53 protein-coding genes and 1 tRNA gene (1 of these 54 running past the window's edge) are annotated in these 57,260 nt (G+C 56.4%); 26 read left to right on the top strand and 28 right to left on the bottom strand.

Going from position 1 to position 57,260, the window contains the following annotated elements:
- The first annotated feature begins 149 nt into the window (after positions 1-149).
- Positions 150-623, top strand: a complete 474-nt coding sequence (locus AFK62_RS13090; protein WP_007678358.1) for a hypothetical protein — start codon at positions 150-152, stop codon at positions 621-623.
- A gap of 405 nt (positions 624-1,028) precedes the next feature.
- On the opposite strand, the gene AFK62_RS13085 is transcribed toward AFK62_RS13090, so the two are convergent.
- The 3 genes from AFK62_RS13085 to AFK62_RS13075 all read right to left on the bottom strand — a co-directional run bounded on the left by AFK62_RS13085 (position 1,029) and on the right by AFK62_RS13075 (position 3,190).
- A tRNA-Pro gene (locus AFK62_RS13085) sits at positions 1,029-1,105 on the bottom strand.
- A gap of 74 nt (positions 1,106-1,179) precedes the next feature.
- A complete protein-coding gene (yejM, locus tag AFK62_RS13080) occupies positions 1,180-2,943 on the bottom strand; it encodes an LPS biosynthesis-modulating metalloenzyme YejM (RefSeq protein ID WP_007678352.1) in 1,764 nt (587 codons plus the stop codon).
- A 19-nt stretch (positions 2,944-2,962) separates the two neighbouring features.
- Positions 2,963-3,190 carry a YejL family protein gene (locus AFK62_RS13075; protein ID WP_007678349.1) on the bottom strand — a complete coding sequence of 76 codons (228 nt, stop codon included), beginning with the start codon at positions 3,188-3,190 and terminating at the stop codon, positions 2,963-2,965.
- 134 nt (positions 3,191-3,324) lie between these two features.
- On the opposite strand from AFK62_RS13075, the gene yejK reads away from it, so the two are divergent.
- A complete protein-coding gene (gene yejK, locus AFK62_RS13070) occupies positions 3,325-4,329 on the top strand; it encodes a nucleoid-associated protein YejK (RefSeq protein ID WP_007678346.1) in 1,005 nt (334 codons plus the stop codon).
- Positions 4,330-4,433: 104 nt separating this feature from the next.
- Here yejK and rplY read toward each other — a convergent pair whose 3' ends face one another.
- Positions 4,434-4,718 carry a 50S ribosomal protein L25 gene (gene rplY / locus AFK62_RS13065; protein WP_007675837.1) on the bottom strand — a complete coding sequence of 95 codons (285 nt, stop codon included), beginning with the start codon at positions 4,716-4,718 and terminating at the stop codon, positions 4,434-4,436.
- A 126-nt stretch (positions 4,719-4,844) separates the two neighbouring features.
- The gene (locus AFK62_RS13060) at positions 4,845-6,605 is read right to left on the bottom strand and encodes a DEAD/DEAH box helicase (RefSeq protein WP_032984593.1); all 1,761 of its coding nucleotides are present in this window, start codon (positions 6,603-6,605) and stop codon (positions 4,845-4,847) included.
- Positions 6,606-6,774: 169 nt separating this feature from the next.
- On the opposite strand from AFK62_RS13060, the gene rsuA reads away from it, so the two are divergent.
- The 3 genes from rsuA to AFK62_RS13045 all read left to right on the top strand — a co-directional run bounded on the left by rsuA (position 6,775) and on the right by AFK62_RS13045 (position 9,371).
- A complete protein-coding gene (gene rsuA, locus AFK62_RS13055; protein WP_007675841.1) occupies positions 6,775-7,482 on the top strand; it encodes a 16S rRNA pseudouridine(516) synthase RsuA in 708 nt (235 codons plus the stop codon).
- A 15-nt stretch (positions 7,483-7,497) separates the two neighbouring features.
- Positions 7,498-8,694, top strand: a complete 1,197-nt coding sequence (locus AFK62_RS13050) for a Bcr/CflA family multidrug efflux MFS transporter (RefSeq protein ID WP_007675843.1) — start codon at positions 7,498-7,500, stop codon at positions 8,692-8,694.
- A 332-nt stretch (positions 8,695-9,026) separates the two neighbouring features.
- Positions 9,027-9,371 carry a YejG family protein gene (locus tag AFK62_RS13045; protein WP_007675844.1) on the top strand — a complete coding sequence of 115 codons (345 nt, stop codon included), beginning with the start codon at positions 9,027-9,029 and terminating at the stop codon, positions 9,369-9,371.
- Between the two features lie 3 nt (positions 9,372-9,374).
- On the opposite strand, the gene yejF is transcribed toward AFK62_RS13045, so the two are convergent.
- From yejF to AFK62_RS13000, 9 genes are all read right to left on the bottom strand, one after another.
- A complete protein-coding gene (yejF, locus tag AFK62_RS13040) occupies positions 9,375-10,964 on the bottom strand; it encodes a microcin C ABC transporter ATP-binding protein YejF (RefSeq protein WP_007675846.1) in 1,590 nt (529 codons plus the stop codon).
- A gap of 1 nt (position 10,965) precedes the next feature.
- Positions 10,966-11,991, bottom strand: a complete 1,026-nt coding sequence (locus tag AFK62_RS13035) for a microcin C ABC transporter permease (protein ID WP_032984578.1) — start codon at positions 11,989-11,991, stop codon at positions 10,966-10,968.
- Positions 11,988-13,088: a microcin C ABC transporter permease YejB gene (gene yejB, locus AFK62_RS13030; protein ID WP_007675849.1), complete on the bottom strand. Its 1,101-nt coding sequence runs from the start codon at positions 13,086-13,088 to the stop codon at positions 11,988-11,990. The genes AFK62_RS13035 and yejB overlap by 4 nt, the downstream gene beginning before the upstream one ends.
- Positions 13,089-13,096: 8 nt before the next feature.
- Positions 13,097-14,902, bottom strand: coding sequence for an extracellular solute-binding protein (locus AFK62_RS13025; RefSeq protein WP_007675851.1), 1,806 nt, complete (start codon positions 14,900-14,902; stop codon positions 13,097-13,099).
- A gap of 95 nt (positions 14,903-14,997) precedes the next feature.
- A complete protein-coding gene (locus tag AFK62_RS13020; protein ID WP_032984580.1) occupies positions 14,998-16,560 on the bottom strand; it encodes a cyclic di-GMP phosphodiesterase in 1,563 nt (520 codons plus the stop codon).
- A gap of 167 nt (positions 16,561-16,727) precedes the next feature.
- Positions 16,728-17,297, bottom strand: coding sequence for a bifunctional murein DD-endopeptidase/murein LD-carboxypeptidase (gene mepS, locus AFK62_RS13015; RefSeq protein WP_032984581.1), 570 nt, complete (start codon positions 17,295-17,297; stop codon positions 16,728-16,730).
- 414 nt (positions 17,298-17,711) lie between these two features.
- Positions 17,712-18,431, bottom strand: coding sequence for a phosphatase PAP2 family protein (locus AFK62_RS13010; protein ID WP_053532118.1), 720 nt, complete (start codon positions 18,429-18,431; stop codon positions 17,712-17,714).
- Between the two features lie 30 nt (positions 18,432-18,461).
- Entirely contained in the window at positions 18,462-19,448 is a 987-nt protein-coding gene (locus AFK62_RS13005; protein ID WP_007675857.1) for a CobW family GTP-binding protein, read from the bottom strand.
- A gap of 131 nt (positions 19,449-19,579) precedes the next feature.
- Positions 19,580-21,046 (bottom strand): mannitol dehydrogenase family protein, encoded by a 1,467-nt coding sequence (locus AFK62_RS13000; RefSeq protein WP_007675858.1) that lies wholly within the window; start codon positions 21,044-21,046, stop codon positions 19,580-19,582.
- A gap of 206 nt (positions 21,047-21,252) precedes the next feature.
- Between AFK62_RS13000 and uxuA the strand changes: the two genes are divergently transcribed.
- Positions 21,253-22,443, top strand: a complete 1,191-nt coding sequence (gene uxuA, locus AFK62_RS12995) for a mannonate dehydratase (protein ID WP_007675859.1) — start codon at positions 21,253-21,255, stop codon at positions 22,441-22,443.
- A gap of 68 nt (positions 22,444-22,511) precedes the next feature.
- On the opposite strand, the gene yeiP is transcribed toward uxuA, so the two are convergent.
- The gene (yeiP, locus tag AFK62_RS12990) at positions 22,512-23,084 is read right to left on the bottom strand and encodes an elongation factor P-like protein YeiP (protein ID WP_007675861.1); all 573 of its coding nucleotides are present in this window, start codon (positions 23,082-23,084) and stop codon (positions 22,512-22,514) included.
- 318 nt (positions 23,085-23,402) lie between these two features.
- Here yeiP and AFK62_RS12985 point away from each other — a divergent pair, with 318 nt between their 5' ends.
- Positions 23,403-23,657 (top strand): YkgJ family cysteine cluster protein, encoded by a 255-nt coding sequence (locus AFK62_RS12985; RefSeq protein ID WP_007675863.1) that lies wholly within the window; start codon positions 23,403-23,405, stop codon positions 23,655-23,657.
- On the opposite strand, the gene setB is transcribed toward AFK62_RS12985, so the two are convergent.
- Entirely contained in the window at positions 23,654-24,835 is a 1,182-nt protein-coding gene (gene setB, locus AFK62_RS12980) for a sugar efflux transporter SetB (protein ID WP_007675865.1), read from the bottom strand. The genes AFK62_RS12985 and setB overlap by 4 nt on opposite strands.
- Before the next feature lie 368 nt (positions 24,836-25,203).
- Here setB and fruB point away from each other — a divergent pair, with 368 nt between their 5' ends.
- The 4 genes from fruB (at position 25,204) to AFK62_RS12960 (ending at position 29,939) form a co-directional block, all read left to right on the top strand.
- Entirely contained in the window at positions 25,204-26,337 is a 1,134-nt protein-coding gene (gene fruB, locus AFK62_RS12975; RefSeq protein ID WP_007675870.1) for a fused PTS fructose transporter subunit IIA/HPr protein, read from the top strand.
- Positions 26,334-27,272, top strand: a complete 939-nt coding sequence (fruK, locus tag AFK62_RS12970) for a 1-phosphofructokinase (protein ID WP_007675872.1) — start codon at positions 26,334-26,336, stop codon at positions 27,270-27,272. The genes fruB and fruK overlap by 4 nt, the downstream gene beginning before the upstream one ends.
- Positions 27,273-27,288: 16 nt before the next feature.
- Positions 27,289-28,977 carry a PTS fructose transporter subunit IIBC gene (gene fruA / locus AFK62_RS12965; RefSeq protein WP_007675873.1) on the top strand — a complete coding sequence of 563 codons (1,689 nt, stop codon included), beginning with the start codon at positions 27,289-27,291 and terminating at the stop codon, positions 28,975-28,977.
- Positions 28,978-29,111: 134 nt separating this feature from the next.
- Positions 29,112-29,939, top strand: coding sequence for a sugar phosphate isomerase/epimerase family protein (locus tag AFK62_RS12960; protein ID WP_007675881.1), 828 nt, complete (start codon positions 29,112-29,114; stop codon positions 29,937-29,939).
- Here the strand turns inward: AFK62_RS12960 and nfo are convergent, their stop codons facing one another.
- Complete coding sequence (nfo, locus tag AFK62_RS12955) at positions 29,940-30,800, bottom strand: deoxyribonuclease IV (protein ID WP_007675883.1); 861 nt, start codon at positions 30,798-30,800, stop codon at positions 29,940-29,942.
- Positions 30,801-30,876: 76 nt separating this feature from the next.
- A complete protein-coding gene (locus AFK62_RS12950; RefSeq protein ID WP_007675885.1) occupies positions 30,877-31,926 on the bottom strand; it encodes a YeiH family putative sulfate export transporter in 1,050 nt (349 codons plus the stop codon).
- A 117-nt stretch (positions 31,927-32,043) separates the two neighbouring features.
- Between AFK62_RS12950 and yieE the strand changes: the two genes are divergently transcribed.
- Positions 32,044-32,910 carry a DNA-binding transcriptional regulator YeiE gene (yieE, locus tag AFK62_RS12945; RefSeq protein ID WP_032984584.1) on the top strand — a complete coding sequence of 289 codons (867 nt, stop codon included), beginning with the start codon at positions 32,044-32,046 and terminating at the stop codon, positions 32,908-32,910.
- 186 nt (positions 32,911-33,096) lie between these two features.
- Positions 33,097-34,566 (top strand): amino acid permease, encoded by a 1,470-nt coding sequence (locus tag AFK62_RS12940; RefSeq protein ID WP_032984595.1) that lies wholly within the window; start codon positions 33,097-33,099, stop codon positions 34,564-34,566.
- Between the two features lie 120 nt (positions 34,567-34,686).
- Here AFK62_RS12940 and fghA read toward each other — a convergent pair whose 3' ends face one another.
- The gene (gene fghA / locus AFK62_RS12935; RefSeq protein WP_007675891.1) at positions 34,687-35,517 is read right to left on the bottom strand and encodes an S-formylglutathione hydrolase; all 831 of its coding nucleotides are present in this window, start codon (positions 35,515-35,517) and stop codon (positions 34,687-34,689) included.
- A gap of 123 nt (positions 35,518-35,640) precedes the next feature.
- Between fghA and AFK62_RS12930 the strand changes: the two genes are divergently transcribed.
- From AFK62_RS12930 to mglC, 7 genes are all read left to right on the top strand, one after another.
- On the top strand, positions 35,641-36,765 hold the full coding sequence (locus AFK62_RS12930) for a YbfB/YjiJ family MFS transporter (protein ID WP_007675893.1): 1,125 nt from the start codon (positions 35,641-35,643) through the stop codon (positions 36,763-36,765).
- A gap of 125 nt (positions 36,766-36,890) precedes the next feature.
- On the top strand, positions 36,891-37,562 hold the full coding sequence (folE, locus tag AFK62_RS12925) for a GTP cyclohydrolase I FolE (protein ID WP_007675895.1): 672 nt from the start codon (positions 36,891-36,893) through the stop codon (positions 37,560-37,562).
- A gap of 9 nt (positions 37,563-37,571) precedes the next feature.
- On the top strand, positions 37,572-38,729 hold the full coding sequence (gene yeiB, locus AFK62_RS12920) for a DUF418 domain-containing protein YeiB (protein WP_007675897.1): 1,158 nt from the start codon (positions 37,572-37,574) through the stop codon (positions 38,727-38,729).
- A gap of 155 nt (positions 38,730-38,884) precedes the next feature.
- Positions 38,885-39,910 (top strand): HTH-type transcriptional regulator GalS, encoded by a 1,026-nt coding sequence (gene galS / locus AFK62_RS12915; protein ID WP_007675900.1) that lies wholly within the window; start codon positions 38,885-38,887, stop codon positions 39,908-39,910.
- Between the two features lie 282 nt (positions 39,911-40,192).
- A complete protein-coding gene (mglB, locus tag AFK62_RS12910) occupies positions 40,193-41,188 on the top strand; it encodes a galactose/glucose ABC transporter substrate-binding protein MglB (protein WP_007675902.1) in 996 nt (331 codons plus the stop codon).
- Positions 41,189-41,274: 86 nt separating this feature from the next.
- Positions 41,275-42,795: a galactose/methyl galactoside ABC transporter ATP-binding protein MglA gene (mglA, locus tag AFK62_RS12905; protein WP_007675905.1), complete on the top strand. Its 1,521-nt coding sequence runs from the start codon at positions 41,275-41,277 to the stop codon at positions 42,793-42,795.
- A gap of 15 nt (positions 42,796-42,810) precedes the next feature.
- Positions 42,811-43,821, top strand: coding sequence for a galactose/methyl galactoside ABC transporter permease MglC (gene mglC, locus AFK62_RS12900; RefSeq protein ID WP_007675906.1), 1,011 nt, complete (start codon positions 42,811-42,813; stop codon positions 43,819-43,821).
- A gap of 251 nt (positions 43,822-44,072) precedes the next feature.
- Here the strand turns inward: mglC and sanA are convergent, their stop codons facing one another.
- From sanA to AFK62_RS12880, 4 genes are all read right to left on the bottom strand, one after another.
- Positions 44,073-44,786, bottom strand: a complete 714-nt coding sequence (gene sanA / locus AFK62_RS12895; RefSeq protein ID WP_007675908.1) for an outer membrane permeability protein SanA — start codon at positions 44,784-44,786, stop codon at positions 44,073-44,075.
- 124 nt (positions 44,787-44,910) lie between these two features.
- Positions 44,911-45,795 carry a cytidine deaminase gene (cdd, locus tag AFK62_RS12890; protein WP_007675910.1) on the bottom strand — a complete coding sequence of 295 codons (885 nt, stop codon included), beginning with the start codon at positions 45,793-45,795 and terminating at the stop codon, positions 44,911-44,913.
- Between the two features lie 128 nt (positions 45,796-45,923).
- Positions 45,924-46,619, bottom strand: coding sequence for a CidB/LrgB family autolysis modulator (locus tag AFK62_RS12885; protein ID WP_007675912.1), 696 nt, complete (start codon positions 46,617-46,619; stop codon positions 45,924-45,926).
- The gene (locus AFK62_RS12880) at positions 46,616-47,017 is read right to left on the bottom strand and encodes a CidA/LrgA family protein (RefSeq protein ID WP_007675914.1); all 402 of its coding nucleotides are present in this window, start codon (positions 47,015-47,017) and stop codon (positions 46,616-46,618) included. The genes AFK62_RS12885 and AFK62_RS12880 overlap by 4 nt, the downstream gene beginning before the upstream one ends.
- 264 nt (positions 47,018-47,281) lie before the next feature.
- Here AFK62_RS12880 and dusC point away from each other — a divergent pair, with 264 nt between their 5' ends.
- Positions 47,282-48,214, top strand: a complete 933-nt coding sequence (gene dusC, locus AFK62_RS12875; RefSeq protein ID WP_053532117.1) for a tRNA dihydrouridine(16) synthase DusC — start codon at positions 47,282-47,284, stop codon at positions 48,212-48,214.
- A 2-nt stretch (positions 48,215-48,216) separates the two neighbouring features.
- Here dusC and AFK62_RS12870 read toward each other — a convergent pair whose 3' ends face one another.
- The gene (locus tag AFK62_RS12870; RefSeq protein WP_007675917.1) at positions 48,217-49,140 is read right to left on the bottom strand and encodes a LysR family transcriptional regulator; all 924 of its coding nucleotides are present in this window, start codon (positions 49,138-49,140) and stop codon (positions 48,217-48,219) included.
- Between the two features lie 75 nt (positions 49,141-49,215).
- Here AFK62_RS12870 and AFK62_RS12865 point away from each other — a divergent pair, with 75 nt between their 5' ends.
- On the top strand, positions 49,216-50,172 hold the full coding sequence (locus tag AFK62_RS12865) for an MBL fold metallo-hydrolase (protein WP_007675918.1): 957 nt from the start codon (positions 49,216-49,218) through the stop codon (positions 50,170-50,172).
- Between the two features lie 39 nt (positions 50,173-50,211).
- Here the strand turns inward: AFK62_RS12865 and yohP are convergent, their stop codons facing one another.
- Positions 50,212-50,295: a small membrane protein YohP gene (gene yohP / locus AFK62_RS21340; RefSeq protein ID WP_000691708.1), complete on the bottom strand. Its 84-nt coding sequence runs from the start codon at positions 50,293-50,295 to the stop codon at positions 50,212-50,214.
- A 172-nt stretch (positions 50,296-50,467) separates the two neighbouring features.
- On the opposite strand from yohP, the gene AFK62_RS12860 reads away from it, so the two are divergent.
- On the top strand, positions 50,468-51,241 hold the full coding sequence (locus tag AFK62_RS12860) for an SDR family oxidoreductase (protein WP_007675919.1): 774 nt from the start codon (positions 50,468-50,470) through the stop codon (positions 51,239-51,241).
- Here the strand turns inward: AFK62_RS12860 and AFK62_RS12855 are convergent.
- On the bottom strand, positions 51,238-51,804 hold the full coding sequence (locus tag AFK62_RS12855; protein WP_007675920.1) for a DedA family protein: 567 nt from the start codon (positions 51,802-51,804) through the stop codon (positions 51,238-51,240). The genes AFK62_RS12860 and AFK62_RS12855 overlap by 4 nt on opposite strands.
- A 185-nt stretch (positions 51,805-51,989) precedes the next feature.
- Here AFK62_RS12855 and AFK62_RS12850 point away from each other — a divergent pair, with 185 nt between their 5' ends.
- Both AFK62_RS12850 and pbpG read left to right on the top strand, forming a co-directional pair.
- The gene (locus tag AFK62_RS12850) at positions 51,990-52,577 is read left to right on the top strand and encodes a Yip1 family protein (RefSeq protein WP_007675921.1); all 588 of its coding nucleotides are present in this window, start codon (positions 51,990-51,992) and stop codon (positions 52,575-52,577) included.
- Positions 52,578-52,743: 166 nt separating this feature from the next.
- On the top strand, positions 52,744-53,676 hold the full coding sequence (pbpG, locus tag AFK62_RS12845) for a D-alanyl-D-alanine endopeptidase (protein ID WP_053531955.1): 933 nt from the start codon (positions 52,744-52,746) through the stop codon (positions 53,674-53,676).
- 1 nt (position 53,677) lies between these two features.
- On the opposite strand, the gene AFK62_RS12840 is transcribed toward pbpG, so the two are convergent.
- Together AFK62_RS12840 and dld are read right to left on the bottom strand one after the other, a co-directional pair.
- Entirely contained in the window at positions 53,678-54,232 is a 555-nt protein-coding gene (locus AFK62_RS12840; protein WP_007675924.1) for a GNAT family N-acetyltransferase, read from the bottom strand.
- 91 nt (positions 54,233-54,323) lie between these two features.
- The gene (dld, locus tag AFK62_RS12835; protein WP_007675926.1) at positions 54,324-56,075 is read right to left on the bottom strand and encodes a D-lactate dehydrogenase; all 1,752 of its coding nucleotides are present in this window, start codon (positions 56,073-56,075) and stop codon (positions 54,324-54,326) included.
- A 196-nt stretch (positions 56,076-56,271) separates the two neighbouring features.
- Here dld and bglX point away from each other — a divergent pair, with 196 nt between their 5' ends.
- Positions 56,272-57,260, top strand: partial view of a beta-glucosidase BglX gene (gene bglX / locus AFK62_RS12830; RefSeq protein WP_032984585.1) — the start only. 1,309 nt of this gene lie beyond the right edge of the window; the window shows 989 of its 2,298 coding nt (coding positions 1-989); the start codon lies at positions 56,272-56,274; its stop codon lies beyond the right edge, outside the window.

Genomic DNA, 57,260 nt, shown 5'->3' with positions numbered 1-57,260 from the left:
ACTGGCTGCAAAAATCCTTGTGGCATTGCAGGAGGCGACTAAACGTTTTAAGGAAACGCTTGTAAATGACGTGACCGTATTAATGCGTTAAATAAAAAGAGTGTGCCTGTAAAGGATTAAAAAACCTTCATTTAACCTGGAGATAACCAATGAAAATCACCGATTTCGTTTATTCCGCCTTAATTGGTCTTGTCGCCAGCTGCCGTTCCATGACGCCGATGGCGGCTATCGCTGCAGCACGCATTAAAAGGCGCGATACACCCGGCAGTCTCTTACTGCTGGACCGTCCGCTATTCAAATACGGCGCGTTAGCGATGGGTGTCGGTGAACTCTTTGGCGACAAGATGAAGTCAGCGCCAGACCGCACCGTGTTTTTGGGCTTATCTGCACGCGTGGCCAGTGCAGGGATTGCAGGCGCTGCGCTGGCACCCAGCGGAAAGGAAAAAACTGGGGCAGCGATCGCGGTCTCTGCCGCGGTGTCACTTGCCTATGCAACGCTTGCGGCACGCAAAAAAGCCGTGGCAAGAATGGGGCAGACCCGAAGTGGCCTGATTGAAGATGCGCTCATCGTCGCTGCCGGAGCCGCCGTGGTCTTCTTCGCAACGCGCTCAAAGCGCAGTTGAACACGCTCAGTCCTTAAAGGGTGATCTCGCGAAGCGTTCATGAAGGTGTCGGTGGCTGCCCTGGCGCAGAGCGGACTGATGCCAGACCAGAGCGCAAAGCGGGCGTCGCCATTGTTCTCACCGGGATGAAAGCACCAGTAAAAAGGGTGTATTAATCAACGCGCAGGAGGCCCAGTGAGTGACAAAAATGAACCAGAGAATGGGGATATAAATCGCTTTGAGCTTGCCTGAGAAGGTCATGGCGACCTGATTCAGTGAAATGAAACGGCGGGAGTATTGATAGCGCTCCTCTGAGTGCGGATGATTGCTGGTATATCCTGTCAGCGTCCTTTTACGACCCTTACCAGAAGCCAAATCGCAGGCATAAAAAAACCAACCGTTAAGGTTGGTTTTTTTGGGATTTTTTGGTCGGCACGAGAGGATTTGAACCTCCGACCCCTGACACCCCATGACAGTGCGCTACCAGGCTGCGCTACGTGCCGACGTGGAGGCTTATACTACCCGTTTTCACGCTGATTGCAAGCGACGCCCCATTGAGTGATTTATAATTAATCAATCAGTTAGCGATGAACCGTTTTTCATCCGTCAGCACCTGCAACAGCAGGCTGAGCTGCGGTTTATCCTCATTCATCCGCTCGCCGCGCAGGTCGTACATCCGGTAGTTGCCGTTGTTGTCCAGCACCAGCGTCATCTGCGGCGTCGTGACGGCCAGCGTGTTGTTATCGGCGCTCACCACCCAGTTATTGCGGCGGGCAGGGGAGAAGAGATCTTCGCCCTGTGAATATTCATTCGCGGGTGTACGCACATGCAACAGGCGCTGCATCAGAGTGGTCATTACGTCCTGATGATCGCTCAGTTTAGTGACGCGCTGCGCAGGCGTGCCCGGCCAATGAATAACCAGCGGTACCTGAATTCGCGCGCGATCCCAGCCGAAGCTATCCTGCTGCTTGCCGAGCGGAACGCCGCGGCCTGCGGTGATAACCACCACGGTATTATCCAGCTTGCCGCTTGCTTTGAGCGCATTCAGCACGCGGGCGATTTGCGCGTCAACATTACCGGCAGCGCGGGCGTAACGGCGCGCGAAGGCAGCCTGTTGCGTCTCTTCATCGATCGTTGTGCCATTAAAGGACACCCACGAGAACCAGCGGTTATCTTCGGAGGCGTATTTATTCAGCCAGTTTACCCACTGTGAGGCGGTCTGCTCGTCGCTTTGCGGCTGCGCGGTTGGCAGCGAGAAGTCAGACAGCAGCGCCTGGCGGTAGAGCGAACTGCGGAAACCGTCAGAAGCAAACAGGCCCAGCTGATAGCCTTGCTGATTGAGCGCTGTAATCAGCGCAGCCGGAATACGTGCGGCCAGCACGCCATCCATGTAGCCCGGTGAAATGCCGTAGAAGAGGCCGAATATGCCGTTGTCCGCGAGATTCCCCGAGCTGAAATGCTGGGTGAAATTCACATTGTCATGCGCGAACTGCGCAAGCGCCGGCATCTGCTTCTCAAAGCGCGAATAGTTCAGGCCGTCTACCGTGATAAACAGAACATTATGGCCTGAGCCCATATCGCCGTAACGCAGATCACTCAACGGATATTGCACGCTGACCGCTTCCGGATCGCCCTGTTCCACCAGTCTGCGCTGATACTCCTGCGCATCCAGCAGACCATGTTTTTCCAGAAAACGGCGCGCTGTCATCGGGTACGAGAGCGGCAGATTGGCACGCTGCATCGTGACCGGGCGATAGAAATTGGCATCAGCCCAGATATACATCACATGTGTGGTGACAAACGACGCGAAAAAGAGTGCCGCCACCGGGCGCGCGTAACGACGGCGACGCGTCAGGCTGCGCAGCTTCTGCCAGCTCCAGGTGGCGAACAGCATCTCGATAAGCAAAATCACCGGCACAGCGATAAACATCAACTGCCAGTCACGGGCCATTTCGCTTTGATCGGGGTTGATAACGACCTGCCAGACCACCGGATTAATATGCAAGTGGAAGCGGGTAAAGACTTCGCTGTCGACCAGTAACAGCGTCATCCCGACGGTCGCAAGTATCGCCGACAGGAACCGCATCAGGCGCTGCGACATCACGATAAACGTGAGCGGGAAGAGGATCAGCAGATAGGCGGCAAACACCAGAAAGCTAAAGTGGCCCACCAGGCTTACATAAGAGTAAACCCGGCCCGTCAGGGTCGTGGGCCAGTCGGCAATAAACAGATAGCGGCTACCAAGGACAATGGACAGCAGAATATTGAACAGGGCGAACCAGTGCCCCCAGCTAATCATCTGGGAGACTTTTTCACGGTAGCGCTGACGGTTAGTCACCATAGCTTTTTAACGTTCTTCCTTAATGCGCGTTGTCATCGCGAACGGAGGATTGCAACGCATCCGCGAAGGAGCGCGCCAGCGTTTTGCGCTGCGCGGGAGCCACGCTGTTATTGATGAGATTGGTGACCATATTCCCAAGCACCATCAGGGAAAGGTCAGTCGGCGCTTTGTGCTTTGACAGCACGTTCGCCAGTTCAGTCAGTAATTCTTCAACGCGTTCGTCACTATAGCGGGATACTTGTGGCATAACTCAACATCGGTTTGTTCAGGAAAGTCCAACATCTTACCGTAGCAGTGGCTTTATTTCCGCATTTTTATCAGCGGTTGCGCCGGACGGCGGGCAGTGGTTGAATACGGCCCTGCCCAACAGGAGAGTTTATCATGAGTCTGGATATCAACCAGATTGCCTTGCATCAGTTAATTAAGCGCGATGAGCAGAATCTGGAGCTTATCCTGCGCGACTCGCTGCTTGAACCAGGCAATACCGTCACGGAAATGATGGCCGAGCTGCATCGCGTCTACAGCGCGAAAAGCAAAGCTTACGGCCTTTTTAACGAAGAGAGCGAGCTTGCCGAGGCGCTGCGCCAGTGCCGTCGCGGTGATGACGATTTCCTGGCGTTCAGCCGCGCGGCCACGGGCCGTCTGCGCGACGAGCTGGCGAAATACCCGTTCGCGGACGGCGGTATCGTGCTGTTTTGCCATTATCGTTATCTGGCAGTGGAATACCTGCTGGTGGCGGTGCTGAATAACTTAAGCAGCATGCGCGTCAATGAGCAGCTCGATATCAGCGCCACGCACTATCTGGACATCAACCATGCCGACATCGTGGCGCGCATCGATTTAACCGAATGGGAAACCAACCCGGAGTCGACGCGCTACTTAACCTTCCTGAAGGGAAGGGTCGGGCGCAAGGTTGCCGATTTCTTTATGGATTTCCTGGGCGCGAGCGTCGGGCTTGACACCAAAGCGCAAAACCGTGGTCTGCTGCAGGCGCTGGACGATTTCACTGCCGAAGCGCAGCTTGATAAAGCCGAGCGCCAGAACGTGCGTGCGCAGGTCTACAGCTACTGCAACGAACAGTTGCAGGCGGGCGAAGAGATTGCGCTCTCTGAACTCTCAAAAGAGCTGCCGAATTTCGGTGAGAAAAGCTTCCAGGAGTTTACGGCGGAGCAGGGCTATGAGCTGGAAGAGACCTTCCCGGCGGACCGCAGCACCCTGCGTCAGTTGACCAAATACGCCGGCAGCGGCGGCGGACTGACGATTAATTTCGACGCCCTGCTGCTGGGCGAGCGCATTTTCTGGGACCCGGCAACCGACACGCTCACCATCAAAGGCACGCCGCCGAACCTGCGCGATCAGCTGCAGCGCCGCCTGTCCGGCAAATAAGCGTTAGATGCGAAAAAGGGCGGAATATCCGCCCTTATTTTTTTGAGCCTGAATGACAGGCAAAAAAAACGCCGCTTAGCGCGGCGTTTTTTCCTTCATCGCAATTACGCGCGAACGAAGTCGATGTGCTGCAGTTTCGGTTTGTACGGGTGACGCTGTACAGCCTGAACTTTTACTTTAACTTCTTTGCCATCGATAGCCAGAGTCAGCACTTCGCTGTAGAACTCCGGTTTTGCCTGCATGTTCATCAGCTTGTCGTGATCCAGTTCGATTGCAACCGGAGCTTCGGTGCCACCGTAGATGATAGCCGGGAACTTGTTGGCGTGACGCAGGCGGCGGCTCGCACCCTTACCCTGCTCTTTACGTACTTCAGCGTTAATAGTAAACATTGACATCTCTCTTAATAAAGAAGCCTGTTACAGGCGACCCAGCAACAGGCGAATGACTGGCTTTGCGGATGCAAAAGCGGGCGGCATTATAGCCATTTGAGCGCGCACGGGCAATGAAAACTGCCGCTAACCGCGTAATTCATTGGCGCGACGGAAGCGGCCGTTATAGTCGAATACTTTTTCACGCACCTGCCAGTACTGGCCTTTCAGGCGCGCGACCACGAAATCCGGGTGACGCAAGAGCGCCTGTTGCGCCACGATATCATTGACAGTTATCCAGCGCAGCGGCACACCCGGCGTGCGCGTATGCGGGCGGATAAACAGCTGTTCAAACGCGGTGCGCTGCGCGGGGGTGTGCAGGCGGAAACGCTCGCTAACGTCCGCGCCGTCTTCGTCATAATACGTGACCTTGAGCCATTCGCCTTTCTCATCGGCGCCCGGTTGTAACTGCATCCCGCCACAGCGTAATACCAGCGAATCTTTGAGCTTCAGCGCCGCTTTCAGCATATCGTCCGGATCGACCAGGATCTCGTTGCATCCACGGCAGCGCCGGGCGGCGATATCATTTTCCGCGTTGCAGTGCGGGCAGTTTTTGAAGCGGAAACGGTAATCGCACTGTTCGCGGTGGCCGTCGTCATCCTCAAACCAGCCCTGACAGCGGCGGCCAAAATGCTCAATCAGCGTGCCGTCGGCGGTGGTTTTGCCCCAGAAGGTATTGGCGAAACCGCAGGCGGGGCAGAAAACCTGCACCGGCACATTGTCGCTTTTCCCCTTCGGTGCGCCCACTTCCGGTGCGTAGAGATCGTGCGGGTTGCCGGCATAATCCAGGACCAAACAATCCGTTTTACCGGGCGACAGCCGCAGCCCGCGCCCGACAATCTGCTGATACAGGCTGACGGATTCCGTTGGGCGCAGGATCGCGATTAAATCCACGTGGGGGGCGTCAAAGCCGGTGGTGAGTACCGCCACGTTCACCAGAAAGCGCAGTTGCTGGGCTTTGAACGCGTCGATAATGGCGTCGCGCTCGCGCCCTGGCGTCTCACCGGTAATGAGCGCGGCTTCGCCTGCCGGCAGCAGACCGGTAATTTCCCTTGCGTGCTCGACGGTCGCGGCGAAAATCATGACGCCGCGGCGGTCGGCGGCAAACTCCACTATCTGGCTGACGATATGCGGCGTGATGCGCCGCTGTTGTTTCAGCTCGCGGTTGAGGTCAGTCTCGCTGAATAGCCCGTTGCTCTGGGCCTGGAGACGGCTGAAGTCATATTGCACCACCGGCATATCGAGGCGTTCCGGCGGCGTCAGGTAGCCGTGTTTAATCATGTAGCGCAGCGGAAGCTCATAGATGCAGTCGCGAAAGAGCGCCTTCTCGTCGCCGCGCACCATGCCGTGGTAGTGGAACTGGTAAATCCAGCCTTTGCCGAGGCGAAATGGCGTGGCGGTCAGCCCCAGCAGCCGCAGGCGCGGGTTTTGTTTGCGCAGATGCGTAAGGATTTGCTGATACTGACTGTCGTCGTCATCGCTGATGCGATGGCACTCATCGACAATCACCAGCGAAAATTCGCCCTGAAAATGGTCCAGGTTGCGCGCCACCGACTGCACGCTGCCGAACACCACTTTGCCGTGGCTCTCTTTACGCGCAAGCCCCGCGGCGTAGATATCGGCCTCAAGCCCCAGCGCCAGATATTTGGCATGGTTTTGCGCGACCAGCTCTTTAACGTGGGCAAGCACCAGGACGCGGCCGCGCGCAAGCCGTGCGAGCTCGGCGATAACCAGACTTTTGCCGGCACCGGTCGGCAGGACGATTGCCGCAGGCGCATCGTGGCGGCGGAAATGATTCAGGGTGGCATCCACCGCTTCACGCTGATAGGGACGTAGAGTAAAAGACATGGGCCTGCCAGAAATAAGGATCACGCTAATATTATGCCACGAATCAATTTCATCTTGTGAGCGGGCCATTGCCCGTTATACTGACCGCTCTGATTCCGCTTCATGAATGTTGACGGGCGCTTTGCCCGCCCCGCGTCGGAACTGCACCAACAACAGGCTTATAAACGTAATGCGACTTGATAAATTTATCGCCCAGCAGCTTGGCGTCAGCCGCGCTATTGCTTCCCGTGAGATTCGCGCCAGCCGGGTAACCGTGAATGGCGACATTGTAAGAGACAGTGCTTTTAAACTGCTGGCGGACCACGAGGTTGAGTATGACGGCAATCCGCTGACTCAGCAGAACGGCCCGCGCTATTTTATGCTCAATAAACCGCAGGGCTATGTCTGCTCCACTGACGATCCGGATCATCCGACGGTACTCTATTTTCTTGACGAACCGGTCGCGCATAAGCTGCATGCGGCAGGGCGTCTTGATATCGACACCACCGGACTGGTGCTGATGACCGACGATGGTCAGTGGTCGCACCGTATCACCTCGCCGCGCCACCACTGTGAAAAAACCTATCTTGTGACGCTGGAATCGCCAGTCGCGGACGACACCGCAGCGCTGTTCGAAAAAGGCATACAGCTGCATAACGAAAAAGATCTCACCAAACCAGCGCAGCTTGAGTTGATCACCCCAACGGAAGTACGCCTGACTATCAGTGAAGGGCGCTATCATCAGGTGAAGCGCATGTTTGCAGCGGTGGGTAACCATGTGGTCGGCCTGCATCGCGAGCGCATCGGGGGTATTGAACTGGATCCTGAGCTTGCACCTGGCGAATACCGCCCGTTAACCGAAGACGAAATTGCCAGCGTTGGCATGCCGTCACGCTAATTTCAGGAGCTTATTGTGACCACCAGGCAGAATTCTTCACTGGGTATTGTGTTTATTCTTGGCCTGCTGGCCATGCTGATGCCGCTCTCTATCGATATGTACCTGCCGGCGCTGCCGGTTATCGCAAGCGAGTTTGGCGTCGAAGCGGGCAGCGCGCAGATGACGCTCAGCACCTACATTCTGGGCTTTGCTATCGGGCAGCTTTTTTATGGCCCGATGGCGGACAGTCTGGGGCGCAAGCCGGTTATTCTTGGCGGGACGCTGATTTTCGCGGTGGCCGCCATCGCATGCGCGCTGGCGCAAACCATCGATCAGCTCATTTATATGCGTCTCCTGCACGGGCTTTCTGCGGCGGCGGCAAGCGTAGTCATCAACGCCCTGATGCGCGATATCTACCCGAAGGAAGAGTTCTCGCGCATGATGTCCTTCGTGATGCTGGTGACGACTATCGCGCCGTTACTTGCGCCAATCGCAGGTGGGGCAGTGCTCGTCTGGTTTAACTGGCACGTTATCTTCTGGATCCTGGCGGTCCTTGCACTGCTGGCCTGCGCGATGATTTTCTTTCTGATTCGCGAAACGCTGCCGGTAGAACGCCGCCAGAAATTTCACATTCGCACCACGCTTGGCAACTTCGCAACCCTGTTTCGCCACAAGCGCGTGCTGAGCTATATGCTGGCGAGCGGTTTTAGTTTCGCGGGCATGTTCTCGTTCTTAAGCGCCGGGCCGTTTGTTTATATTGAGCTAAACCATGTGTCGCCCCAGCACTTCGGCTACTACTTTGCGCTGAATATCGTGTTCCTGTTCATGATGACGATTATTAACAGCCGCTTTGTACGTCGCATCGGGGCGCTGAAGATGTTCCGCGCAGGGCTGTTTATTCAGTTCGTGATGGCGGTGTGGCTGGTGGTCAGCGCGCAATTTGGCGTTGGCTTCTGGGCGCTGGTGTTGGGCATCGCCGTCTTTGTGGGGTGTGTCTCGCTGGTCGCCTCGAACGCGATGGCGGTCATTCTCGATGAGTTTCCGCACATGGCGGGCACCGCGTCGTCGCTTGCCGGGACATTCCGCTTCGGCATTGGGGCTATCATGGGCGCGCTGCTGTCGATGGCGACGTTTAACTCCGCCTGGCCCATGCTGCTTTCTATTTTCTTCTGCGCCACCTGCTCGATCCTCTTCTATTTCTACGCCAGTCGTCCTCGCCGCCGTCCGGCGTAATCCTTTGGGGGTAATTTTTACCCCCTTATCGTCTGCCTCTGGCCGTATCACTACAGCGCGCGTTACACGCTTATTTGTTTCGCGAATGTAAAAGTAAAGCGTGTAAAAAGTCACAGCCTTGTATTAAAAAAGGTTGTGTCTGAACGCAGAACAGAGTACATATAGCGCCAAAATGCGAGCCAACGCACAAAATAACCGCCTCGCTGGTGAGTAAATAACCTGCTCTGGCACGCAATGAAACCGTTTTCTTTGTTGACATGATCACTTTTTGTCAACTTGTGTTATTGTTTGTGTGAATGACTTGTAAAATTTATGTTTCCGGGGACACTATCTTGAATACGCTACAACTCTCAATCGTTCATCGTTTGCCGCAGAGCTATCGGTGGAGTACGGGTTTTGCCGGTTCAAAAGTTGAACCGATTCCGCATGCCGGACAGCAGTGCGATAACTGCCTGGTGGGTCTGCGCCTCCTGAGCCCGGACGGTGAAAAAGCCTGGCCGGTAATGCAGAAGCTAAGCCAGGCCCTGAGCGATATCTCAGTGGATTGTTCTGTGCTGGAGTGCGAAGGCGAGCCGTGCTTGTTTGTGAACCATCAGGACGAGTTCGCGGCGACCTGTCGGCTCAAAAATTTTGGCGTAGCCATCGCTGAGCCGTTTTCTGGCCAGAACCCTTTCTGAACGTTAGCGCAGCGTTAACAGCTCGCGCGTATACGCCTCACGCGGGGCGGCGAAAATCGTCTGACAGTCGCCCTGCTCAATGACTTCCCCCTGACGTAACACCACCACCTGATGACACAGCGAACGCACAACCTGTAGATCATGACTGATAAACAGATAAGCGAGCTGGTGTTCCTGCTGTAACTTTTTCAGAAGCGCCAGGATCTGCGCCTGTACGGTGCGATCAAGCGATGACGTGGGTTCGTCCAGAATAAGCAATTCAGGCTTCAGGATAAGCGCCCGCGCGATCGCGATGCGCTGACGCTGCCCCCCGGAAAATTCGGCCGGATAGCGATGGCGCGTGTGGGGATCGAGTCCCACTTCACGCATCGCCTCGATAACCTGCGCCTCGCGCTGCGAGGCGGTCAGCGACGGCTGATGAACCCGCAGCCCTTCGGCAATAATGCTTTGCACATCAAGACGCGGATTTAGTGAAGAGTTCGGGTCCTGAAACACCACCTGAATACGCCGGCGCAGGGGCAACAGGGCGCGGCGGTTAAGCTGATGCAACGGCTGCCCCTCAAAGTAAATCTCACCCTCCGAAGCAATGAGGCGCAGCAGCGCAAGCCCGGAGGTGCTTTTACCTGAACCCGATTCGCCTACCAGTCCCAGGCTTTCACCCGCCCGCAGGGTAAAACTTAAGCCTTTTAACGCAGGGTGATAACCTGAAACGCGCCGCAGCAGCCCGTGTCGCTTTGCGAAAGTGACACGCAGATTACGCACCTCCAGCAGCGGGGCGGCAGAAGGTGGCAGCGGCACCGGATCGCCGTCCGGCTCCGCGTTAATAAGACGACGGGTGTAATCATGCGCCGGGGCGGCGAAGAGCGACGCGGCGCGGTTTTGCTCCACGCAGCGCCCGTTTTGCATAACCGCCACATTATCCGCAAGCCGCTTCACAATGTTCAGGTTATGGGTAATAAACAGCAGCCCCATATTGAGCTCGCGCTTAAGCTCCGCCAGCAATTGCAGGATTTGTGCCTGGACCGTGACGTCCAGCGCCGTGGTCGGCTCATCGGCAATAAGCAGGGCCGGGCGCGTAAGCAGCGCCATCGCAATCATCACGCGCTGGCGTTCGCCTCCGGAAAGCTGGTGCGGGAAGTCATTCAGCCGCTGCGCCGCATTACGGATGCCAACGCGCTCAAGACAAGTCACTATTTCAGCACGCGCAGGTTCCCGGCGCATGCCGCGATGGAGCGAAAGGACTTCGTAAAGCTGCTTTTCGATATTGTGCAACGGATTCAAAGAAACCATCGGCTCCTGAAAAATCATCGCTATCTGGTTGCCGCGCACGGCGCGCAGCTCACGCTCGCTGGCATTCAGCAATGAGCGGCCCTGAAACATGATATCGCCTTGCGGGTAGACCACGGGCGGGGAAGGGAGCAGGCGTAGCACAGAGAGTGCGGTAACACTTTTACCGGAGCCGGATTCACCCACGAGCGCCAGGGTTTCGCCTGCCTCAATGGCCAGCGATACAGAATCCACCACCTGACGTTCAACGCCCTGCTGGCGAAACGCGACAGAGAGATTGTCGATGGAGAGCAGAGGATGCGCCATATCAGATAGCCTTACTGGGGTCGAAGGCGTCGCGGACCGCTTCACCAATAAAAATTAACAACGACAGCAGGACCGCCAGTGAAAAGAAAGCGGTCAGGCCAAGCCACGGCGCTTCCAGATTATTTTTGCCTTGCAGCAACAGCTCGCCAAGCGACGGTGATCCAATCGGCAGCCCGAAGCCCAGGAAATCCAGCTCCGTCAGCACAGTAATTGACCCGCAGAGAATAAAGGGCAGGAACGTGAGCGTCGCCACCATCGCATTGGGCAGCATATGACGCCAGATAATCGCCCGATCGCTGACGCCCAGCGCCTGGGCGGCGCGGATATAGTCAAAGTTGCGCGTACGCAGAAACTCGGCGCGCACGACGCCGACCAGCGTCATCCAGCCAAACAGCACCGTTATCAGCAGCAGCCACCAGAAACTGGGCTGCACCACGCTTGAGAGAATAATGATAAGAAACAGCGTCGGCATGCCGGACCAGATTTCAATAAAACGCTGGCCAAAGAGATCGATTCTGCCGCCGTAATAGCCCTGTACCGCGCCGACAGTAATACCTATAACGCTTGAGCATATCGTCAGCATTAACCCGAATAGCAGTGAAATACGCGTGCCGTAGAGGATACGCGCCAGCACGTCGCCGCCGTTGGCGTCGGTGCCAAGCCAGTTTTGCGCTGACGGCGGGGCAGGGAAGGGCTTATCCGAAGCAAAATTTATCGCAGTGCCGCTAAAGCGTACCGGCGCCCAGAGCACCCAGCCTTTGTCTTCCAGCCGCTGTTGCAGCCAGGGGTCCTGATATTCGGCGGGCGTGGCGAGCGGGCCGCCGAAGTCGCTTTCACTGTAGTCGGTCACTAAGGGGAAGTACCAGCGGTCCTGGTAATGCACCAGCAGCGGTTTGTCGTTGGCGATAAGCTCGGAAAAGAGACTCAACACCACAATGATGGCCAGTATCCACAGCGACCAGTAGCCGCGCCGGTTATGGCGAAACCGCGCCCAGCGCGCCTGGTTCACTGGCTTCAATCCCCTCATTCGCGCCTCTCGAAATCAATGCGTGGGTCCACCAGCGTATAGGTAATATCGCTCAGAATATTCAGCAGCAGACCGACCAGGGTAAAAATATAGAGGGTGCCGAACATCACCGGGTAATCGCGGGAGACGGTTGCCTCATAGCCCAACAACCCAAGGCCGCTCAGTGAGAAAATGACTTCGATCAGCACCGATCCGGTAAAGAACATGCTGATAAACGTTGCCGGGAAACCCGCGATCACCAGTAGCATGGCGTTGCGAAAGACATGACGCCAGAGGATCTGCTGTTCACCAAGCCCTTTGGCGCGTGCGGTCACCACATACTGTTTGCGGATTTCATCAAGAAACGTATTACGGGTAAGAATGGTCAATGTGGCGAAGCCGCCAATGACCGTTGCCAGCACCGGCAGCGTAATATGCCAGAGGTAGTCGGTAATTTTCTGATACCACGGCAGCGAATCAAAGTTGGTTGAAACCAGGCCGCGCAACGGGAATAGATCAAGCCAGGTGCCGCCTGCGAAAACGACAATCAATAAAATGGCGAAGAGAAAGGACGGAACGGCATAGCCGGTTATAATCGCCACGCTGCTCCAGACATCGAAGCGGCTGCCGCTGGCCACCGCCTTGCGAATGCCAAGCGGAATCGACACCAGATAAATAATCAGCGTGCTCCATAGCCCAAGCGTTATCGACACCGGCAGGCTGTTTTTTATCAGAGAGATGACCGAGGCACTGCGAAATAAACTGTTGCCGAAATCGAAACGTGCATAATCCCAGAGCATTTTCAGGTAGCGCTCATGGAGTGGTTTGTCGAACCCGTAGCGATGGGTGATTTCGGCGACCACTTCCGGATCCAGCCCGCGTGCGCCGCGGTAGTGGTTTTCATTGACGTTGACCACACCCGTTTGCGCGCGGCCCGTGCCCTGCATTCCCCCGCCCTGAACACCGGGCACGCCGCCGCCATTACCAAACTGAATAGCGGCGAGCGCCTGATCCACCGGCCCACCTGGCGCTATCTGGACAATAAAAAAGTTAATCGTGATGATGGCCCAGAGCGTTGGGATCAGCAGCAATAAACGACGAAGCAGATAAGCGCCCATAACTTTCCTCAGCGCCGCGCTTCTGGCAGGGTGGCGGCTTTGTTGACGTCATACCACCACGTATCAAAACCGATGGTATAGAGAGGGCGCGTGGCCGGGCGCGAGAATTTGTTCCACATCGCGACACGATCCGCCGCCGCGTACCACATAGGGAGCATGTAGTAGTTCCATGTCAGCACGCGGTCGAGCGCGCGGCCCAGCGGCAGGAGCTTTTTCTGATTGCCCTGGTTGGCGATAATCTGCGCAATCAGTTTATCCACTGCCGGGTTTTGCACACCCGGTGTATTCCAGCTAGAGTCGATATAGTCTGACGCCCAGCTTATCTGAAGCCCCGTATCAGGCCAGGGAGAAGCCCTGTATACACGCGGCATCATGTCGAAATCGCGCTTGCGCAGCCGGTTATTCAGCTGTGAATTATCGACCTGTCGGATGGTCATGGTGATGCCAAGCCGCGCCAGGCTGTGCTGGAAGGGGAGCACCCACTGGTTATTTCCCTCCGAACCAAGCAGCAATTCAAACGTAAACGGTTTACCGGTAGCCGCGTTAACCAGCCGGTTGTTTTTAAGCTCCCAGCCCGCGTCTTTCAGGAGCGCCAGCGCTTTCATGAGATTATCGCGATCGAAGCCATCACCGCGAGAGACCGGCGGCGTATAAATTGAGGTGAAAACTTCCGGCGGCACCTCTTTTTTCAGGGGCGCGAGGAGGGTGAGTTCATCGGCGTCCGGGTAGTGACGCGCAGCGTACTCGGTATTAAGGAAATAGCTGTCCGGACGACGCCAGGCGTTGTAGAACAGCACTTTATTCATCCATTCAAAATCAAAGACGAGTGAAATGGCCTCGCGCACGCGGCGGTCAGCGAAGAAGGTACGCTGCGTATTAAACGCAAGCCAGCGGGCGTCCTGCGCCGTGGTTTTTTCAAATGTTTCTTTGACAATATACCCACGTGCGAAGTTATTACCGGTATAGCGCGTCGCCCAGTTTTTGGGGCTGGTTTCGGTACGAAAATCATAGGCACCCGCTTTGAAGGCTTCGAAAGCGACATTGTCATCGAGATAATAATCGTAGCGAATGGTATCAAAGTTCCAGCGGCCGCGATTGACCGGCAGGTTTTCAGCCCAGTAATCTTTCACGCGGGAATACACAATGTATTGCCCCATGCGCCATTGGGTGACGCGGTAAGGGCCGTTGGCAAGCGGCGGCGAAGAGAGCGGATCGCTAAGCTTATGGTCGCGCCAGAATTTCTCCGGCATTATCGGCAACGTCAGCAGGCCCAGCATATTTTCTTTGCCGGGCTGCCCGAGTTCAATGCGCACCGTCAGCGGCGCGATGGCTTTCACTGTCGTGCCTTTATAATAGAGACGAAACTGCGGCACGCCTTCTGTCATGAATTTATGAAAGGTAAACGCCACATCTTTGGCGGTAATGGGTGAGCCGTCGTGATTGCGCGCCTGCGGATTGATAGTCACTTCCGCCCAGGAAAAATCATCCGGATAGCGGATCATCTCGGCAATCAGCGGGTAATAGCTGCCGGGCTCGTCATCGGAATTGGTAAAGAGCGTATCGTAGAGCGTTTCGGTGCGTACGCCAGGGTTACCGCGCAGCGCGTAGAGATTAAAGTTATCGAAAGTGCCGAGTGCCGCGAGCGTAATGCTGCCGCCTTTTGGGGCTGCCGGGTTGACGTAATCGAAGTGGTTAAAGTTAACGACATATTTCGGCTCCCCGAGCACCGCCAGGGAGTAACTTTCATGGATAGTTTGCGCCTGGCAAACAGCGCTGAACATCACTAACAGCAAAACGAACGCGCGTGCAATCATTGGGATGGTGTGTCCTTCTCCGGCGTCCAGGTGGGCGCGCTAACAGCATGGCTGCATAATAAGGGAGGCGCGCGCGATTGTGAAATAGCCCTGCGTTATGCGTCAGCTTCCGTCATGCTCGCCGGCAATTCACTCGCGCGTACCGGGCGACTAAAATAATAGCCCTGTAAAAAATTCACGCCGCGCACGCTCAACCATTTCGCCTGCTCAAGCGTTTCGACGCCTTCGGCGACAGTCGCCATATTCAGCCGTTTTGCGAGGCTTATCACCGCGTCCAGCACCGGCGAGGTGATGGTTTCGGTACCGATCGCATTCACAAAGCCGCGATCGATTTTCAGGTAATCGAGCGTGAAGCGCTCAAGATAAATAAGGGCGCTGTGGCCGGTACCGAAATCATCGACGGCGATCTCATAACCCTGCTGGTGGAGCCATTCGAAAAGATCAATCGCTTCTTCTTCGCGGATCATGTCGCGTTCGGTTATCTCCAGTACCAGCTGAAAATACTCCGGCGGCAGCGAGGCGTGGAATTTCTGAATGTCCATTTTGAACTGCGGGGAGTGCAGGTGGCCAGGCGCGATGTTAATCCCGAGCTTGGCGCCAGGCGGTAGCGATTGCTGCAGGCGCGGCACGTCCTGCGCGATAAGCTTAAACAGATGACGGGTGAGCGGGACGATAAGCCCTTGCGCTTCGGCAAAACTGATAAAGGCATCGGGTGGGATCATACCCGCCGCCGGATGCTCCCAGCGCATCAGCGCCTCTACACCACGGATCTGTCGCGTCGCGGCGTCTACCACGGGCTGATAGACCACATAAAATTGATTGCGCTTCATGGCGCTGACGACCTCCCGCCCGGAGCGCGCGCGAAGCGCCAGCAAGATTACGGCGAGCACGCCGCCCAGCACGCCGATCAGTAAGCCCAGCAGCAGCGCCAGATGGCGGTCTTCAGCAGGCATGGTATCGCCGTACAGATAGAGCTTTAGTGGATAACCCTGCACGCTTTCGCTGTGCAATGGGGCGGCGGGCAGCTCTTCAGGCGTCAGCGCCTTGCCGGTAAAAGTCGTCAGCGCGAGATCTTTAGCGACGAGCGCCAGGCCATTGAGATCGTTCTGGCGCGCGGTATAGATAAGATAAGGGGTGAGATTAACGTTTAACGTTGTCACGATCCCGCGGCCTTTCATCAGCGGGTTACCAAACCACATTACGATTGACGGTTTATCCGGCATCATCGGCGTGCCGGAAATAATGCTGATATCTACGGCGTGGTGAGTGTTGATATCGGGTGCGAGCGCATGTAGCGCCAGCCGCATCTTGCCGGTGGCCGACGAGCAATACGCTACGCCGTCCCTCACCAGCAAAAAGGCGCGCACGTTAACATTAAAAGCCGCGCGTGAGGTGAGTTCCGACGACACCGCACCGCATTCGGCGAGCGTTAGCGGTTGTAGCGCGTCGGCTGAGGCTTTTAACTGCGCAAAATAGGTGTCGAGATAATGGTGGATATCATGTGCCAGCAGATCGTACTGGTTTTCCCGTTGCTGATGCAGCCAGCCCCGCGTGGCGAACGTAACAACCAGGGTCAGGAGCAGACCCACAGCAAGGCCAACAAGAACGATTTTTCGGGGAGTAGACAGGGTTGGTGCAAAAGGGGGACGGGATAACATCCTTTTCAGTTCCTGTGCGAACAACGAGCGTGAGGTGAGCTTACCAGACAATACCGGAGAAGGTGAGGGGAAACGGCGCCACGGGCGCGCAGGCAAAAAAAACGCTGCATAAGCAGCGTTTTTTATCTTTCAGCACAGACAATCAAGGGAAATCGTCACGCTGAGAATTAACTCCGGCTCAGGACGCGGCGCGCTTCGTTATAGCGCTTCTTCCAGTACGGTTCGTCCAGGTTTGAGATCATCACGCCGCTGCGTGTTGATGCATGAACAAACTGATTATTACCGAGGTAAATGCCCACGTGGCGGCCTGTAGAGCCTGCGCGGAACAGAACCAGATCGCCGGTACGCAGGTGGGTGCGGTCAACCGGTTTACCCATTTCCTGCTGCTCATAGGTTGAGCGCGGCAGTTCTAAACCAAACTGTTCACGGAAAGTTCGCTGCACAAAACCAGAACAATCGATGCCGGTTTTGGTGCTGCCGCCGAGGCGATAGCGTACGCCTTTCCAGTCAGCGTATTGATCCATAATGCGGGATTTTACATCCAGCGTACGAACCATCTGTTCAAATTCATCCTGAGAGGCTTGCAGTAACAGCCCGTCGTTTTCACCTACTGCATGCGTCTCAGAATGCATGTTTTTTGCGGTATTTGTAGAGCTACATGCTGACAGCAAAACTGCCACAGCGACTGCGGGGATAGCCCGCATGATATATCTCAAAATTGGTTGAGATTTGACCATTTCGTTTGTTTTCCCTTGAAGTCCTTAACGATAAAAATCGTTATAAAAAAAGCTAAACGTGCCGAGACTAATGAGCTCTGGGGGGTAAGACAATTCCTGGTTAGCTAAATTGTGTGTTGGTGCACACTTTTATTTGCATTACCAATAAATGCGCTTAAACCGCAAAACGCTCCCGAGATTACCTGAACAAACCCCATATGGCGAGTGGTTTTATTTATTTTTTTATAAGAAATTGTAATGGTCAGGAACTGTAAAGACAGGCAAGGCGTGCGGTTCAGAAACTGTTGTAAAAATAGGCAAGCGCTTCATTTTAATGACGAATGTGTGAAAGTGTTACGAAAAGCGTTTGACGCAAAAAGGAGAAAAAATAAACAGGGACGCTTAACGATCCCTGTTGGTGATATTTTTAATCTATTAATTAATTGTTATGGAGTTGTTGTTTTTTTTGCCGGGTAAATGATGATTAAGCCAGGAAATAATTATATCGCTAAGCGGTGTTAATAAAATCCATGGCAGACCAATAAAAATGATTGACAAAGAGCCAACAGCTATATCCGTAAACCAGTGCGCGCCAATCATCATGCGTGGCAGAGCGAAAACGCAGAATATCAACATGCCCCAGGCAAAAGCCTTACTGCCGAAATAACGCCACATAAATCCAGCAAATATCAGTAGCATCATTCCGTGATCGCCCGGGAAACTGTCCGTCGAGGCGTCTTTCGTGGAAATACCCACCACCTTGCTTACGCGCAGGCTGTCTTCAAACGTCAGCGTCGGGCTTGGACGAGATACCGGCAGCAAGTGCCCAAGCTGATTTAGCACGACGGCGGAAAGCAGCATCACGACACCCATAATAATAATATGACGACGTCCCGGCGGTGTGGCGGCGCGCCAGTACCAGAGCAGCAGCAGGCCCATTGCCAGCAGCGAACAGCTGTCAAACGCGCGGTTATTGGTTATCGCAAGGAACCATAAAAAGCTGTGGCTGGCCGCGGCAAGGTGATTAAAAAAGTGGAATATCCCGGCATCGAGGGAGAACCAGGCACCGGTCTGCGCCGGCGGATACCAGGAAAGAAAGAGGGCAGCGCCTGCAAGATTAAGCAGCAGGATCGCAAGAATACGGGTATTGATCATGGCGGTTTGGTTTTTCACAAAAGGGTAACGTTAAAGCGATTCATCTAAACGAAGCTTCAACAAGGCCGATTGTAGGGCATTCCAGTCGGCTTCTGCGGCAGTAATAAGCTCGATTCGGCTGTCCGGCGGCGGCGCGTTCTGGGTCTCGATATGCAAATCCTGGCCCTGGCGGTTAATGCGCACCAGCCCTTCGGGAATACGCAGCACGCCTTTTACGCGCTCCGCTGGCGCCAGCCGCGCCCACTCCAGCACGCCAATCGTATCGAATACCGTGTCGCCATCGAAAATCCAGCCGCAGGCGTGATGGCCCTGTCCGCTGTTCAGGCTGCGTCGCCAGCGTTGATTGCCCGGCAGGCTCAGCGCCGCCAGTCCGCTGCGCGCAGCGTGAGAATGCGCGTGATGAGCGCTTGCCGGTAATTCACGCAGGTTCAGACGCGGTTTATCAAGAAGAGAAAGGTCAATCTCGCCCTGGGTGGCGAAAACCAGTTCCCGGTCGGCGGCAAACTCGTCGCGCCAGGCATGCAGCGCCGCAAGGCTTTGCGCATCGCTGCGGTCCTGCTTATTCGCAACGATGATATCCGCGGCGGCGAGCTGATCGCGGAAATTCTCATTAGTGACATATTTTTCATCCTGCAACTGACGCGGGTCGAGCAGGCAGAGCGTTGCACGAAGATCAATATAGGGATCATAAACCGCTGAAGTGAGCATATCCAGAATCTGCTTCGGATGACCAAGCCCGGTTGGCTCAATCAGCAGGCGGTCCGGCTTGCCCTGTCGCAGCAGCGTATTGAGACCAACCTGCATCGGCAGGCCATTGACGCAGCACATGCAACCGCCAGGGATCTCTTTTAACAGCGCGCCGCTGTCCGCCATTAGCGCACCGTCAATGCCCACTTCGCCGAATTCATTCACCAGCACCGCCCACTTTTCCGCCGGATCTTTATGCGCCAGCAGATGACGGATGGTGGTGGTTTTGCCGCTGCCAAGAAAGCCGGTAATAAGGTTAGTAAGGGTCACGAGCGCTCCTGATAAATATCTGGCGAAAATAAATCATCAGGCTTCATTCTGGATAAAAATGGCGGGGATGAGAAGGGGGAACGCGGACGGACAGACGCCGCGTCCGCGTTAAAGGCATTCAGGGTTAAAAATTAACGTCTTGCGAGGCGCGCGACCGCTTCTTTCGCGCCCAGGCGACAGAGCGACTGCCAGGCGGCGTGCAGCGTATGAATGAACAGTGGGTGCTGCGGCAGTTCTTCACCGAACACTTCTTTGAGCGTCAACAGTGCGCTGACGCGCTCCTCTTCGCTGCTGGACTGCACAAGCGTTGCAATTTTGTCTGCGAGCGGGTCACGCACATCAATCGGCTGACCGTTATCATCGAGGCCGCTTACATAGCGCATCCAGCCCGCCACGCCCAGCGCCAGCAGCGACCATTCACCACCGTTTTGTAAATGCCAGCGTACAGAGTCCAGCATGCGCTGCGGCAGTTTCTGACTTCCATCCATAGCGATTTGCCAGGTGCGGTGCTTAAGCGATGGATTGGCGAAGCGTGCAATGAGGCTGTCGGCGTAGCCGGTCAGATCCACACCGGTAATACGCAGCGTTGGTGCCTGTTCACGCAGCATCAGCTGGCGGGCAGCGTCGCGAAAATGCGTGTCGTTCATGCAGTCGCTAATGTGCTGATAGCCCGCCAGGTAGCCAAGATAGGCGAGGAAAGAGTGGCTGCCATTGAGCATGCGCAGTTTCATTTGCTCCCAGGGAAGCACGTCGTCGACCATCTGCACGCCGGCATCTTCCCAGGCAGGACGGCCCGCAACGAAATTATCTTCGATGACCCACTGGATAAACGGCTCGCAGCTAATGGCGCATGGATCGGCCACACCCAGCGTGTCGGCTATCTCCTGCAGCGATTCGGGGGTGGCCGCAGGTACAATCCTGTCGACCATGGTGCCCGGGAAGGTCACGTTCTCGGCTATCCATTCGGCCAGGGCCGGATCGCGCTGGTGCGCCATGCCGAGTACCGCTTCGCGCACCACATGACCGTTATCGGGAATGTTATCGCAGGAAAGCACGGTAAAAGCGGCATGCCCACGTGCACGCCGGCGGTGCAGCGCTTCAACCAGCAGGCCAGGCGCAGAGTGCGGCGCATGGGGGTTTTCAAGATCGTGTGCGATACGGCTGTTTTGCGTATCGAGGTGGCCGGTCGCAGGATCGATGCAATAGCCTTTTTCGGTAATGGTTAACGAGACAATAGCGACCTGCGGCTCGCAGAATTTTTCAATGATCGCCTCCATACCGTCGAGCTTCGCGTTGAGGCATTCATTCACAGCGCCAATAATAATAGGCTGATTGCCCTCAGCACCTTTTTCCAGCACGGTATAAAGATGATCCTGGGCGCGCAGCGCGCTCATCAGTTCATCCCCGCTGAACAGGCTGATTTCGCAGATGCCCCAGTCGCCGCCGTTCTGATTAAGCACCCGATCGGTCAGCAGCGCCTGGTGCGCGCGGTGAAACGCGCCGAAACCGAAATGCACAATGCGCGTTTGCAGCGCGCGGCGATCGTAGCCCGGGCGTTTGACAGAAGCAGGCAGCGTGGCGGAAGCGATATTATTCATTTCTCACATATCCTGATAACCATTATTTAACAAAGCCAGTGTAAAGTTATATGACAGCAAATTGAATTGGTATGCCGTAAATATCCGGGGATTGTGAGCTGGATCAACACAGAGTGGCGTGTGGTTTGACGCCCCTGGTTAAACATGTATGGTAGTCATCATGAGTTATCGCAATATTGGTATAACAACTTTTTAAGGAGAGGGCGATGGAACAAACCTGGCGTTGGTATGGGCCAAACGATCCGGTATCGCTGGATGACATCAGACAAGCCGGGGCCACCGGTATCGTCACTGCGCTACACCATATTCCAAATGGCGAGGTATGGCCGGTAGAAGAGATCAAAAAACGTCAGGCGGAGCTTGCGCAAAAAGGGCTTACCTGGTCCGTCGTGGAAAGTATCCCGGTCCATGAAGACATCAAAACCCATACCGGTGAATACGATCTCTACATTGCCCGTTACCAGCAGAGCATCCGCAACCTCGCGGTCTGCGGCATCGATACCGTCTGCTACAACTTTATGCCCATCCTCGACTGGACGCGTACCGATCTTGAATACACGCTGCCGGATGGCTCTAAGGCGCTGCGTTTTGATCAGATTGCTTTCGCGGCCTTTGAACTGCACATCTTAAAGCGCGACGGTGCGCGCAATGATTATACCGAGGATGAGCAGCGCCAGGCGCAGGATTATTTCCACGCCATGAGCGAGGCGCAAATCGAGACGCTGACGCGCAACATTATTGCGGGCCTGCCGGGGGCGGAAGAGGGTTACACCCTGGATCAATTCCGTGCGCGGCTTGCCGAATACGACCCTATTGATAAAGCCGCGCTGCGGGAAAATATGGCGTATTTCCTGAAGGCTATCGTGCCGGTTGCCGAAGAAGCCGGCGTGCGCCTGGCGGTCCACCCGGACGATCCGCCGCGTCCCATCCTTGGCCTGCCGCGTATTGTTTCGACGATTGAAGATATGCTGTGGCTGAAAGAAACGGTCGACAGTATTTATAACGGTTTCACCATGTGCACTGGCTCGTATGGCGTGCGTGCGGATAACGATCTGGTGCGAATGGTCGAGACGTTCGCCGATCGCATTCACTTCACGCACCTGCGCGCGACCTGTCGTGAAGCGAACCCGAAAACCTTCCATGAGGCGGCGCATCTGTATGGCGATGTCGATATGGTGGCAGTAGTAAAAGCGATTCTGACGGAAGAGCAGCGCCGTAAAAAAGCAGGCGATCTGCGCCCAATCCCATTCCGCCCGGATCACGGTCATCAGATGCTGGACGATCTGCGCAAGAAAACGAACCCTGGCTATTCGGCGATTGGCCGTCTTAAAGGGCTCGCCGAAGTCCGTGGCATCGAGCTGGCGCTGAAAAAAGTGTTGTTCCCGGATTTGCTGTAATCTGAAGCTTGTATTGGCGATATAAAAAAGCCCCGCACTGGCGGGGCTTTTGACGTTCAGGGAAGAGATTACTCGGCGCGGCCCATGTAGCGGCGCTCAGCGATATGCACGCGGATTTTCTCGCCTGCGCTCAGGTATTCCGGCACCTGAATCACAACGCCTGAGGAGAGCGTCGCCGGCTTGGAGCGGGCGCTTGCGGACGCACCTTTAATGCCCGGCGCCGTTTCGACAATTTCCAGATCCACCGTTTGCGGCAGCTCCAGCGCGAGAAGTTGTCCGTCCCAGGTCAGCACCTGCATATCCGGCATACCGCCTTCCGGCATAAACAGCAGCTCTTCTTCAATCTGATCTTTCGTAAAGGTGTACGGCGTATAGTCTTCTTTATCCATGAAGACATATTCGTTGCCATCAACATACGAAAAATCAACAAAACGACGCGTCAACGTAATGGTATCGAGGATATCGTCGCCTTTGAAACGCTCTTCTACTTTCTGTCCGGTGCGGACATCGGAAAAACGCATTTTATACAGCGTAGCCGCGCCGCGCGCGCTCGGTGACTGAATATCGATATCTTTCACAATCAGCAGTTTGCCGTTGTAATTCAGCACCATACCTTTTTTAATTTCGTTCGCTCTTGGCATTGACGTGTCCTGTTAAGCTGGAATATGCAAAATATCGCGACAAGTTACTCGCGAGACTCGCGCCAGGCAAGCGGAATTACGCACATTGCGAGGGGCGTTTAAAAGCGTTGCACGGCCCGTTTTTCAGCATTACGGCTGTACGCGACGGGGCAAAACGCTACAATGCCCGGCTTCGACGTGAAGAGCCGATATAGCGGCGCGGTGTATCCGCAACCGCTCTCCGATCCTCGCGCTGGAAATGCAGGGCGACATGGCCAATGACCGGGTGCTGCCTGAAAAATCACTGATCGGCGCATCGCGCGTCGTCATGGAGAGTTTATGGATTGTCGCCCCGACTGCGGCGCCTGCTGTACCGCACCGTCGATTTCAAGCCCTATCCCGGGCATGCCCGACGGCAAGCCCGCTAACACGCCGTGTATCCAGCTGGACGAACGTCTGCGCTGCAAGCTGTTTGGCTCGCCGCTGCGCCCGAAAGTGTGCGGCGGCCTTCAGCCTTCAAAAGAGATGTGCGGCGCAGGCCGCGACGAGGCGATGACTTTTCTTATTCAACTTGAGGCGCTCACCGCCCCTTAAACGTCCTTGATACGCCACAGGCACCAGACCGCGCCTGCGGTCATCGCCAGCGCCACGTAAAACAATGAATGGTAGTTGAGAAGCTCGGCGATAACGCCTGCGAGCGAACCGGCGATAATCCAGCCTACGCGCGTGGTATTGGTATAAAGCGTCGTGGCGGCCCCCGCCTGGCCTGGCATCAGATCCTGAAAATAGAGCATGCCGATGCCAGCGAGGATCCCGATATAAATGGCGTTCAGCAGCTGCAACGCCAGCAGAGCCGCCGGGCTTTGTAGCGTCAGTATGCCGAGATAAAACAGCACGCCCGCCGCCACGGCCACCCGCATCAAAAAACGTTTACCGAATTTACGGGCGTAATAGCCCGCAATCAGCATCACCGGAATTTCAAGCCCGGCCGCAGCGCCCATCATCACGCCCGCCAGTTTTTCCGGCAGTTGCAGCTCATTAATCAGATACAGCGGCATATTAATAATGTAGAGGCTATTGGTGCCCCACATCAGCGTGCAAACAGTGAACAGCAGCAGCGCGTCGCGCCGGTTGCGGCGCGGCGCTTCCAGAGGCGCGGCTGTCGCGAGCGGCTCTTTACGCATGGACGGCAGAAAGCACCATACCATCAGCGCGCAGAGCACGAACGCCGCTGCGGCGCTCATATACATCATCTCAAAACCAAACCCCATCGCCAGCGCGTAGGCGAGCGGCGGCCCCACGACCCAGGCAAGCGATACTTGTGCGCGCAAAATAGAGCTAAACATCACGGCTTCGCGGCCCGTACGGTCAGCGTGTTCGCGCGCCAGCGCAAACATCTGCGGGTTTGCGGTTGAGCCGAAGCTGCTTAAAAACACGCCAACGAACAGCAAAATGAAATAGTTGCGGTTCCACGCGAACAGCAGGCACGCCAGCGTGCCCAACAGACAGCAGACAAAAATCAGCGATTTACGGTCGCCTTTACGATCGGAACGTCCCGCCAGAAACTGGCTGACGAAAATCCCGATGATGGCGCTGCCGGTAAAAAAGAAGCCCACCATTGCCGGACGTGCATGCACCTCTTCGGTCAAAAACAGGCTGAGCGTCGGCGTCTGCAGCGCGCCTGCGATGCCCGTGAGAAACGCGACAATCAGAAACGAGGCAGAGGTGAAATCGAGCGGCCTTTGCGGCGTTGCGAGGGGGTTGTTTTGCATAACGGTGACAGAATCAATAAAGAAGGGGCGAAGTTTACGCGGCTTGCCATACTTTGAACAGCGGCCAGGGCTCTGCACGCCACAAAAAACCAAAATGGCGTTTCAGAACATCTTGCCGCTTTGCTGAAGCGAGCTGACGCGCCCTGAAATTTGCTGAAACCGGCCGCCGCCGCGTTTCACTAAAGGGTGAAATGTGCGGGATCTCTAATATTCAGCACGTCAATAACGGCTTTTCTTGCGTGCGGCGTGTGGAAAATGCAGACTTTCTTGAAACGTTTCAGCGTTATCTCGTTTTCGCTCATTTGGCGGGGTAACGCTCTTTTTCTCACAACGGCTGAAACGATTCGGGTTCAGCAAGCGAGGAGACCATGTTCCAGTTATCTGTTCAGGATATTCATCCCGGCACTCAGGCCGGTAATAAAGAAGCGGCGATTCGTCAGGTTGCTGACGCGCTGGTGAACGCAGGCAACGTCAGCGCCGGTTACGTAGACGGAATGTTGGCTCGTGAGCAGCAAACGTCGACATTCTTAGGCAACGGCATCGCTATTCCTCACGGCACCACAGACACCCGCGACCAGGTGCTGAAAACCGGTGTGCAAGTCTTCCAGTTCCCACAAGGTGTCGCCTGGGGCGAGGATCAAATTGCCTATGTAGCTATTGGTATCGCCGCAAGCTCCGACGAACATCTTGGTCTGCTGCGTCAGCTTACCCATGTGCTGAGCGACGATGCGATTGCTGAACAGCTGAAAACCGCCACTACAGCGGAAGAGCTGCGCGCCCTGCTGATGGGCGAGAAGCAAAGCGCGGGCATGAAACTGGACAACGACACCATTACGCTTGATGTCGCGGCTACCAGCCTCGTGACATTGCAGGCGCTGAACGCCGGTCGCCTTAGCGAAGCAGGTGCGGTGGATGCGGAATTCGTAAGTCATGTCATTAACGCCAAACCGCTGAACCTTGGACAGGGCATCTGGCTTGCCGACAGCGTGCAGGGCAACCTGGCGAGCGCCGTCGCGGTGAGCCGTCCGGCGCAGCCGTTCACCCAGGAGGGCGAAAACGTCGGCCTGCTGTTGACCGTTGCTGTTGCAGACGATCAGCCGCTGCAGGTGCTGGGCCGCGTCAGCGAATTGCTGATTGCAAACAAAGCTGAACGCCTGCTGAACGCCGATGCCGCCACGCTGTTGTCCCTGCTGACCAGTGACGATGCGCTGGCAGACGACGTACTGAGCGCGGAATTTACCGTACGCAACGAACATGGCCTGCACGCGCGTCCTGGTACGGTGCTTGTTAACACCATCAAACAGTTCAGCAGCGATGTGACCGTGACCAACCTTGACGGCACAGGCAAACCGGCTAACGGCCGCAGCCTGATGAAAGTTGTGGCGCTGGGCGTTAAGAAAGGCCATCGCCTGCGCTTTACCGCTCAGGGCGATGATGCACAGGCCGCGCTGGACGCTATCGGTGAGGCCATTAACGCTGGTCTCGGGGAGGGCGCAGCATGAGCAGACGTGTCGCCACCATTACCCTCAACCCGGCATATGACCTGGTAGGTTACTGCGCAGAGATTGAGCGCGGCGAAGTTAACCTCGTGCGGACCACCGGCCTGCACGCTGCGGGTAAAGGCATTAACGTCGCCAAAGTGCTCAAAGATTTAGGTATTGATGTCACCGTGGGCGGTTTCCTCGGCAAAGACAACCAGGACGGTTTTCAGCAGCTCTTCAGCGAGCTCGGTATCGCCAACCGTTTCCAGGTGGTGCAGGGGCGTACCCGCATCAATGTTAAGCTTACGGAAAAAGACGGTGAAGTAACGGATCTTAACTTCTCCGGCTTTGAAGTAACGCCTGCTGACTGGGAGCGTTTCGTTAACGACTCCTTATCCTGGCTTGGTCAGTTCGACATGGTTTGCGTTAGCGGCAGCCTGCCGTCGGGCGTCTCTCCTGAGGCGTTCACCGACTGGATGACCCGTCTGCGCAGCCAGTGTCCATGCATTATCTTCGACAGCAGCCGCGAGGCGCTGGTAGCCGGGCTCAAAGCCGCGCCGTGGCTGGTGAAACCCAACCGCCGCGAGCTTGAGATCTGGGCTGGCCGTAAACTGCCGGAGCTGAAAGATGTTATCGAGGCGGCTCACGCGCTTCGCGAACAGGGGATCGCCCATGTGGTGATTTCTCTGGGCGCAGAAGGGGCGCTGTGGGTGAACGCGTCGGGTGAATGGATCGCCAAACCGCCGTCCTGCGAAGTTGTCAGTACGGTCGGGGCAGGGGATTCCATGGTTGGTGGCCTGATTTACGGGCTGCTGATGCGTGAATCCAGTGAACATACCCTACGTCTTGCAACGGCGGTGGCGGCCCTGGCAGTTAGCCAGAGCAACGTCGGCATCACCGACAGGACACAGTTGGCCGCGATGATGGCGCGTGTCGACTTACAACCCTTCCACTAACAGCAGGAGAGGCATAATGAAAACGCTGCTGATTATCGAGCCCGGGTGTGGACAGGCCCGCGCTTATATGGCGAAAACGCTGCTTGGCGCCGCCGTACAAAAAGCACAGCTGGAAATTACCGACAACCCGAACGATGCGGAGCTGGCGATTGTTATTGGCAACGCCGTACCGGCCGATGCATCCCTGAACGGCAAAAAGGTTTACCTCGGCGATATCAATCGTGCCGTGGCGCACCCGGAGCTGTTTTTAAGCGAAGCAAAATCGCATGCCACGCCTTACACCGCGCCTGCCGCGGCGGCGAGCGTTAGCGCGAGCGGCCCCAAACGCATCGTTGCCGTGACGGCCTGCCCGACAGGCGTCGCGCATACCTTTATGGCGGCGGAAGCGATTGAAACCGAAGCCAAAAAACGCGGCTGGTGGGTGAAAGTGGAAACGCGCGGCTCTGTCGGCGCGGGTAACGCAATCACGCCGGAAGAAGTCGCACAGGCTGACCTCGTTATCGTGGCGGCGGATATCGAAGTGGACCTGGCGAAATTCGCGGGTAAGCCGATGTATCGCACCTCGACCGGTCTGGCGCTGAAGAAAACCGCCCAGGAGTTCGATAAAGCCGTGGCGGAAGCGAAGCCGTATCAGCCCGCCGGCGCAGGCGCCGTGGCGAGTGATAAAAAAGAGCAGGGCGGCGCGGGTCCTTATCGCCATCTGCTGACCGGCGTGTCTTATATGCTGCCGATGGTCGTGGCAGGTGGTCTGCTTATCGCCCTTTCTTTCGTGTTTGGCATCGAGGCGTTCAAACAGGAAGGCACGCTTGCGGCTGCGCTGATGAAAATCGGTGGCGGTTCCGCCTTCGCGCTGATGGTGCCGGTACTGGCCGGTTATATCGCTTTCTCCATCGCTGACCGTCCGGGTCTTACGCCAGGTCTTATCGGCGGTATGCTGGCGGTAAGCACCGGTTCCGGGTTTATCGGCGGGATCATCGCGGGCTTCCTTGCCGGCTACGTGGCGAAAATCATTAGCGGCAAAGTGAAGCTGCCGCAGAGTATGGAAGCGCTGAAGCCCATCCTGATTATTCCACTGTTCTCAAGCCTGATTGTGGGCCTGGCGATGATTTACGTGATCGGTACGCCGGTTGCGAAAATCCTGGCAGGTCTCACGGCGTGGCTGCAAAGCATGGGTACAGGTAACGCTGTTCTGCTTGGCGCCATCCTCGGCGGTATGATGTGTACCGACATGGGCGGCCCGGTAAACAAAGCGGCGTACGCGTTCGGTGTGGGTCTGCTGAGTTCACAGGTTTACGCGCCGATGGCGGCGATTATGGCGGCAGGTATGGTTCCGCCGCTGGCGATGGGTCTTGCGACTCTGGTGGCGCGTCGTAAATTCGACAAAGGCCAGCAGGAAGGGGGCAAAGCGGCGCTGGTGCTGGGCCTGTGCTTTATCTCCGAAGGGGCCATCCCGTTCGCAGCCCGTGATCCGATGCGCGTTATCCCGTGCTGTATCGCAGGCGGCGCGCTGACCGGCGCTATCTCCATGGCGATTGGCGCAAAACTGATGGCACCGCACGGCGGCCTGTTCGTCCTGCTTATCCCAGGCGCTATCAGTCCGGTGCTGGGCTACCTGCTCGCCATCGTGGCAGGTTCCCTGCTGGCGGGTCTGGTCTACGCCTTCCTGAAACGTCCGGAAAGCGAACTGGCAGCGAAAGCCGCCTGATTTGATGCTGATACTCCCTGCTCCGGCAGGGAGTTTTTTATCCCCCTCTGTTTCGCCTTATTCCCCCTCTTTTTTGCGCTGCCTGTCGATTGGGTCAACACTTAAGTCTTTGACTGGACTCACAGGAGGATGCGGTGCTGCGCTCAATCGCCACGCTTTGCGTCGCCGGAAGCCTGCCGGAAAAACTGCGCGCCATCGCGCAGGCCGGCTTCGACGGCGTGGAGATATTTGAACCGGATTTCACCGACTGGGGCGAAAGCCCGACACGTCTTGCGGCGCTCTGCCGGGAGCTGGGCTTAACGATTTTTCTTTATCAGCCGCTGCGCAATATCGAGGGCGCGCCGCCTGAGGAGTGGCCGCAAACGCGCGAGCGCGCCTGCCGGACTTTCGAGACGATGCGTGAAATGGGCTGTCGCAATCTGCTGCTGTGCAGCACTCTGCAAGCTGGCAGCAACGCTGACCCGGCGCGCCAGACAGACGATTTAGCGCGTATCGCCGATATCGCAGCGTCGTTTGACGCACGGGTAGGGTATGAGGCGCTCGCCTGGGGGCGTCATGTCAACCGCTACACTCAGGCCTGGGAACGGGTTCAGGCGGTTAATCATCCGGCGCTCGGCCTGGTGCTCGACAGTTTTCATGTGCTGGCGGTTGGCGACACGCTGTCGCTTGCCGGCATCCCACCCGAGAAGATTTTCTTTACGCAGTTTGCCGATGCGCCGCGTAAGGATTTGCCGCTGGATGAGTGGAGCCGCCACTACCGTGCGTATCCGGGTGAAGGTGCGTTGCCGGTCGCCGGGTTTGCCCGCACGCTGACGCGCGCGGGGTATCAGGGGCCGTGGTCGCTTGAGGTGTTCAGCGATGCCTGGCAGCAGGCCCCCGCCAGTGCGAGCGCCCGTGCCGGGTTTGATTCGCTCATCTGGCTTGCAGAGCAATGCAATACGCCACCCGGCGATAAGCCGTAATTACAGCGCGCCCGCGCCGCCGGTTTGCTGGGCTTTCAGCCAGGCGATTTCTTCATTCCAGATATCCGGATTAATGGTTTCCAGGATAAGCGGAATATTGTCGAAGTGCGGCTGCTGCATTATCCAGCGAAACGGCGTAAAGCCGATGTTGCCTTCGCCGAGGCTATGGTGGCGGTCAACCCGGCTTGCGAATGTGCTTTTGGCGTCATTTAAGTGCATACCGCGCAGATACTGAAAGCCAACGATGCGGTCGAACTCGGCGAAGGTGTTTTCGCAGTCTTCTTCCGTGCGCAGATCGTAGCCCGCCGCGAACGCGTGACAGGTGTCAATACAGACGCCGACGCGGGATTTATCCTCTACCTGGTCGATAATCGCCGCCAGATGTTCAAAGCGGAAACCCAGGTTGCTGCCCTGGCCTGCGGTGTTTTCAATCACCGCCGTGACGCCTTCGGTTTTATCCAGCGCAATGTTAACTGACTCGGCGATGCGCGACAGGCAGGCGTCTTCGCTCAATTGCTGAAGATGGCTGCCGGGGTGGAAATTCAAAAGCGTCAGCCCGAGCTGTGCGCAGCGCTCCAGTTCATCGATAAACGCCGCGCGGGATTTCTCCAGCGCCTCCGGCTCCGGGTGGCCAAGGTTAATCAGAAAGCTGTCGTGCGGCAGGATCTGGCCTGCGGCATAGCCATGTTTGCGGCAGGCAGCTTTGAACTCGTCGATGACGGCAGGCGTCAGAGCCGCCGCGCGCCACTGGCGCTGGTTTTTGGTGAACAGCGCAAAAGCTGTCGCGCCAATTTCCGCCGCGCGGGCCGGAGCGTTAGCGACCCCACCCGATGCGCTGACGTGCGCGCCTATAAACTTCATCGTTTTCTCCTGTCATACCCGCAAAAAAGGGGGAACGTTTTATCATAGCGGACAGTGCAGGGAAAGGCGCGTCGCGTTACGCCAGCAGATGCGTTACCGCGAGATTAATCGCCCCGCCGCCTACAATCAGCCAGACAAACAGCGCCAGCGCCATCAGCAGCGGACGAACGCCGGCGTTTTTCAGCGCGCTGACGTGCGTGGTAAGCCCGAGTGCGGCCATCGCCATGGCGAGCAGAATGGTGTCGAGCGTGACCAGCGCCTGTACCACGCCAGTCGGCAGCAGATGCAGCGAATTAAACGCGGCCACAACAATAAACAGCAGCGCAAACCAGGGAACAGTAATTTTACCGGCTTTTTCACCGCTGCGCGGCGCAAGCTGTTTCACGCGACCGGCCAGCAGCATCAGGAACGGGGCCAGCATCATGACGCGCAGCATTTTGGCAATCACCGCCGCGTTTTCTGTCTCCGGGCTGACTGCATGGCCTGCCGCGACAACCTGCGCGACCTCATGCACCGTCGAGCCGATATACACACCAAACGTTTGTTCGTTAAACCACGGTGCCAGCCATGGCCACAGTAGCGGATAAACAAAAATCGCCAGCGTGCCGAAAATCACTACCGTTGCCACTGCCACGGTCACTTTGCTCGCCTGCGCTTTCACTACGGGCTCGGTGGCAAGCACCGCCGCCGCGCCGCAGATGCTGCTGCCTGCGCCAATCAACCAGCTGGTTTCGCGATCAAGCTTAAACACCTTTTGTCCAAGCCAGCAGGCGAGCGTAAAGGTACTGGCGAGCGTCAGCACATCGACCAGCACGCCGCTTGCGCCCACATCGGCGATTTGCCAGAACGTCAGGCGAAACCCGTAAAGGATAATGCCCAGTCGCAAAAGATGTTGTTTTGCGAACAGCACGCCGCCGTCGCAGTGGGTATGTATTTTGGGATAGAGCGTATTACCGAGGATCATCCCGCCGAGAATAGCGATAGTCAGCGCGCTGAAGCCAGCGTTCCCTACGGCCGGGATCGTGCCTGTCCAGAGCGCGACGGCGGTCAATACGCCCGTCAGCGCCAGCCCCGGCAGGAAATGCGTAAGCCCATGATGTCGGGCAGGAAATGTCAGTGTGGTCATAGCGTCCTCCTGTTATGGAATAAGCTTATGCCCCTCTGGTATAAAAATAAAATTGATTATATATTTATAATTAATCTTAATAAGTGGTAAGCGCCGTCGCGTTCGTTCGAGGTCATCATGCACATCACTCTACGCCAGCTGGAAGTTTTCGCCGAAGTGCTCAAAAGTGGGTCGACAACCCAGGCATCACAGATGCTGTCGCTGTCGCAATCGGCCGTCAGTGCGGCGCTCACCGATCTGGAAGGCCAGCTCGGCGTACAGCTCTTTGATCGCGTCGGCAAGCGCTTGGTCGTCAATGAACACGGGCGGCTTCTTTACCCGCGTACCGTGGCGCTGCTGGAGCAGGCAGGCGAAATCGAACGGCTCTTTCGCAACGACAACGGCGCTATCCGCGTTTATGCCAGCAGTACTATCGGCAACTACATTCTTCCGGAAATCATTGCGCGTTATCGCCGCGATTTTCCCGATCTGCCGCTGGAAATGAGCGTCGGCAATAGTCAGGACGTGGTGCAGGCGGTGTGCGATTTTCGCGTTGATATTGGGCTGATTGAAGGGCCGTGTCATATGGCGGAAATCGTGGCGCAGCCCTGGCTTGAGGATGAACTGGTCGTGTTCGCCTCGCCCGCAAGCCCGCTGCTGGAAGGGGAGGTCACGCTTGAGCGCCTCGCCGCCACGCCGTGGATCCTGCGTGAAAAAGGCTCCGGCACGCGGGAAATCGTCGATTATCTGCTGCTCTCTCATCTGCCGCAGTTTCGTCTGAGCATGGAGCTTGGCAATTCTGAGGCAATCAAACATGCAGTGCGCCACGGGCTTGGTATCAGCTGTTTGTCGCGCCGCGTCATCGCCGAACAGCTCGAAACCGGATCGCTTGTCGAGGTGAAAGTGCCTCTGCCGCCGCTGGTGCGCACGCTTTATCGCATCCATCACCGTCAGAAACACCTCTCCAGTGCGCTGGCGCGCTTTCTGCGTTATTGCGAACTTTGATTCCGCGGCGCGCGTCACACGGCGCGCTTATCATCAGTTTTTTTTCCGCCGCCGCCCCGATTCGCTGCTTTACTTATAATCCTCCGGCGATCATGAAGCTCTCTTATAACCGCGTTTTTCCACCAGGTGGTCTGCGGTAACTCTGCTACAATCGCGCCTCTTTTGATGGATGGGCATTATTTTTATATGGTTTCCGAATCTAAAACCACACAAGCGCCTGGGCTGCGTCGCGAACTTAAGGCGCGCCACCTGACCATGATCGCCATTGGCGGCTCCATCGGCACAGGACTTTTCGTCGCCTCCGGCGCGACCATTTCTCAGGCGGGCCCTGGCGGCGCGCTGTTTTCCTATATTCTCATCGGCCTGATGGTCTATTTCCTGATGACGAGCCTCGGCGAGCTGGCAGCCTATATGCCGGTGTCCGGCTCGTTTTCCACCTATGGCCAGAAATATGTAGAAGAAGGCTTTGGCTTCGCGCTTGGCTGGAACTACTGGTACAACTGGGCAGTGACCATCGCGGTGGATCTTGTGGCCTCGCAACTGGTGATGAGCTACTGGTTCCCGGACACGCCAGGCTGGATCTGGAGCGCGCTGTTCCTTGGTATTATGTTCCTGCTGAACGTCATTTCCGTGAAAGGCTTTGGTGAAGCGGAATACTGGTTCTCGTTAATCAAAGTCGCCACCGTGATTATCTTTATCCTGGTCGGCATCGCGATGATTGTCGGTATTTTCAAAGGGTCTGAGCCGGCGGGCTGGAGTAACTGGGGCATCGGTGATGCGCCATTTGCCGGTGGATTCTCGGCGATGATAGGTGTGGCGATGATTGTCGGTTTCTCCTTCCAGGGAACGGAGCTTATCGGCATCGCGGCAGGCGAATCAGAAGATCCGGAGAAAAACATTCCGCGCGCGGTGCGTCAGGTGTTCTGGCGTATCCTGCTGTTCTATGTGTTCGCTATCCTGATTATCAGCCTGATTATTCCCTACACCGATCCGAGCCTGCTGCGTAATGATGTAAAAGATATTAGCGTCAGCCCGTTCACCCTGGTGTTTGAGCATGCCGGTCTGCTGGGTGCGGCGGCCATCATGAACGCAGTGATCCTGACGGCGGTACTGTCAGCCGGTAACTCCGGAATGTACGCCTCCACCCGTATGCTTTATACGCTCGCTTGCGATGGCAAAGCGCCGCGTATTTTCTCGAAACTCTCAAAAGGCGGCGTGCCGCGCAATGCGCTCTATGCCACCACGATTATCGCCGGGCTTTGCTTCCTGACCTCGATGTTTGGCAACCAGACGGTCTATCTGTGGCTGTTGAATACCTCCGGGATGACAGGGTTTATCGCGTGGCTTGGCATTGCCATCAGCCATTACCGGTTCCGTCGTGGTTATGTGATGCAGGGGCACGATATTAATAATCTGCCGTATCGCTCCGGCTTTTTCCCGCTGGGCCCGATTTTCGCCTTCATCCTGTGCCTTATCATTACCCTCGGCCAGAATTATCAGGCGTTTCTTGCGGATACTATCGACTGGGTGGCCGTGGCGGCGACTTACATCGGCATTCCGTTGTTCCTGGTGATTTGGTTGGGGTATAAGTTTGCCAAAGGCACCCGATTCGTGCGTTACCGCGACATGGAATTCCCGGATAATCTGAAGAAATAAAAGAAAAGGGCGCATAAGCGCCCTTTTTTATTACGATGGGGTGTGGCTGATTTTATGCTGGGTAAACGTAGCGCCACCCACCACGTTTTTACGTCTTAGGCCTTTAAAGCCGCCCACCCGTTAGCGCAGATGCTGCGCGTGGAAGCGTAAGTGCTCTTCAATAAACGAGGCGATGAAATAATAACTGTGGTCGTAACCCGGTTGCATACGCAGAGTTAACGGCCAGCTTGCCTCACGCGCGGTCTCGTCAAAACGCTCCGGCTGTAATTGCTCACCGAAGAACGGATCGCTGTCGCCCTGATCGATAAGCGTCGGGATAGCGTCTTGCGGCGCGGCCTGCGCCATCAGCGCGCAGCTATCCCACGCCTGCCAGCGCTGCTCGTCTTCGCCAAGATAGGCGGTAAACGCTTTTTTACCCCATGGCACCTGCGCCGGGTTCACGATGGGCGCAAACGCCGATACCGAGCAAAAACGCCCCGGATTTTTCAGCGCCATGATAAGCGCGCCGTGTCCGCCCATCGAATGGCCGCTGATGGAGGCCCTGGGTGCAAGCGTAAAGTTCTCCGCCAGCACCTGCGGCAGCTCATTACTCAGATAATCAAACATCCGATAATGCGCCGCCCACGGGGCTTCTGTGGCGTTCAGGTAAAACCCGGCGCCTTTGCCGAGGTCGTAACCGGCGTCATCCGCCACATCATCGCCGCGCGGGCTGGTATCTGGCATCACGAGGGCCAGGCCAAGTTCTGCGGCGACGCGCTGCGCGCCCGCTTTGGTGGTGAAGTTTTCATCATTGCAGGTCAGCCCTGACAGCCACCACACGACCGGCGGCGGTGTTTGCGCGTCGGGCGGCAAAAAGATGCTGAAGGTCATCGGGCAGTTAAGCACGCGGGAGTCGTGACGCCAGCGTTGTTGTAAGCCGCCAAAACAGCGGTGTTCTTCGAGCAATTCCATAGTGGCTCCTGTTGTTCAAACCCGGATAGTGCAGTCTACACGTCAGGTGAGCAAGTTTCACTTCACCGGGGCGGGGTCTTAGCGCATCATATTGATAACTTTATTTTAACAAATGGTGAGGCTGTGGCGCTGCGTATTGCATTAACCGGCTTTCTGGCACTGGTGGTGGCGATGGGGATCGGGCGGTTTGCGTTTACGCCGCAGGTGCCATTGATGGTAGACGAAGGCCAGTTGACGCTCACCAGCGCCGGGCTGGTGGCTGCCGCTAACTACCTCGGCTATCTGCTTGGCGCATGGGATGCGATGCGCGCCCGGCATCATGTGGAATATCGGCTGCATATGGGCGTGTGGGGCGCGGTCTTGCTGACGCTTATTTCAGCACTGGCGGATGGCCCGTGGTCACACGGCATCGTGCGCTTCGTTATTGGCTGCATGAGCGGCTGGGCGCTGGTGATGGCGGCAGGCTGGACTAACGAACAACTGGCCCATCACGGCAGGCCGGGCTTAAGCGCGGCGGTATTCGCCGGGCCAGGCGTCGGCATTACGATAAGCGGTCTGCTGGCGGTCTGGATCCAGGGCGCGGCCTTAAGCGCGGCGCAAGGCTGGGTCATTTACGGCACGCTGGCCTTTGCACTGATTGCACTTGTCGTCCGTTTTCTTCCGCGCAAGGGGCAACTGCATCGCGCCGATACGCTGCCGGCGCCGCTGGTGCTGACGCCTGCCTTAAAAAAGCTGGTCTGGAGCTACAGCCTTGCAGGTTACGGCTATATTTTGCCCGCCACGTTTTTATCGCAAATGGCAGCGGCGCGCTTTCCCGGTAGTCTCTTCGCGCAGTTCGTGTGGCCGGTGTTCGGCGCTGCCTCCGTGGCGGGGATTGCGCTCAGCATTGTCTGGCGCACACGCGGCACGGCGTCGCAGCGCCTCGCTATTGTGCTCTGGCTTCAGGGGTTGGGTGTGCTGGCAGCAGCCCTGGTGCCCGGCCTGAATGGGCTTATCGTCGGTTCGCTGCTGGTGGGCGGCGGATTTCTGTGCGCGGTTCAGCTTTCGCTGCAATGCGGACGTGAACTTGCCCCGGCGCATACGCGTTATCTGGCGGGGCTGCTCACGACCGGATATGCGGTGGGGCAACTGGTCGGCCCCGTGACATCCGCACTTTCCAGCCATTTTACCGGGAGGCTGGAACCGGCGCTGTGGCTTGCGGGCATCGCGCTGTTTATCGGCGGCGCGCTGGTCTGGCGACGCAGATGAAAGGCTGCGGCGATTTCAACAATTTCATCCCGGCCACTGGATTATGTGCGATGGCTCACGCACAATGAGCGCACGCTCAGCCCCGGCCGGGCAGAGTCTGGTTACACCTGCAGGAGAAAATAACAATGCCATCACTCAGTAAAGAAGCGGCCCTGGTCCATGAGGCGCTGCTTGCGCGTGGTCTTGAGACGCCGCTGCGTCCGCCGGTCAACGAACTGGATAACGAAACCCGCAAGCGCCTGATCGCCGGCCATATGACCGAAATCATGCAGTTGCTTAACCTTGATCTGAGCGATGACAGCCTGATGGAAACGCCACATCGCATTGCCAAAATGTATGTGGATGAGATTTTCTCCGGCCTTGATTACGCCAATTTCCCGAAAATAACCGTCATTGAAAATAAAATGAAAGTGGATGAGATGGTCACCGTGCGCGATATCACGCTGACCAGCACCTGCGAACACCATTTCGTGACGATCGACGGTAAGGCGACCGTGGCGTATATCCCGAAAGATGCGGTGATCGGGCTTTCTAAAATCAACCGTATCGTGCAGTTCTTCGCCCAGCGTCCTCAGGTGCAGGAACGCCTGACCCAGCAGGTGCTGGTGGCGCTGCAAACGCTGCTCGGCACCAATAATGTGGCGGTTTCGATTGACGCGGTACACTACTGCGTGAAAGCGCGCGGCATTCGTGACGCGACCAGCGCGACCACGACGACTTCTCTCGGCGGGCTGTTTAAGTCCAGCCAGAACACGCGCCAGGAGTTTCTGCGCGCTGTGCGCCACCATAACGGCTAAGGCTTAAGGATGACGAGAAATATCCCCCTTGACGCGGTACGCGGCATGGCGATTCTCGGCATCCTGTTGCTGAACATTACCGCCTTCGGCCTTCCGAAGGCGGCCTATCTGAACCCCGCCTGGTATGGCGATATCACCTCACGCGATGCCTGGACATGGGCGCTGCTCGATCTCTTTGCACAGGTTAAATTCCTCTCACTGTTTGCCATGCTCTTTGGCGCGGGGCTGCATATGTTGCTGGCGCGCGGCAAACGCTGGATACAGGCGCGTCTGACGCTTCTGGTGCTGCTCGGTTTCCTTCATGCGGTTTTCATCTGGGACGGCGACATTTTGCTGGCGTACGGCCTGGTCGGGCTGGTTGGCTGGCGCATGGTGCGCGATGCCCAGAGCGTGAAGTCGATGTTTAAAACCGGCGTGGTGCTCTATCTCATCGGAATAGCAGTATTGCTGCTGCTCGGCATGATGTCCGGTGACAGCATGAACCGCTCGTGGACACCGCAGGCGGCCGATCTCTTCTATGAGAAATTTTGGCATCTCGAAGGGGGAATGGAAGCTGTCCGCAACCGTTTCGACTTGCTTTCTTCTTTGCTGCTGGCGCTGGGCGCACAGTATGGCTGGCAACTGGCGGGCCTGATGCTCATCGGTGCAGCGTTGATGCGCAGCGGCTGGCTGCGCGGCGAATTTAGCGAGCGGCACTACCGGCGCACCGGTTTTGGTCTGGTAGCGCTGGGCATGACGATTAACCTGCCGGCGATCTTCCTTCAGTGGCGGCTCGGCTGGGACTACCGCTGGTGCGCGTTTATACTGCAGGCACCGCGCGAACTCGGCGCGCCGCTGCAGGCGCTCGGTTATACCGCCCTGGTATTTGGCTACTGGCCGCACCTGGCGCGCCTGAAACTGATGACGGCAGTTGCCTGCGTAGGTCGTATGGCGCTGACCAACTATCTGCTGCAAAGCCTGATTTGCACCACGCTTTTTAACCATTTTGGCTTGTTTATGCGTTTTGACCGGTTCGCGCTGCTGGCGTTTGTGCCGGCCGTGTGGGCCGTCAATCTCGCCTTCTCTGTGCTCTGGCTGCGTTACTTTCGTCAGGGGCCGCTGGAGTGGGTCTGGCGCCGCCTGACGCGCCTTGCCGCAGGCGCACCGCAATCCGCATCATCCAGATAACGATCTGGATCACAATCGTTAACAAATCGTATGTAACCGTTTCCAGCGCTGTGATGCGCTTCACGCAGCGCGTATCAGCACACTGCCAGAATAGCACCCTGACTTAACGCAGGGGGTTTCTGTGAGACGTATTTCAGCTCTTCAGGGTGGTCATCATGATCACCATTCGTGACGTCGCCCGTCTGGCAGGGGTTTCTGTCGCGACGGTCTCCCGGGTGCTCAACAACAGCGCGCAGGTCAGCCCCGACACGCGTGAAACGGTGATGCAGGCGGTCACACAGCTTGGCTATCGCCCGAACGCCAATGCGCAGGCGCTGGCGACGCAGGTCAGCGATACCATCGGTGTAGTGGTGATGGACGTCTCCGATCCTTTCTTCGGCGCGCTGGTAAAAGCCGTTGACGTGGTGGCGCAGCAGCACGGCAAATATGTGCTTATCGGCAACAGTTATCACGAGGCCGAAAAAGAGCGTCATGCCATCGAAGTGTTGATCCGCCAGCGTTGCAGCGCGCTTATCGTGCATGCTAAATCCCTCAGCGATGACGAGCTGGCGACCTTCCTTGAGCAAGTTCCCGGAATGGTGCTGATTAACCGCATTGTACCCGGCTACGCGCATCGCTGCGTGGGGCTTGATAACGTCACTGGCGCGATGATGGCGACGCGTATGCTGCAAAGCAGCGGGCATCAGCGCATCGGTTATCTCGCTTCCAGCCATCATATTGACGATAACGACAAACGCCGCGAAGGGTGGCTGCGAGCGCTGGCCGAAGAGGGCATTCAGCCGCCAGAAAGCTGGGTAGGCACTGGCAGTCCCGATATGCAGGGCGGCGAGGCGGCGATGGTTGAACTGCTGGGCCGTAATCTTCAGCTTACCGCCGTGTTTGCTTATAACGACAGCATGGCGGCGGGCGCGCTGACGGCTCTGAAAGATAACGGTATCCTGGTGCCGCAACATCTGTCAGTTATTGGTTTCGATGATATTCCGATTGCGCGTTATACCGACCCGCAACTCACTACCGTGCGTTATCCGGTCGTCTCGATGGCGCGGCTCGCAACCGAGCTTGCGTTACAGGGCGCCGCAGGGGGGCTGGATCCGGCCGCCACTCACTGTTTCATGCCGACTCTGGTGCGTCGTCATTCGGTGGCAGCGCGGCAAAGTGTGGCCCCGATCACTAGTTTATAAACCGGCGTGATGTAACCGCTTTCAATCTGTGAGTAAATTCACAGTATATTAACATTGCGCTGACTATGATGTCGGCGTCTCATGGGCCTGAAACTCGATGTAACGGTGATTTAACATTGATGTTACCCGCAGGCCCGGAGCCACAAAAAAGCTTTACTGGAGCATTACCGAGCAAGGAAGAGTTTTTTATTAGTGAACTTCGGCATTCAGTAAGGTTTTTTCGCTTACCGTCCTGCCGCCCGTTTTTCACGATAGCTACCCTGCATAAAAACCGGAGATACCATGAATAAGAAGGTGTTGACCCTCTCTGCCGTTATGTCCTGCATGCTTTTTGGCACTGCTGCTCAGGCGGCCGACCGTATTGGCGTAACCATTTATAAATACGACGACAACTTTATGTCCGTCGTGCGCAAGGCGATTGAAAAAGAGGCTTCTGCGTCGTCTGACGTTCAACTGCTGATGAACGACTCCCAGAACGACCAGTCCAAGCAGAACGATCAGATTGACGTGCTGCTGGCAAAAGGCGTCAAATCTCTGGCAATCAACCTGGTTGACCCGGCGGCTGCCGGCACCGTTATCGAAAAAGCGCGCGGTCAGAACATCCCTATCGTGTTCTTCAACAAAGAGCCGTCCCGCAAAGCGCTGGACAGCTATGACAAAGCGTATTACGTCGGTACTGACTCTAAAGAATCCGGCATCATCCAGGGCGACCTTATCGCTAAACACTGGAAAGCCAACGCGAACTGGGACCTGAACAAAGATGGCCAGATCCAGTATGTTCTGCTGAAAGGCGAACCGGGCCACCCGGATGCTGAAGCACGTACCACCTACGTTATCAAAGAGCTGAACGACAAGGGCATCAAAACCCAGCAGCTGCAGCTTGATACCGCGATGTGGGATACCGCTCAGGCGAAAGATAAGATGGACGCATGGCTCTCCGGCCCGAATGCAAACAAAATCGAAGTGGTTATCGCAAACAACGACGCCATGGCGATGGGTGCGGTTGAAGCGCTGAAAGCGCACAACAAATCTTCTGTTCCGGTGTTCGGCGTGGATGCGCTGCCTGAAGCGCTGGCGCTGGTGAAATCTGGCGCGCTGGCCGGTACCGTGCTGAACGATGCCAACAACCAGGCGAAAGCGACCTTTGACCTTGCCAAAAACCTGGCGGCAGGTAAAGGCGCGGCAGACGGTACCAACTGGAAAATTGAAAACAAAGTGGTCCGTATTCCTTACGTCGGCGTTGATAAAGACAACCTGGCGGAAATCACCGGTAAATAATAATTGCGTAGTTCTTACGGGGCGCGTTTTGCGCCCCTGTTAAGCCGTGCCATGCTCAGACAACACTCTCGCAGCCAGGTATAAATATGGTCAGCAATAATACGCAATCGCCAGGCGAATACTTGTTGGAAATGACGAATATCAACAAGAGCTTCCCGGGCGTTAAGGCACTCGATAACGTTAATTTAAAAGTTCGTCCTCATTCTATTCATGCTCTGATGGGTGAGAATGGCGCGGGCAAATCGACGTTATTAAAATGCCTTTTTGGGATCTATCAAAAAGATTCCGGCAGTATTCTTTTCCAGGGGAAAGAAGTGGATTTCCATTCCGCCAAAGAGGCGCTCGAAAATGGAATATCCATGGTGCATCAGGAATTAAACCTGGTATTACAGCGCTCTGTGATGGACAACATGTGGCTCGGTCGTTATCCGACCAAAGGCATGTTTGTCGACCAGGAAAAAATGTATCTTGATACCAAAGCGATTTTCGATGAGCTGGATATTGATATTGATCCAAAAGCTCGCGTGGGTACGCTTTCCGTATCGCAGATGCAGATGATTGAAATTGCTAAAGCCTTCTCCTATGACGCCAAAATCGTCATTATGGATGAGCCGACATCTTCTCTGACCGAGAAAGAGGTCAATCATCTCTTTAAGATAATCCGTAAGTTAAAAGAGCGCGGCTGCGGTATTGTTTATATTTCCCACAAAATGGAAGAGATCTTCCAGTTGTGCGATGAGATAACTATCCTGCGCGATGGCCAGTGGATTGCCACTCAGTCACTCGACGGTCTGGATATGGATAAGATCATCGCGATGATGGTGGGCCGTTCGCTCAACCAGCGCTTCCCGGACCGTGAAAACCAACCCGGTGAAGTGATCCTTGAAGTGCGCAACCTGACCTCGCTGCGCCAGCCGTCTATCCGCGATGTTTCCTTTGATTTGCACAAAGGAGAAATACTCGGGATTGCGGGCCTGGTAGGCGCCAAGCGCACCGATATTGTAGAAACATTATTTGGTATCCGCGAGAAATCGGGCGGAACCATTAGTCTGCACGGCAAAAAGATTAATAACCACAGCGCAAATGAAGCAATTAATAACGGCTTTGCGCTGGTAACCGAGGAGCGCCGCTCAACGGGGATCTACGCCTATCTGGATATCGGTTTTAACTCCCTGATTTCCAATATTCGCAACTACAAAAGCAAAATCGGTTTGCTGGATAATTCCCGCATGAAAAGCGATACCCAGTGGGTGATCGACTCGATGCGTGTAAAAACGCCGGGTCATCGCACGCAAATTGGATCGCTCTCCGGCGGAAACCAGCAGAAGGTCATTATCGGGCGCTGGCTGTTAACCCAGCCGGAAATATTAATGCTTGATGAGCCGACTCGCGGGATTGACGTTGGCGCGAAATTTGAAATCTATCAGCTCATTGCTGAGCTTGCGAAAAAGGGCAAGGGGATCATTATTATTTCCTCAGAAATGCCTGAGCTGTTAGGGATAACTGACCGTATTCTGGTAATGAGCAATGGCCTCGTCTCCGGGATTGTTGACACCAAAACGACGACGCAAAATGAAATTCTGCGTCTTGCGTCTTTGCACCTTTAATATCAGGGGCTCCTCATGAGTGCGTTAAATAAGAAGAGTTTTCTCACTTATCTGAAAGAAGGCGGTATTTACGTCGTCCTTTTAGTGTTGCTGGCCATTATTATTTTCCAGGACCCAACGTTTTTAAGTCTGCTGAACTTAAGTAATATTCTGACCCAGTCATCGGTGCGTATTATTATCGCGCTGGGTGTTGCAGGGCTGATTGTCACGCAGGGGACTGACCTCTCGGCCGGACGTCAGGTCGGGCTGGCGGCGGTGGTCGCAGCGACCTTATTGCAGTCGATGGAAAACGCCAACAAAGTATTTCCTGAAATGGCGACCATGCCGATTGCGCTGGTAATTGTGATTGTCTGTGTCATTGGTGCCGTCATCGGACTGGTAAACGGGATTATTATCGCGTACCTGAACGTCACGCCGTTTATCACGACCCTCGGCACGATGATCATCGTTTATGGTATTAACTCCCTCTATTACGATTTCGTAGGTGCGTCGCCGATTTCCGGTTTCGATTCGGGCTTCTCGACGTTTACGCAGGGCTTTGTGGCGCTCGGCAGTTTCAGGCTTTCCTACATTACGTTCTATGCGCTGATTGCGGTGGCGTTTGTCTGGATCCTCTGGAACAAAACCCGCTTCGGTAAGAACATCTTCGCCATCGGCGGCAACCCGGAAGCGGCGAAAGTCTCCGGCGTCAACGTAGCGCTGAACCTGCTGATGATTTATGCGCTCTCTGGCGTGTTCTATGCCTTCGGTGGGATGCTGGAAGCGGGCCGTATCGGCTCTGCCACCAACAACCTGGGCTTTATGTATGAGCTTGATGCCATCGCGGCATGCGTCGTGGGCGGTGTGTCATTCAGCGGCGGCGTGGGTACAGTGCTGGGTGTGGTGACGGGTGTGATTATCTTCACCGTTATCAACTACGGCCTGACTTATATCGGCATTAACCCGTACTGGCAGTACATCATCAAGGGCGGGATTATCATTTTCGCGGTCGCCCTGGATTCACTGAAATACGCGCGTAAGAAATAAGTGGCGTGACAGTAAAAAGCCTCCGCTTGCGGGGGCTTTTTTTATGGAAGCGAGATAGTGCATGGCGCGTCTGACGGGATTCGCCAGGCGAGGTGAGGCGTTTTTCTGAGAAGGCGGGGTGAGCGGATCGCAGGTGAAGAAAAGCGTATTCGCGGCGCGGCGCTTACTCGCTTACGGACACTGCGCTGGCGCTTTCTTCTTCGTAAGGTGGGGTACGCGCAATGCCATTCACCTTAGGATTATCACACCGCTTACTTCTTCTTCTGCAATTCCAGCATCTGTTCGGGCGTGACGGCCGGGTAGCCCTGCGCGTCGTCGGGGACTTCATGAAGCGCCGGGATAGGCACCAGCGGGCCCAGGAAGCGTGGTTCACGCTTAAAGATATAGAGATCGGCGAGCGCGCCAAGCCGTGCGCCAAACTCACGCACGCGTACCGATAACATATTCTTCGGCGATGGCACGGCGTAACACTGCGCCTGGATGCCCATATGCAGCGCGATAAAAAGCGCCCGCTCGCAATGGAAGCGTTGGGTAATGATGATGAAATCGTTGGTATCAAACACGCGACGGGTGCGCACAATAGAATCAAGCGTGCGGAAGCCAGCGTAATCAAGCACGATATCAGCCGGATCGACCCCGGCGGCAATCAAGTCTTTACGCATCGTCATCGGCTCGTTGTAACTCTGCTGCGCGTTATCACCGCTCAGCAGCAGATAATTCACTTTGCCGCTGTTATAGGCATTAAGCGCGCCCTGGATGCGATAGCGGTAATACTGATTGATGACGCCGGTGCGGTAATATTTGGCGGTGCCGAGCACCACGCCGACCTGACGCCAGGGTAAATCCTGCAATTCGTCATAGACATAGGGCGCAGTTTTCCAGCTTATCCAGCGGTCGAGCAGCAACGCCGTTAACAGCAGTACGCCAATCAGGGCCAGCAGGCTGTATAACAAACGCTTTAACATTCAGGCGGCTCGAAGCAATAAGGAAAGAGACTCAAGGCTACTTTACCCGCCGGGCAAGAGCAAGAATCGAACGTCCGGTTGAAGCAATTTTCATCACTGCGGGCAGGGCGCCCGCAGTGATGCATCAGGCAAGCGTAATAAACTCAAGATCAGCGAAGCCCAGCACGTTAAGCGTAGCGGCAGTGGCGTCGCGTTGAACAATCGTTGCCTCGTGGCGTTCGGCGAGCACGGCGCGTGCAATGTCGTGCCAGCCGTAGCCGGTTAAACTCAGCAGATTCAGCGCCGCCTGCAGGGGCGGCAGAGAGGGGTTAAACGCGGCGTTTTCGGCATAGCTGCCGGTAAACACGGCCCCGTCGCGGGTTTCAAGGGCAAGCCCGGAAGGTGACTGGCTGTAAGGCGCATGGCTGCGGTTGGCCGCAGCGATAGCTGCCTGGGTCAGCGCGTCGCCCTGTAGCGCGTAGCCGTGGTTTTCCGCATCGAAAATCAGCGTTTTGATATCCAGATCGCGTGGACCAAAGGCATCCGGCAGGTAATCGCTAAGCTGTGATGGCGCGCGGCCAGGCAGATTGATGCGAAGCGTCAGCCCGCTGTTTAGTTCATTCATAAACTGGCGGCAGTGGCCGCACGGCGTGTAGTTGACGGTAATCGCCGCAAGGCCCGTTTCGCCGCGCATCCACGCATGGGTAATCGCGCTCTGTTCGGCATGAACCGTCTGCTGCATCGCCGCGCCGCGAAACTCCATATTAGCGCCGAAATACAGGCTGCCGCTCAAGCCGCGCGCAACCGCGCCGACGTTAAAATGGGAGATCTCGGTCTGTGCGCAGGCTGCTGCCAGCGGCAGTAATGCAAAGGCCAGCGCATCCTCATCGAGGCCGCTCAGACGACGAATGTCGGCGGCCTGTTCAGCGCTGAACATCGCCGGAAAATGGGTATCGGCAAGCAGCGGAGCCAGAGCGGCTTGCAGCGCAGCCGGCAGCTGTGCAAAGGCAGATTCAAAACGTGGGTGCATGGCAAAGCCTCAAATAAGTAACCGGAACCGTAGTTTACGGCGCTATCGGGGCTTTATATGTGATTTAACTCTCACTGGCTATGCAACAAATGAAATTTAAAAAGAAAATGCGCGACGTATCGCAAGTTTTAGCGCCACAGTGCGAGAATCATGGGAAAAAGGAACGGTGCCAAAAGCGAGGTGATAATCCCGCAAATCACCAGCGCCAGAGAACTGAACGCGCCTTCCTGATAGTCAAGCTCAGCACAGCGCGCGGTACCGAGCGCATGCGAGGCAGTCCCCATCGCCAGCCCGCGCGCCGATTTTGTCTTAATGCGCATCAGGTTCAGCAGCGCATGACCGAAAACGGCGCCGAGAATGCCGACAAAAATCACGCACACCGCACTAATGGCCGGAATGCCGCCAAGGCTTCCGCCCACTGCCATCGCGATAGGCGTAGTCACCGATTTTGGCAACACGGAAGCCGCGATTTCCGGGCTCGCGCCCATCAGCAGCGCAACTGACGTGCCGGTCACCATCGCCACCACGCTGCTTGCAAAACAGATAGTAATAATTGACTTCCAGCGCGCGCGGATCTGATGAAGCTGTTCATAGAGCGGGAACGCCAGCGCCACTACGGCAGGCTGCAGCAGGTCATTTAAAATTCGGCTGCCCTGAAAATAGCGCTCATAGGGAATATGGGTCAGCATCAGAAACGGGATCAGCACCACCATGCAGACCAGAAGCGGGTTCAGCAGGGGGCTTTTCAGGCGTGCGGCCAGTTTGCGGGCCGCAAAAAACACCAGCAACGTGAGCGGCAGCGACCACCAGATATTCTGAATCATTCCTTGCGGCTCCTTTTCTGGCCCACCACTTTACGTTCGCCATGCGCCAGATGCGTACTCCAGCTCACCACCATAAACACCACCAGCGTACTGATAAAACAGGAAACGACGACCGGCCCGAACTGCGCCTGCAGCACGTCGAAATATTGCATTACGCCAATGCCTACCGGCACAAAAAGCAGCGCCATATAGCGGATCAATAAATGACAGGCGGGCTGCACCCATTTCGCCGGGAGAATTTGAAACGCCAGCAGCAAAAAGAGGATCAGCATGCCAATGATGCTGCCGGGGATCGTAATCGGCAGCAGCGACGCGAGCGCGATGCCTGCGTAAAGACAGGCGTAAATCAAAATAAAAGCGCGTACCAGTTGCCAGAGAGAAGTCAGCATTGTGCTCATAGGGAGTAACCTTTAACCGAACGCATTCATCATACAATTAAATCTAAAACTGTGCTACCGATCACATGTGCCTAATCAGCATACCTAAACTTTCGGGCTGACGCTGCTTTCCCGTTGGGCCTGACGCGCCACGCTGTACGCGGCAGCTCAACGCACAGCGGCCGGGAGCCAACATTGCAGTTTTACGCGCTGACGCTCGCCGGTGCATTCCCTTCGCAGTGGCAAGGCGCTACCATAGCGCCTCTTTTTTTTGCGGGTAGCGTTATGCGTGTTTTACTGGCGCCGATGGAAGGCGTGCTTGATTCTCTGGTGCGTGAATTGCTCACCGAGGTGAATGATTACGATCTCTGCATCACCGAATTTCTGCGCGTGGTGGATAGCCTGCTGCCGGTGAAATCGTTTTATAAACTCTGCCCGGAGTTGCATCACAACAGCCGTACGCCTTCCGGTACGCGAGTACGGGTGCAATTGCTCGGCCAGCATCCGCAATGGCTTGCGGAAAACGCCGCCCGCGCGGTGGCGCTGGGCTCCTGGGGGGTTGATCTTAATTGCGGCTGCCCGTCAAAACTGGTGAATGGGAGCGGCGGCGGCGCCACACTGTTAAAAGACCCTGATCTTATCTATCGCGGCGCGAAGGCGATGCGCGAAGCGGTGCCCGCGCATCTGCCGGTTACCGTAAAAATCCGGCTTGGCTGGGACAGCGGCGCACAGCGCTTTGAAATTGCTGATGCTGTACAACAGGCGGGTGCGACAGAGCTGGTAGTGCACGGACGCACCAAAGAAGATGGTTATAAAGCGGAGCGTATTAACTGGGCGGCTATCGGCGAAATTCACGAGCGGCTTTCCATCCCGGTTATCGCCAACGGTGAGATCTGGGACTACGCCAGCGCGCAGGCCTGCATGGCGCAGACCGGCTGCGATGCGATTATGATCGGGCGCGGCGCGCTTAATGTGCCGAATTTAAGCCGCGTCATTAAAGAGAATGCGCCGCGTATGCCCTGGCCTGAGGTCGTCATGCTGCTGCAAAAATATACACGGCTTGAAAAACAGGGCGACACAGGCATGTACCATGTGGCGCGCATCAAGCAGTGGCTCGGCTACTTGCGTAAAGAATATGCCGAGGCGACAGCGCTCTTTAGCGAAATTCGCGCGCTGAACACCTCAGCCGCCATCGCTGAGGCTATCAACCGCCACTGATTTCACCCCAGATTTGCCACCTGCGTATGAATGAAATCGCGCAGCCACATCAGCGCCGGATCGCTGTTATGCCGCTGATGCCATAACAGCGCTACCTCAAACGGCGGCACCTCCAGCGGAGTGGGACTTGCAGAAAGCCCCCATGCCGTTTGCCACATGTCGCAAAGCCCGGCGGGCACCGTTGCGAGTGCGGGCATCTGCATCAGTAACCCTGGCAGCCCTGCGAAATGCGGTGTGGTGTAGCTAATCGTCCGGCTCTCGCCCCTGCGCGCCAGCAGTGTATCTATCAGGCTGCTGGTCGCCTCCCGGTAGGTCACCATCAGGTGCGGTTCGCGCGTGTAATCGCTAAGCGTCAGTGGGATGCTTAGCGCAAGCTGCGACGGGTGCCAGAGCGTCACGAAAGGCATATGCACCAGCACCTCGCGCTCCTGCCAGCGCGGGCCTGGCGCCGCCACGCTTATCGCCATGTCCAGCTCGCCTTCTTCCAGTCGGCGCGCGTCGCTAAACGGCGAACTCGCCACCACGTTGAGACGAAGACCGGGGGCTGCATGACGCAGCGCAGGGATAAGCGTCGGCATCAGCCACATTTCCACCCAGTCGGTCATACCGAGCGTTATCGTCGCGCTCGCCTGCCGCGGATGAAACTCGGCCTGCTGAAACAGCGCCGACTGTAGCTGTTCCAGGAGCGGCATCAGTTCAGCGTGCAGGGCGACGGCGCGCGCGGTCGGCTGCATACGGTGGCCGCTGCGAATAAAGAGCGGATCATCAAACATATCGCGCAGGCGAGAGAGCGCACCGCTCACCGCGGGCTGGCCCAGGTGCAGTTTATCGGCGGCGAGCGACACACTCTGCTCGCGAAACAGCACCGCAAAGGCGATAAGCAAATTCAGGTCGATTTTCCGGAAATCGTTTTCTTTGATAGTCATTATGGCTCCAATCAATTGGAGTGATAGTAGTCACGGTTAGATACTTCAGCAAGATAAATCACCTGGAGAATACCGATGAAAACCGCTGCAACCTTACTTGCACTTTTTACCGTCGCGCTGGCCGCCCCGGCCTTAGCTAAGCCTGTGCCCGTTAACGCTGCGCAGGCGCCAGGCTATTACCGTATGATGCTGGGCGACTGGCAGATAACGGCGGTGTCAGATGGCACCGTGACCATTCCCGCCGATAAACTCTTAACGCGTATTACGCCTGATAACCTCAACGCGCGCCTTGCCGATGACGCGCTGACGCCGCAGGTGGAAACCTCCATCAACACCTATGTCATCAACACCGGCGACAAACTGATTCTGGTGGATACGGGCGCAGGCCCGCTCCTGGGCAACGCTGGCGGGCATCTGCCGGAAAACCTGCGTGCCGCGGGTATCGCGCCGGAAAGCATCGACACTGTGCTGTTGACTCATGTGCATGGCGACCACTCGGGCGGCGTTCAGCACGACGGCAAACCGGTTTTTCCTGGTGCGACCGTGCGGGTAGACCAGCGCGATGTTGATTTTTGGCTCAATCCGTCACGGCAATACGAAGTCGAAGCGAGCCAGCGCAAAACGTTTGCGGAATCTGAACGCTCGCTGCGCCCGGTCATTGACGCTGGCAAACTGCAAACGTTCCACGCGCCCGTACAGATCCAGCCGGGGATTGAGGCGCTGCCCGCACCGGGCCATACGCCCGGCAGCGTTATCTATAAAATTACGCGCGGCGGCGAGACGCTGCTTATCTGGGGCGACATTATCCACGTGAAGGCGGTGCAGATGGCGCAGCCGGATGTGGCGATACATTTCGATGTGAATCAGGACGGTGCGGTGGCCACGCGCGCGCAGACGTTAAAAATGGCGGCGCAAAGCAACGCCTGGGTGGGGGCAGCGCATATTGCATTTCCGGGGATCGGCAAAGTGAAAGCGCAGGGAGACGGATATCGCTGGGTGCCGGTTAACTACAGCAGTCACGGCGCGAAATAAATAAGGAAATGGGCGCCGCGGACAGGCGGCGCCCGTACATCAGAAGATCATTTTAAAGACGCCCGTCACCACTAACAGCCCAATCAGAAAAATAATCAGTACCGCCCAAAGAATAATTTTCATCGCCACTCCTTATTGTCTTTGCGGGATCTCGTTGATCCATGAAGGTAATTATCAGTATAGAAGCTCCTGCAAAGGCGACAGAAAAAAGTGCAAATGACGTAACGCCGCGCACCGGCGCTGAATTTTCAGGCCTCGCTATACTTAACGCTTTAACGCAACCACCGGAGGCACCATGAGTTCTGCAAACAAAGTGGCCATCGTCACGGCGTCAGATTCTGGCATCGGCAAGAAGTGTGCGGTTTACCTGGCAAAACTTGGGTTTGATATCGGCATCACCTGGCATAGCGATGATAACGGCGCAAAAGAGACAGCCCGGGAAGTGGAAAGCCTGGGACGGCGCGCCGAGCTTATTCAGCTCGACCTGAGCCATCTGCCGGATGGCGCGAACGCCATTCAGACGCTTATTGACCGCTTCGGGCGTATCGACGCGCTGGTGAATAATGCCGGGGCAATGATCAAAGCGCCGTTTCTGGAGATGACGTTTGACGAGTGGCGTAGCATCCAGACGGTGGATGTCGACGGCGCATTTCTTTGCTCGCAGATTGCCGCAAAAGCGATGGTGAAGCAGGGGCAGGGCGGGCGTATCGTCAATATTACTTCGGTGCATGAGCACACGCCGCTGCCGGAGGCGAGCGCTTACACCACCGCTAAACATGCGCTGGGCGGGTTAACCAAATCGATGGCGCTGGAGCTGGTGGAGCACAACATTCTGGTGAATGCCGTAGCGCCAGGCGCTATCGCGACGCCAATGAACGACATGAAGGAAGGCGACGCGAAGCCCGGCTCGATGCCCAATATTCCGATGGCGCGGCCTGGCGAAACTGATGAGATAGCGAGCATCGTCGCGTGGCTCTGCTCAGAAGGCGCCACTTATACCACCGGGCAGTCGTTTATCATTGATGGCGGTTTTACACTCGTGAATCCGCAGTTTAAAGCGCAGTCTTAATCCTCTCTGCTGCTGCGTTTTCGCCACAGCCAGCGCAGCAGCAGCACAATCCCCACCGCCAGCAATACCCAGACCAGATGCTTAAGATGATGATCGAGACGATGCAGCCACGGCTCAATTACCTGGCCGCCAAGGTAGCCGAGCGTCGTAAACAGCGTGGCCCACACCAGCGCACCGAGGATATTAAGCGGCAGAAAGAGCTTAGGCGGAATATGGCTCGCGCCGATAAGCAGCGGCCCAATAATGCGAAAGCCGTACATAAAACGTGTGCCAATGACAAACCACGCCGGATGACGCTGGATAAGCGCCTGCGCGCGGGTGATTTGCTTTTGCTTGCGGGAAAAGCGCCCGAGCGCGCGCGTGCCGAAGCGACGGCCTACCAGGTAGAGTACCTGGTCGCCAATCATGCCGCCAAGCGCCACCACCAGCACTACCAGAGGATAGCGCAGCAGCCCCTGATGTGCCGCCACACCGCCCAGCAGCGTGACCGTCTCCCCTTCAGCCAGACTGCCAAATAACAGTGTCAGATAACCGTACTGCTCAATCAGGTTATTGATATCCATAAATGCCAAATGCTCCCGTTTTCATGGCCCATCTTCGCGCCGTGCGCGAAACTCAAAGTATAACGCCCTGCGCCCGCCTTGCGCGCGCAACGGTGCGACTGTTTTTGTGTTGTTTACTTTTTAATCACAAAGGCTGAATTATACTTAAAAGCACCCGTTCCGGGCGGTCTGTATCAGGGGGCTTTATGAACCATGTCTGGGGGCTTTTGTCCCATCCCTTGCGTGAAATGCAGGTGATTCGCCGCGAAAATGAAACCGTGTCGCATCACTATACCCACCACGTTCTTATCATGGCGGCCATACCGGTGTTGTGTGCGTTTATCGGCACGACGCAGATTGGCTGGGATTTCGGCGACGGCAACGTCGTCAGGCTGTCGCTCTTTACCGGCTTTTATCTCGCGGTCCTGTTCTATGGCCTGATGCTGGCAGGCGTTGCGATAATGGGACGAGTTATCTCCTGGATGGCGCGCGACTACCCGCATCGCCCGTCACTCGCAAGCTGTATGGTATTTGCAGGCTATGTGGCTACACCGCTTTTTTTAAGCGGTATTGTGGCGCTCTACCCGCTGGTGTGGCTATGCGCGCTGGTCGGCACGCTGGCGCTGCTCTATACCGGGTATCTGTTGTATATCGGCATTCCCGCGTTTTTGAATATTAATCAGGAAGAAGGGCTGCGGTTTTCCGGCTCGACTTTGGCCATTGGGGTCCTGCTGCTGGAAGTGTTGCTGGCGCTGACCGTCCTGCTCTGGGGCTATGGTTATCGCTTGTTCTGATCCTTACTGCCGGTGTAAAAACCGGCGGTGCTGCGGGTCGCGCTGAATCTCCTGTAGCGGGGAATGCGACGGCCGGAGTATTATGCCCGGGCCAGCCATCAAGAGTTATTTCCATTGGTGGCGGTGCGTTTGATTACGCGCGTGAATTATTTTCCGAACTTTCGCCATGCCGACAAAAATTCGTCTTTCCCTGTTAAGTCTTGCGCTGATGCTGGCCGCGCCACTTTCCACCCCGGCGCTTGCCGCCACGAAAACCGCCGCGCCGCTGGTGTCTGCCGCTGAGCCGCAAATCGCCTCCGGCAGCGCCATGATAGTTGACCTGCGCACTAACGAAGTGTTGTTTTCAAGCCATCCCGATCTGGTGCGACCCATCGCCTCGATAACCAAAGTGATGACGGCGATGGTTGTGCTTGATGCTCGTTTGCCGCTTGATGAAATACTGACGGTGGATATCAGCCATACGCCGGAGATGAAAGGGATCTATTCGCGGGTGCGGTTAAACAGCCAAATCAGCCGCAAAAATATGCTGCTGCTGGCGCTGATGTCATCGGAGAACCGCGCGGCGGCAAGCCTTGCGCATCACTACCCGGGTGGCTATGACGCCTTTATCCGCGCGATGAATGCGAAAGCAAAAGCGCTTGGCATGCGTAACACGCAATTCGTGGAGCCGACGGGCCTGTCGATTCACAACGTTTCTACCGCGCGCGACCTGACAAAGCTGCTGATTGCCACCAAACAATATCCGCTGATTGGGCAGCTCAGCACGACGCGGGAAGAGATGGCAACGTTCGCGAACCCGGCGTATACGCTGCCGTTTCGCAATACTAACCATCTGGTCTATCGCGATAACTGGAACATTCAGCTGACGAAAACCGGCTTTACCAACGCGGCGGGACACTGTCTGATGATGCGCACGCTGATTAAAAACCGCCCGGTGTCGCTGGTGGTCATGGACGCGTTTGGCAAATATACGCATTTTGCTGACGCCAGCCGTCTGCGTACCTGGCTTGAAACCGGCAAGGCGCAACCGGTGCCTGAAGCGGCGCTGAGTTATAAACGGCAGAAAGCGGCGCAAATGGCGAACAACAGCGCCGAATAAGTTATTCCGGCAGCGTCCAGTCTCCCTGGTTGAGCGGACGCTGCATAATCAACGTGTCGCGCCACCCGCCAAATTTAAACCCCACGCTTCGTAAATTTCCCACGACTTCAAACCCCAGCAGCCGGTGCAGTCGCGTCGAGCCGCGGTTATTTTCGCCATCGCCAATGACCGCCATCATCTGCCGCCACGGGCCTTGCTCGCAGCGCTCGATAAGCGCCTGCAACAGACGGCTGCCGATACCGCGCCCGACCATGCTGGCGTCGATATAAATAGATTCTTCAAGGGTGTAACGATAGGCAGGGCGCGGACGCCAGGGTGAGGCGTAACTGTAGCCGACGACGATGCCGTCAAGCTCCGCCACCAGCCACGGCAGGCTCTGATCCGTCACGGTGGTCACGCGTGCGGTCATCTCCGCGAGGGTGGGGGTCGTTTCTTCAAATGAGGCGCGTCCATGCTCGACATGCCAGCCGTAAATGGCGCGGATAGCCTCGATATCTCCCGGCGTGACATCACGAATCGCGGCTTTCGACGCCGTGAGATTTTCCACAACAGCCATTCCTGTATCCTCTGAAAACATGCCGCGGGAGGACCCTGCGGCATGAAGGATATAGTATGCCTGTGCTCAAAAAGAAAACAGCCTGCCAGAATCAGCGGGCCTGGTGGGCGCCTGGCGTTTGTGCGATCCCATCGGCTTCTCCCCAGTATTTCTGCTTCGAGGTTTTGCCGATACCGGGGTTCATGCTGTTGGTCGGATCGTTGGCCTTATAAAATTGTTTTAAGCTCTCTGGCGCTTCATAGAGGTGCCCAACGTTGTGTTCCGCCGGGTATTGCGCGCCGCGCGCGCGCAGCAGTTCCAGCATAGCTTCTTTGAGCGCATGAACGTCCACCCCTTTTTTGACGATGTAATCCTGGTGGAAAACATGGCAGAAGAAATGGCCGTAATAGAGCTTATGCACAAGCTTACTGTCGATCTCCGGCGGCAGATGCTCGAACCACTCGGTGTCGTTACGTCGCAGCGCGATATCCAGCGCCAGAATATCCTCGACCTCGTCTGCGTGTACCGCGTGATAACGCACCGCTGCCCCTGCCGCCGCAAAGCGGTGCAGAAACGCTTTGCTGCCTTCTTCTGCCGTACAGGCAAAAAAATCGCCTTCGGCGTCTTTAAAGAAGCTGGTCAGCCAGCCGCGCGCCTCTTCTATCCCGTCTCCTGCCATTTTCAGCAGCAGATGATGCTCATATTTATCGCGCCAGCTTTTCATGCGCGGCGGCAGGTGGCCCGGAAAGAGCCCGCCGAGCTTCTGCATGACGCGGTCAGTAAAGTGCGGTTTAACAAACGGCACTTTCTCAAGCCATGCGTCGGTGCGGCCTTTGGCGGTAAAGAAGAACGGCATTTTGTCGGTGCCGAGCTTATTGATCATCAGGAAGGTGTCTTTCCCGTAACGCTCGGCGATGTCGTAGATATCGCGGTGCATATACTCGCCCGCGACCGGCAGGCTTTTAAAATTCGCCAGAATATGGCGGCGGATATGCGTCAGCACATCAGGCTGGTTGGTGCCGATATAAAAGACTTCCTGACTTTTCTCAGCCTCGAACGTATCGAGGCGCACCGCGAACACCGCGAGCTTGCCCGCGCAGCCGGAGGCTTCGAACAGGCGCTCGGGGTTGGCGTTATAGCGCGCCGGGCTGTCCGCCTCGATGTCGCGCACCCGCTCAATGTAATGGCGGTCAGATGCCTGACGTTCGTCGTGGCGCACGGCGGTGGGGTCAATGCGGTCATCGTCAAGGCGACCCAGGATCTGCTCCGGCGTCTGGCCGAGATCGATGCCCAGATGGTTGACCAGACGCAGTCGCCCTGCGTCGTCAATCTGCGCGAACAGCGCCATTTCGGTATAGGCCGGTCCGCGGTGCACCAGCGCGCCGCCGGAGTTATTGCAGATACCGCCCATCACGGACGCGCCGATGCAGGAGGAGCCAATCACTGAGTGCGGTTCGCGACCGAGCGGCTTTAAGGCGTGCTCCAGTTGCCAGAGCGTGGTGCCAGGGTAGGCGAGGATCTGCTCGCCATTATCCAGCAGATGCAGCTTATCAAGGCGCAGCGTGCTGATAATAATGATGTCGCGATCGTAGTCATTGCCATTCGGCGTTGAGCCTTCCGTCAGGCCGGTATTAGCCGCCTGCATCAGAATAATTTTGTCGGCGGCAACGCAAACTTCCAGAACGCGCCATAATTCCAGCAGCGTACCGGGAAAGACGACGGCTAATGCCTCGCCCTGGCCTGAGCGAAACCCTTTACGGTAGCGGGCCGTTTTGGCCGGGTCGGTGAGAAGGTGGTTAGTGCCGGTAATGCGGGTCAGTTCCGCGATAACCTCATGGTTAGCGGAGGTTGGTGTCAGGGTCATGTTCCACTCCTTGTGGCAGAGAAAAACGCACGTCTCTAAGCATAGCCGTGAATTTCGCGACGAGTCCGAAAAGGTTGAAAAATCAGCGTATAAACTTGCGTTTGGCTTCTTCCCTGCTAAGGCTTATGGCACACTGCACACCTTATATCTGTTGTGGCGGCACCCTTGCGGCTGCGTCTAAAAGAGAGTTAATCCTATGAAATGGCTTTGTTCTGTGGGTATGGCCGTGAGCCTTGCGCTGCAACCGGCCCTGGCGTCTGAACAGTTCGGCGATCATCCGCTGACGCCCGAAGCGCGGGATGCGTTCGTGACCGATTTACTCAAAAAAATGACGGTCGATGAAAAAATTGGCCAGCTGCGCCTGATAAGCGTGGGGCCGGACAACCCGAAAGAAGCGATTCGGGAGATGATCAAAGAAGGTCAGGTCGGTGCCATTTTTAACACCGTGACTCGCCCGGATATCCGCACGATGCAGGATCAGGTGATGCAGTTAAGCCGCCTGAAAATTCCTCTGTTTTTCGCCTATGACGTGCTGCACGGGCAGCGCACTATTTTCCCGAACAGCCTGGGGCTGGCGTCCTCGTTTAACCTCGACGCCGTGAAAACCGTGGGCCGCATTTCTGCCTATGAAGCCGCCGACGATGGCCTGAACATGACCTGGGCGCCGATGGTGGACGTCACGCGCGATCCGCGCTGGGGCCGCGGCTCTGAAGGATTCGGCGAAGATACTTACCTCACCAGCATGATGGGCAAAACGATGGTGGAATCCATGCAGGGTAAAAGCCCCGCGGACCGCTATTCAGTCATGACCAGCGTGAAACACTTTGCGGCCTATGGCGCCGTGGAAGGCGGTAAAGAGTACAACACCGTTGATATGAGCTCCCAGCGCCTGTTCAACGACTACATGCCGCCGTATAAAGAGGCGCTTGATGCGGGCAGCGGCGGGGTGATGATTGCGCTCAACTCCCTGAACGGTACGCCTGCGGCCTCTGATAGCTGGTTACTAAAAGATCTGCTGCGCGGCGAGTGGGGCTTTAAAGGCATCACTATCTCTGACCACGGGGCTATTAAAGAGCTGATTAAGCACGGTACGGCCTCCGGCCCGGAAGACGCGGTGCGGGTGGCTATTAAGTCCGGCGTGGATATGAGCATGGCGGATGAGTACTACAGCAAATATCTGCCGGA

This window comes from Cronobacter condimenti 1330 (assembly GCF_001277255.1).
In the GTDB taxonomy this organism is placed as follows: domain Bacteria; phylum Pseudomonadota; class Gammaproteobacteria; order Enterobacterales; family Enterobacteriaceae; genus Cronobacter; species Cronobacter condimenti.
Note: the sequence above shows the minus strand (reverse complement) of the source record. Positions and strands in the feature narration are given on the sequence as shown.

Excerpts from the sequence above, each read along its gene's own strand:
- AFK62_RS13090 (WP_007678358.1), top strand. The coding sequence starts at position 150 with ATGAAAATCACCGATTTCGTTTATTCCGCCTTAATTGGTCTTGTCGCC.
- yejM (WP_007678352.1), bottom strand. The coding sequence starts at position 2,943 with ATGGTGACTAACCGTCAGCGCTACCGTGAAAAAGTCTCCCAGATGATT.
- AFK62_RS13075 (WP_007678349.1), bottom strand. The coding sequence starts at position 3,190 with ATGCCACAAGTATCCCGCTATAGTGACGAACGCGTTGAAGAATTACTG.
- yejK (WP_007678346.1), top strand. The coding sequence starts at position 3,325 with ATGAGTCTGGATATCAACCAGATTGCCTTGCATCAGTTAATTAAGCGC.
- rplY (WP_007675837.1), bottom strand. The coding sequence starts at position 4,718 with ATGTTTACTATTAACGCTGAAGTACGTAAAGAGCAGGGTAAGGGTGCG.
- AFK62_RS13060 (WP_032984593.1), bottom strand. The coding sequence starts at position 6,605 with ATGTCTTTTACTCTACGTCCCTATCAGCGTGAAGCGGTGGATGCCACC.
- rsuA (WP_007675841.1), top strand. The coding sequence starts at position 6,775 with ATGCGACTTGATAAATTTATCGCCCAGCAGCTTGGCGTCAGCCGCGCT.
- yejF (WP_007675846.1), bottom strand. The coding sequence starts at position 10,964 with ATGGCGCATCCTCTGCTCTCCATCGACAATCTCTCTGTCGCGTTTCGC.
- AFK62_RS13035 (WP_032984578.1), bottom strand. The coding sequence starts at position 11,991 with ATGAGGGGATTGAAGCCAGTGAACCAGGCGCGCTGGGCGCGGTTTCGC.
- yejB (WP_007675849.1), bottom strand. The coding sequence starts at position 13,088 with ATGGGCGCTTATCTGCTTCGTCGTTTATTGCTGCTGATCCCAACGCTC.
- AFK62_RS13025 (WP_007675851.1), bottom strand. The coding sequence starts at position 14,902 with ATGATTGCACGCGCGTTCGTTTTGCTGTTAGTGATGTTCAGCGCTGTT.
- AFK62_RS13020 (WP_032984580.1), bottom strand. The coding sequence starts at position 16,560 with ATGTTATCCCGTCCCCCTTTTGCACCAACCCTGTCTACTCCCCGAAAA.
- mepS (WP_032984581.1), bottom strand. The coding sequence starts at position 17,297 with ATGGTCAAATCTCAACCAATTTTGAGATATATCATGCGGGCTATCCCC.
- AFK62_RS13010 (WP_053532118.1), bottom strand. The coding sequence starts at position 18,431 with ATGATCAATACCCGTATTCTTGCGATCCTGCTGCTTAATCTTGCAGGC.
- AFK62_RS13000 (WP_007675858.1), bottom strand. The coding sequence starts at position 21,046 with ATGAATAATATCGCTTCCGCCACGCTGCCTGCTTCTGTCAAACGCCCG.
- uxuA (WP_007675859.1), top strand. The coding sequence starts at position 21,253 with ATGGAACAAACCTGGCGTTGGTATGGGCCAAACGATCCGGTATCGCTG.
- yeiP (WP_007675861.1), bottom strand. The coding sequence starts at position 23,084 with ATGCCAAGAGCGAACGAAATTAAAAAAGGTATGGTGCTGAATTACAAC.
- AFK62_RS12985 (WP_007675863.1), top strand. The coding sequence starts at position 23,403 with ATGGATTGTCGCCCCGACTGCGGCGCCTGCTGTACCGCACCGTCGATT.
- setB (WP_007675865.1), bottom strand. The coding sequence starts at position 24,835 with ATGCAAAACAACCCCCTCGCAACGCCGCAAAGGCCGCTCGATTTCACC.
- fruB (WP_007675870.1), top strand. The coding sequence starts at position 25,204 with ATGTTCCAGTTATCTGTTCAGGATATTCATCCCGGCACTCAGGCCGGT.
- fruK (WP_007675872.1), top strand. The coding sequence starts at position 26,334 with ATGAGCAGACGTGTCGCCACCATTACCCTCAACCCGGCATATGACCTG.
- fruA (WP_007675873.1), top strand. The coding sequence starts at position 27,289 with ATGAAAACGCTGCTGATTATCGAGCCCGGGTGTGGACAGGCCCGCGCT.
- nfo (WP_007675883.1), bottom strand. The coding sequence starts at position 30,800 with ATGAAGTTTATAGGCGCGCACGTCAGCGCATCGGGTGGGGTCGCTAAC.
- AFK62_RS12950 (WP_007675885.1), bottom strand. The coding sequence starts at position 31,926 with ATGACCACACTGACATTTCCTGCCCGACATCATGGGCTTACGCATTTC.
- yieE (WP_032984584.1), top strand. The coding sequence starts at position 32,044 with ATGCACATCACTCTACGCCAGCTGGAAGTTTTCGCCGAAGTGCTCAAA.
- AFK62_RS12940 (WP_032984595.1), top strand. The coding sequence starts at position 33,097 with ATGGTTTCCGAATCTAAAACCACACAAGCGCCTGGGCTGCGTCGCGAA.
- fghA (WP_007675891.1), bottom strand. The coding sequence starts at position 35,517 with ATGGAATTGCTCGAAGAACACCGCTGTTTTGGCGGCTTACAACAACGC.
- folE (WP_007675895.1), top strand. The coding sequence starts at position 36,891 with ATGCCATCACTCAGTAAAGAAGCGGCCCTGGTCCATGAGGCGCTGCTT.
- yeiB (WP_007675897.1), top strand. The coding sequence starts at position 37,572 with ATGACGAGAAATATCCCCCTTGACGCGGTACGCGGCATGGCGATTCTC.
- galS (WP_007675900.1), top strand. The coding sequence starts at position 38,885 with ATGATCACCATTCGTGACGTCGCCCGTCTGGCAGGGGTTTCTGTCGCG.
- mglB (WP_007675902.1), top strand. The coding sequence starts at position 40,193 with ATGAATAAGAAGGTGTTGACCCTCTCTGCCGTTATGTCCTGCATGCTT.
- mglA (WP_007675905.1), top strand. The coding sequence starts at position 41,275 with ATGGTCAGCAATAATACGCAATCGCCAGGCGAATACTTGTTGGAAATG.
- mglC (WP_007675906.1), top strand. The coding sequence starts at position 42,811 with ATGAGTGCGTTAAATAAGAAGAGTTTTCTCACTTATCTGAAAGAAGGC.
- sanA (WP_007675908.1), bottom strand. The coding sequence starts at position 44,786 with ATGTTAAAGCGTTTGTTATACAGCCTGCTGGCCCTGATTGGCGTACTG.
- cdd (WP_007675910.1), bottom strand. The coding sequence starts at position 45,795 with ATGCACCCACGTTTTGAATCTGCCTTTGCACAGCTGCCGGCTGCGCTG.
- AFK62_RS12885 (WP_007675912.1), bottom strand. The coding sequence starts at position 46,619 with ATGATTCAGAATATCTGGTGGTCGCTGCCGCTCACGTTGCTGGTGTTT.
- AFK62_RS12880 (WP_007675914.1), bottom strand. The coding sequence starts at position 47,017 with ATGAGCACAATGCTGACTTCTCTCTGGCAACTGGTACGCGCTTTTATT.
- dusC (WP_053532117.1), top strand. The coding sequence starts at position 47,282 with ATGCGTGTTTTACTGGCGCCGATGGAAGGCGTGCTTGATTCTCTGGTG.
- AFK62_RS12870 (WP_007675917.1), bottom strand. The coding sequence starts at position 49,140 with ATGACTATCAAAGAAAACGATTTCCGGAAAATCGACCTGAATTTGCTT.
- AFK62_RS12865 (WP_007675918.1), top strand. The coding sequence starts at position 49,216 with ATGAAAACCGCTGCAACCTTACTTGCACTTTTTACCGTCGCGCTGGCC.
- yohP (WP_000691708.1), bottom strand. The coding sequence starts at position 50,295 with ATGAAAATTATTCTTTGGGCGGTACTGATTATTTTTCTGATTGGGCTG.
- AFK62_RS12860 (WP_007675919.1), top strand. The coding sequence starts at position 50,468 with ATGAGTTCTGCAAACAAAGTGGCCATCGTCACGGCGTCAGATTCTGGC.
- AFK62_RS12855 (WP_007675920.1), bottom strand. The coding sequence starts at position 51,804 with ATGGATATCAATAACCTGATTGAGCAGTACGGTTATCTGACACTGTTA.
- AFK62_RS12850 (WP_007675921.1), top strand. The coding sequence starts at position 51,990 with ATGAACCATGTCTGGGGGCTTTTGTCCCATCCCTTGCGTGAAATGCAG.
- pbpG (WP_053531955.1), top strand. The coding sequence starts at position 52,744 with ATGCCGACAAAAATTCGTCTTTCCCTGTTAAGTCTTGCGCTGATGCTG.
- AFK62_RS12840 (WP_007675924.1), bottom strand. The coding sequence starts at position 54,232 with ATGGCTGTTGTGGAAAATCTCACGGCGTCGAAAGCCGCGATTCGTGAT.
- dld (WP_007675926.1), bottom strand. The coding sequence starts at position 56,075 with ATGACCCTGACACCAACCTCCGCTAACCATGAGGTTATCGCGGAACTG.